This is a genomic window from Nostoc sp. NZL (assembly GCF_015714705.1).
GTDB classification, from domain to species: domain Bacteria; phylum Cyanobacteriota; class Cyanobacteriia; order Cyanobacteriales; family Nostocaceae; genus Nostoc; species Nostoc foliaceum_A.
Genome location: NZ_WBKL01000148.1, coordinates 57,672 through 101,131, shown reverse-complemented (window position 1 = coordinate 101,131; position 43,460 = coordinate 57,672). Strand labels below are relative to the sequence as shown.

Genomic DNA, 43,460 nt, shown 5'->3' with positions numbered 1-43,460 from the left:
ATATTAAAATAATTAGAACATTAAATAATTACAAATAAACTTAACTATTAAATTTACAAATTTACATAAATTTTTAGTCTATATTCTGATTAATTTTGCATCATCAATTTTCAATAAAAAGCTATCACGGCGAAATTTCTTTAATGCATATCACCGCGAGTTTATGAGATTATACCCAAAGGCTAGGCAGGATAACTAGAGTATTTAAACTCTATAAAACTCCACCTTAAATAAAACTTGAGAATCAGCTATCCAGAAATGTGAACAACCAATTCTCTTAAATGACTGCGCTGGCGGTGTTCCCAAATATAAATTCCCTGCCAAGTTCCCAGTACCAGATGACCACGATTAATGGGAATATGTTCAGAAGTTTGGGTGAGTGCAGTACGAATGTGTGCTGGCATATCATCGGGGCCTTCTGCATCATGGATGTATTTTCCCGATTCTGGGACGAGTTTTGCCATAAAGTTAGCTAAATCCACAAGTACATCGGGATCGGCATTTTCTTGGATGACTAAACTGGCTGAAGTGTGGCGTAAAAATAAAGTACAAAGACCAGTTTCAACTCCTGATTCTGCAACTGTAGCTTCAATTTTCGCAGTGATATTGTAAAAAGATTTACCAGTGGTGGAAATTTTTAGTAACTTTTGGTAGTGAGTCATCTGTAAATTTGATTGATTATTGACTAATAACCGTTAATTTTTTAGTTTGGATGATTTTCCCACCATATCACTAAAGTTTATAGCTGTTATCGTTTGTATGCAATACGCGCTTAAAGGGCACAGATGTGCGCCCCTACTGTATTTTACATAATTGAAAACGGCTATAATCTCCTTATAGGAAAGCTAGCAGTTTATTCGATCTTGTAAATTCAGTAAAGTTTAATTACTGTGAAAATAGTTGATAATAGAATGAGCGATCGCTTCATTACCATCCTTAGTAATTGGTTCAGATTGCTTTGGCGATTGAGGTAACTCACGTAGAAAATCCCAAGTCCCTTGAAAAAACTCAGATGGGGTGATGATTTGATGCTGGTTATAATTTGTTATGCCTTCTATTAGAAATGTTGCTTCAGCAAAGTCCTCACGTAGCATGGTAACAATGGGTACTCCTAATAGTGTGGCTTCAGCAAAAGTACTGTAACCAGGTTTAGAAACAACTCGCCCAGAAATAGGCATAAAATCTACAGGGCGGTATTTGCGGTCATTAATTTTCACTAAATTAGGTAAATTAGGGGCAGATTGATCTAAGACGATAAATTGCCAATCTGGAAACCGCCGCAGGTTATCATAGGGAATTTGCTGTAAACCCAAGCCGCCAAAGGTCAACAAAATAGTTTTTTCCACTGGTGCAGTTATTCCCCAAAGAGAACGTAAATCATCAGCAGGATAACGGGGGGAACCGCCTGTTAAGCCAACATCTGTGATATTGTGAAAAGCCTGCATCGGTTCGTGGAAGGGAAGACGAAATAAGCGATCGCACTTTGAATACCAATCACTAATCCAATCTGCAACTGCGGTAAATTCACCTCCCCAATCTCGGTAGATAAAGTCCCAGCCAAAGTTACTCATCATCCAGCAGGGAATATTTGCACCTTTGGCAAACCCAGGAGCAAGGAAGGGAATATCTGCCAAAATCAGATTAACGCGATTTTGGCGGATAAAATTTACTTCTGAAGCAATGAGCGAATTTTGTTGTTTCTTAATATCTAGCAACTTTTCTAAAGTCGCTACTTTATCCATTGTCAAACTATCGGTTTGCACTACACCCAAATCAAATGCACGGGGACGATAGATAAAATCGCCTTCTATGTAGCACTCTAGCAACCAGCGCGGGGCTGTAGTCACCATAATTAGCAGAACTTCTGGACATAATTTTTGAATTGTCGCAGCTACAGAAGCCATGCGGGTAGTATGTCCAAAGCCGTGGTTAGTGATGGCTAAGTATAAGATTGGGCGTTCCATTTTAACCAAGATTACTTGTACGAAGAAGTCCAAACTATTTTAGATGTGTCTTTAGGCTCGATAACAGGTTGGAAACAAGCCTATGAACAGAATGGAGTTGATGGACTACGGTTAAACCACAAAGAAAAGAAAAGCTACTTGAGTAGCGAACAACGAGAAGAAGTATTGAGATGGTTGCAAACCAAGGACTGTTGGGAGCTTGGAGAACTAGAGTATAAGTTAGCTTTTGAATACGACGTGGTTTATGAGTCAAAACAAAGTTACTATGACTTGTTCGATGCAGCTGACATCAGTTGGAAGAAAACAACAAAGCTAAATCCGAAAGCCGATGCAGACGCTGTTGCAGAAAAAAAGAGATTCAGTGATTGTTGGCAAACCACCGCTACGAAATCGAAACAGGAAAGCTAAATCTTGTATTGGAGAGCGATTACGCCCGCTAATGGCATCGCAAAAGTTTTCGGTCTACTGAATTTCATCTAACTTCCCTTGCGCTTCCACTCTCCCTGCTTTCATCACAATAATCTGATCGGCGCGGCGCAAGACTGAAGGCCGATGAGAAACCACAAGACAGGTCGGTGTCCAATTATTTTGCTCTGGTTCTGTGCTGTTAAAGAATATTTGCGACCATAAAGCCAATTCTGTCTCTACATCCAAAGCGCTAGAAAGGTCATCAAACACCAACAATTCCGGTTGACGCACAAACATCCGTGCGGCTGCTACACGCTGTATTTGTCCACCAGAAAGCCGCACACCTTTAGAACCAACTAAAGTTTCTAGACTTTCATTCATAGTTGCTAAATCTTGCTCAAACACAGCCATGTTTAAAGCTGTAGCGATATCTTCATCATCTTTAGACAAGCCCAACAAAATATTTTCTCGCAGGGTGTAGCTAAACAATTGAGGAATTTGGGGAGTATAAGCACTGCGAGGTGGAACAAAGAAACTGGCGGGGTCTTCAATAAGATGCCCATTCCAGTAAATACATCCACTTTGCATAGGTAATAATCCTAACAATAGCCGCAGCAATGTAGTTTTGCCAGAACCAATCTGACCAGTAATCACAGTCAAACTACCACGCTGCATCTCAAAGCTAATATCTGTAATTCCTTGGTTAGTACCAGGATAAATATAAGTTAAATTAGATACTTTTAATGATTGCAGGCGGTAAGCGCTAGCCATGCCCTCAAGCTTATCGCTTTGCTCGCCGTAGGCATCGCTTTTATTCGTCAACGGTTGTTCTACTGAGGGCAAGAGTTTTTTGCGACCATTCAGGTCATTAAGATAAAGTTGATTAGGAGCTACCAAAGTATCTACTGATACATCAGACAGTAAACTAGCCATACGTTCAAAAGAAACTTCTGTGTGCTTATACAAAGCCATAAAGCCGCCGAGAAAATTAAAAAAGCTAGTTACAAACGAAAGATTATACACAAACAAAGCAAAGTCACCCACTGTCAACTTACCAACACCACTCTGCATTAATTGGGAAGCCAACAGCAGAATTATCCCTGTCCCCAGACTCACCATATTTTGAAATAGAGAATTCAGAATAGCATTGAATAGGCTATCCTTAATCATCGTATGGCGGCGTTTATCATTGAGGGTGCGAAAGTAATCCAGCACATTTTCTTCTGCTCCAGCTACTTTAATCGCTTGTACTGAGCCAAATATTTCGCCTAAAATTCCTGTCACCTTTTCGGTTGCTTCGCGGCTGGCTGTTCTATACTGTTTAATACGAGTTTCTGCTCGTTGAACAATCACTACCATCCCCACCACTGGCAGAAACACAAACAATGTCATTTGGACATTGATACTTAATAAAATTACTAAAGAAATAACAGAAAATATACCTTGTCCTAAAAGTTCTGATATCAATGCCACATTTTCTTCTACTTGTTCAGCATCATCACGGAAGTAGCTAATTATTTCACCCTGAGATACAGTTTTTTCAGCCTCTTTACTAACAACCATTGGCCGTGCTGTAGGATTTTTAAAAAGGCGATCTAACAAATTATGTCGCAGTAATGACCGCATAATGAAACGGTGCTGAGTTTTGGTAACACGCCCCGCAAATATCAGCGCGATGTGTCCCGAATTCAGAGCTAGTAATAATGCAATTAAAGTCAAAGGTGATAATCCGAATTGCGCCTTGTTAGTCAAGCTGTTGAAGAATTCCCGGATAATTAATCCAGGTAGGGCAGGCAACCCCATAATTAAAATCCAGAAGCAGGAGTCAATTGTGTATAATTTTGGTTTGTACCAAATCAGTTGCCATAATAATTCCCAACCTCTGAGCTTTTTTATTGACACCATGATATTTTATAATTCGTAATTCGTAATTTACAAAGAGAAGAGTATTAGTTTAATAAATCGGTCAAACCAGTTTGTAATAATTTTGTGAAATGTGAGTGAGGATTTTTAATTAATTTTTCTCGTTGGCCATATTCAATAACTTGACCCTGTTCTAAAATTAAAATTTGATTTGTTCTTTCTACAGTCGCTAAACGATGAGCAATAATAATCCCTGTACGCCCAGCTAATAACTTGTCTACAGCCTTTTCAATCAGTTTTTCTGTCATGGGATCGAGGCGAGAAGAGGCTTCGTCTAGAATTACTAAACCAGGGTCTTTGAGAAATACTCTCGTAAATGCGAGTAACTGGGCCTGTCCCGCAGATAAGCCGCTACTATCTGGCCCCAAATTTGTTTCTAAGCCTTTGGGTAATGAGTGCAGCCATTCTGACAATCCCAAGATTTCTAAGATTTCATATATGCGTTCATCACTGATATTCTGGTTAAAAAAGGTGAGATTATTACGGACTGTAGTTTGAAACAATTGGACATCTTGAGTGACTAATCCCACTTTTTGAGGTAAATCTGTTAAAGGAGTTTGGTTAATGGGCACTCCTCCCAAGCGAATTGAGCCTGATTGAGGATCATATAACCTAAGTAATAACCGCGCCAGGGAAGACTTACCGCTACCTGTACGTCCTAGTAAACCCAGTAAATGACCAGCAGGTAGATTAAAAGATATATCTTGCAGAACCAAATCCCCAGTCTCTAATTCTCGATCATTGTAGCCAAATGAGACGTTCTCAAAAGTTACGGAAAGTGCGCCTTGAGGAAGTTGCTGTTCGCCTTCTCTAGTGAGTTTAGATTTAACTTTGAGTAAATCTTGAATGCGATAAATACTGGCTTCTGCTTGTTGGAGGTCTTCAAATTGGTCGCGAATTTGCTCAATCGGTTCACTAAGTAAATTGGTGTAATAGTACAGTAGATATACTGTACCAATGGTAATAATATTTTGACTCCAAAGGTAGGCACCAACGCTTAAGGCGATCGCAGTTCCTAAAGTAAAGATACCGTTAGTTGTACCCCAAAGAATAGTACTAGCAAAACGTGCTTTGTGAAAGATAGGTAACCAGCCTTGCAAAATTTTGTGGAAGCGGTGCATAACATAGCTTTTGGCTCCATTCGCCCGCACATCTTCCATCCCGGCTATTTGTTCACCGACGAAACCAAAAAAATCAGCACTAATTTGGCGATAACTTCTCCAATGGGGAACGGCAATAGAACGTAGACGAATTAAAGTAGATAATGCTGTTAGAGTAAAAAATGCGATCGCTAAACCAGCACGCCAATCTTCGGCAAATAGAACTACAATCACACCCGACATCAACAGCAAATTACCCAAGATGTAAACGGTAAATTTGGAGAAGAATTGCGACAGAGTGTGAACATCACCGTCTACTCTCTCTAGTAATTCACCGGGTGTAGAGAATTTATGAAAGGATAAGTCTAGTTGCAAGCAATGCTCAACTAAGTCAGCACGTAAGGCGTTGGTGGCTCTCCAAGCAACGTTTTCGCCATAATAGGTTGCAGCGATTGTGATCAGTTGAGTAATTAAAGCTACACCAGTAAATAGTAAGGCGGCGAAGAATAAACTCTGTCCAGAACCACCAGCTACGGCTGTATCAATGAAATAACGGAGAATTTGGGGGTTGACTAATTGTAGTCCGATGCTGGCGAGGAGAGCGATCGCAAATTTGGCAACTCTTCCTTTTTGGGGATTGAGATAGTCTACAAGTAAGTTCCAGTATTGCTGTAGTCCAATTTTCATAAAGCTTTAGCTATCAGCAAGCAGTATTTTGGAGACTGGCTTAAGAATAAGGTAAAGGAATTGCGGTAACTGCCATAATGCAATGTATGAGGTGATATGTAATTGTATTGCATAATTTTTAGTAATAATCATTCGGCATTTTCATCAATTAATATAGGAGGAATTTGCACAAAAGTATCAGGTTGCAACAGTTCCCGGATTTTTTCATAAGGAATCCCTCCTTTGCTATTACTGATGTACAGTTCCATAAGTTCCAGTAATGCTGGAGCACTTTCATCAGGTCGAAGATCAACGATGAGATAGGTAGGTTTTTTCGGGCTAGAAATAGCCGCAACACAGCCATGATCACAAGCCCACATACATCCTACAGGCTTAATATCCAGTTGTGATGATGGACATTTTTCCCTAGATAAAGTGTTGAGTTGCGCTAATAAACGTATACCATCTTTATGTTGATTGTCTAATGGTTCCTCATCAGACATATGGCAAGATTTACAAACGAATAGAGTGTGTTTAGGCATAACTATTACTGTTACTCTGCTAAATATTTAAACAGATCATCAAGAATTAGATTGGCAGCGATGTAGCTACCACCATGCCAATAATCATCACCTACCTCATAAACTTTGCCCGACTTAACTGCATTCAGTTTTCGCCACAAGGGATGATTAGTAATGTGTTGATAGTTATTTGCTTGTGCGTGCTGTTGCAGAAAGATCACATCCCCGTCTGCATAGTTAATGCTCTCAAGCGAGATATCCATCCCCTTTTTTTGAGCAGGAGGACGAGGTAAGCCCAAATCCTGAATTACTCTACTACATAGATGTTGCCCTTCCCCTCGAAGGCGGATTCTATCTGGGTAAATCCTCACCAGGGAAACCTCTGTTGTGTAAAGGCGATCGCCTAATGCCTGTCTTAACTTTGTTACCCTTTGCTGATAATTATTTATGACAATATCGGCCTCAGATGATTTACCCAATGCTTCAGCGAACGATTGAAAGCATTCCTGCCAACGATAAACGCCGTCATACCATCGGTAGCCAACTGTCGGTGCAATTTGGGACAGTTGATTGTATAAGGTTTCTTGGGCTGCGGCATGGGAGGCAAAAAGAATCATGTCTGGCTTAAGCATCAGAATCTTTTCCAAGTTGGGTTGGTCAGCATCACCAATGCTTCCCACTCCTTGAGTTTTTTTCTGTAAATAAGGGGGAAAATTTCCCAACCAAGCAGCAGCACCTACGGGTTTAAATCCCAAAACAAGGGCGATTTCTAAGCTGAGATTGTCTAGTACTACTATCCGTTGTGGGTTAATAGGAACGCAGGTTTCACCCATGAGGTGCTTGACTATTCTGCACTCCGGAGGTTGTAAATTACGAGATTTAGTCAAATTTTGAGATAAATTGCCAGCGTCAACAGAAAATAGAGCGATCGCCAGAAACGTCAACCCAAATAATAACCCTATCACACGACGAATTTTATACATTGAGAAAAGTTGATTTGGTTCAACTTGAAGTATGAGACAATCTAAAACTCCACTGCCAATGTCCCGATAACTGTTAACGGCGCACCTACTTCAATGGAGTTACCAACGTTAGCACCAGATTCAAAATAGGTCACATCAAACAGGTTCTTGATATTAATGCCAGTTCGCCAGTTATTGCGTCGATAATAAATTGCCGCATCCGTGCGGATATAACTCGGAATAAAATAAGGGTCACTCGTATCATCTCCAAACTTTTGATCAACATAAAAGATCCCAAATCCAAAACCAAGTCCTTCTAAAGAACCTTGTTGAAACTCATAGTTAGTCCAAAGACTAGCTGCGTTTCTAGGAACATTGGCAAGACGAGTCCCTGACGCAATATTTTGATCTTCCGTAATAATTGCATCTGTGTAACCATAGGAAGCAATAATTTTCCAGCCTGGAAGAATTTCGCCTGTAATATCTAACTCAATCCCTCGACTTCTAGCTTCACCAATGGCAACAGAAAAGTCTTCATTATCAGGATCAGTCGTAGGAATGTTAGTCTTGGTGATTTGGTAAGCAGCAAGAGTGGCTGCAAGTCTACCGTCAAATAACTCACCTTTGATCCCAACTTCATATTGTGTGGCGCGGCTTGGTTCCAACGGTGAACCATCGGCCGTTATGTCAAAGTAGTTGGGGTTAAATGATTGGGTGAAGTTAGCATAAAGGGAAATTGGCTCAATTGGTTGATAAACAATACCAACACGAGGACTAAACGCTTGCTGACTCTGCTCTGCTAAAAATTCACTAACAGGGTCATCATAGCGAAAGTCTACACTATCGAAACGGCCTCCAATTAAAATTTTCAGATTATCCGTAAATGCAATTTGGTCTTGTAAGAAAATACCAAGTCGGTCTGTGCGGATTGTATAATCTTGGGCTAAATTCAGTTCTAAACGATTGGGGCGAGTAATATCTGGATAAACTGGATTGAAAATATTGATTGATGGGATAAATCCGTTTTCACTTCTACGGACATTACCATCAGATGTATTTCTGGTTAAATCAACCCCAAATACGAGAGTATGCTTGACTGAGCCTGTTGTAAATTTGCCGACAACATCTGTTTGTAGTCCATAGCTTTCTTCATAAGTTTCTCGAGAGAAGAAATAACGGCCCGAAAGCTCACCTGTCTCATCATCTAAGCTTCTAGCTTCAGCTCGATAGTCTAGGTAATCTGTTTTTGAATAACGAAAGGCATTGCGAATAGTCCAATCATCATTAAATTGGTGTGATAGTCGATAGCCAGTAGAAAGATTTTCTTGGCGGAGGAAATCTTTGGGGGTACTTAAGACTAAGCGATCGCGGGGAATATCCGCTACACCGCCATTAACCTCTATTAGTCCCCGATCAAAAGGACGCTCGTCGTTGAGATAGTCTAAATCTAATGTTACCTCAGTGCGATCGCCAAGCTTGAAATCCACTACAGGTGCAATAAAGAATCGACTGATATCAGTATCAAAATTTCCCCTCCACCTTCTTCCAGTTTCATAAACTGTATTTAGTCTATAAAGTGCAGTTTTATCTGTATTTAGTGGACCTGAAACATCAAGAGTTGGACGAACGAATCCATCACTGCCTATAGATAATTCAGCTCCATAATAAGGCTCCGCTAAAGGTCTTTTTGTCACCAAATTAACTATACCGCCTGGTTCTAGACTACCAAACAGAATTGAAGCTGGGCCTTTGAGAATTTCAATTCGCTCAAGATTGGCAGTTTCTATTAAACCTTGCTGGTTAAATACTCTAAAACCATCTTGAAATATCTGACTGTCTGACAAACCTGAAACCGAAAAGCCTCGCAGGCTAAATTGTTCTCTAGTATCACCAAAACCACCTTCTTCGGAGTAACCACTAATGTTACGCAAAGCTTCGGGGAGTCGTAGCACCTGCTGATCTTTTAAGACCTGTTGAGGAATTACCTGAATTGATGCAGGAGTGTCTCGAATGGGAGTATCGGTTCTTGTAGCACTTGAAGCATTTGGTACTTTATATCCATCTTGTTCACCTGTCACTACCAGTTCTATCGGTTCTTCTGTCTCGGCTGCTGCTTCACTCGGTTCGGTTTGGGTTTCTGGCTGTGGTGTTGGTTGTACTTCTGGAGTCTGAGAAGTCTGTGGTGTTTGCTGTGGAACCTCTGGAGTCTGGGGAGTTTGGGCTGAAGATGCAACCGATGTCAGACCAAAAATTAGACCCTCATCACTATCAAATAGCTCTACTACTGGTACACCCGCTTCACCGATTACTGTCACCCTGATACTGTTGGCATCAATGTTCGTTACTGTGACTTCAGTGATCCCTGCAACGGGGTTTTCTTGCCGGAACGTATTGCCTCCTGATGGTAAGCGCAGTTGCGATGAAGGAATGTCAGCAATATATGTATTGCCTTGCTCCTTTTGTGTTACTTGCAACTGTTCTCCTCTCGGAGTCTCTAGAATAATTTCCAGTTTGTTGTCGATGGGATTAATCTTAACTCCCGTAACTTCCACAACATTTTGAGAACCTGCTTCACCTGGCGTTGGCGATTGCACTAACTTATCGGCACTGATGAGTGGAGGTTTGATCTCACTCAATTGTGGAATCTCTGTGTTTAGTTTAACTAACTGTACTGGAGTGGAAGAACTCGTACCCGCACCAGTTGATCTGCTGTGGCGCTGCACTTGTTGAGTTGGTATCTCCTCGCTATTAGCTGGAGTTGTTGCTAATACGACAACTGAGCTTGTAAGTAACAGGCTTTGCAGTAATTGCTCTAATTTCATTTTTTGTCTCACACCCAATAGCAAACGTCATGTTGTTTGCAACAACACTGTCATCTCTTGCAATAAATTTGCATATTTTTTTAACTAATAGTCATTAGCTAAATGCAAATATTTCCTAATCAAAATCAACTTTATTAAAAATACTTATCATAAATACCTGGCTTTGGGCAAGTATCCCAAAAATCTCTGTTCCCCTAATCATTGATCATGATGAGCCATGAATGTGCATTTTTTAGCGGAAGATCAAATCCCAGCAAGGGTTCTAGATTATTTAGTAGCCATATGAGAAGGTAGTTGTTGTTATACACAGATGATGAATTAATCATAAAAAAACTTGTCATCTATCTAAAGATATAAAAATTTAATTAAAAAGTAAACTAATTAGATTTTTGGTGTAATGATAAATACTATTTATTATTTTGGGATTGTAAATTCGGCTAAATTGCATTAAGGTGAGATAGTTAATTGAAAATAACTTGCAATAAACTACATTGAAATTTGCAGGAAAGCCTAGCGATTTATCCGCATTTACGACAACGGCAATCTGGCAACTGAGTGCGGTCTAACAGAATTCCGCCTTGCGCTATTAGGCGCCATCAAAAATTTTTAGTGTGCTTCAGGGTTTTAAAAGTATAATGGCTCGACCTTTTAATGAATTATGCGTAGGAGAGGTTTCCCTTAGCTGTTCTACGATTGTTGATCTACTACGTTACAGAGCAATACACCAGCCAGACATAGTTGCTTTCACATTCCTCCAAGATGGAGAAACGCTAGAAAGAACACTGACTTATCAAGATTTAGATAGGTGTTCTCGCGCGATCGCAGCACAACTACAAGCACTAGGATTAAGTGGAGAACGTGCTTTACTGCTGTATCCACCAGGATTAGATTATCTGGTCGCTTTTTTTGGTTGTTTGTATGCCGGCGTAGTAGCTATACCGGCTTACCCACCGCGCAATCAGCGCAAAGCACCGAGAATAGAAGCGATTGTGGCTGATGCACAAGCGAAAACTGCTCTAACTACAACAGTTCTGCTCCCCACAATCCAATCCCTACTTGCAGATAAGACCAACTGCGGAAATCTTCAGTGGCTAACAACAGATAACTTAACGCCAGGTATAGAAAATTCTTGGCAAGAACCTTTAATCAATATTAATACTTTAGCTTTTCTACAATATACATCGGGTTCTACTGGCACACCTAAAGGCGTAATGCTTGGTCATGGCAACTTGCTACACAATGCTGCCACGACTTACCAAATCATGGAACATTCTCCCACCAGCAAATTTGTTTCGTGGCTACCCACGTACCACGATATGGGACTCATTGGTGGGATATTGCAACCTTTATATGGTGGATTTCCTTGCATCTTAATGCCCCCAACATCTTTTTTACAACGTCCTTATCGCTGGTTGCAGGCTATTTCTAGATACAAAGGCACCACAAGTGGCGGGCCTAATTTTGCCTATGAACTGTGTATTCAAAAGATTACCCCAGAACAACGCTCATCTCTTGATCTGAGCAGTTGGAGTGTAGCTTTTAACGGTGCGGAACCTATTCGACAAGATACTCTAGAACGGTTTGCAGAAACTTTTGCTGAGTGTGGCTTTCGTAAGGAAGCTTTTTACCCCTGTTACGGCATGGCAGAGACAACCCTGATGGTTTCCGGCAGTATTAAAACAGTTTTACCTCGTGTTAAACCTGTTGAAAAATCTGCCTTATCCAAAAATCAGGTAATCGAAGCTATTGCAGAGACTGAAGATAGCCAAAGCTTTGTTAGTTGTGGTCAAAGCATTCCGCAACAGCAAATTATCATTGCTCATCCAGAGACTTTGACTCGTTGCCAAGCAGATGAAGTCGGGGAAATTTGGGTATCAGGGCCAAGTATTGGTCAAGGTTATTGGAATCGTCCAGAGGAAACAGAGCAAACCTTCCACGCCTATTTAAAAGATACGCAAGAGGGGCCATTTCTACGTACTGGCGACTTAGGCTTTTTGGACAATGGAGAACTCTTTGTTACAGGTAGAGCCAAAGATTTAATTATTATTCGCGGTCGAAATATTTACCCACAGGATATAGAACTAACTACAGAATGCAGTCATTCATCGTTACGTTCTGGTAGTAGTGCAGCCTTTTCTGTAGAAGTTGGTGATGAAGAACAGCTCGTTGTAGTTCAGGAGTTGGAGTTTCGCGCCAAACCAAATATTGATGAAGTAACCGCAGCTATTCGTCAGGCGGTGACTGAAGAACATGAAGTCCAAGTCTATGGCGTAGTCCTAATTAAAGGCGGTACAATTCCCAAAACCTCCAGTGGTAAGATTCAGCGCCGTGCTACGAAAGCAGATTTTCTGGCAGGTAAGCTGGATGTAATTGGCAGTAGCATTCTCCAAAGTGTCGAGGTTGCAGGAAAAGAAAATCGGTTGCAACGTGCTGAACTCTTGGCACTTTCCCCCCGCGAGTCTCAGCCATTATTAGAGTCGTATCTTATAGAGCAAGTGGCGCGGGTGTTGACAATAGCACCCGATGAAGTCAACCCAACACAGCCGTTAAGCAGTTTGGGATTAGATTCTTTAAGAGTTTTTGAGTTAAAAAACCGAATTGAGGCTGACTTAGAAGTTGAGATATCTGTAGCAGACTTCTTTGAAAACTTGAGTACGCGATCGCTCTCTACAAAAATCTTATCTCACCTGACAACAACTTCCACCTCATCAGTATCGATAACTCAAATACATAGAACTACATCTGCTCATCCTCTATCTTTGGCTCAACAACAACTATGGTTTATTAATCAGTTAGCGCCTAATACTCCTGCATATAACATCCCTGTTGTTATTAGCTTAACGGGACACGTCAATGTTGCAGCACTAACCCAAAGCCTGAACGAAATTATCCGTCGCCACGAAGTATTGCGGACAAACTTTATCTTAGATGAAGGCAAACCAGTTCAGGTCATCAATACAGCAGTAAAGTTAACTTTGCCAGTTGAGGATGTAACCTCACACGACTGGCAACCTATAGCCACAGAATTCGCACAACAGCTGTTCGACTTGTCTTGTCAACTACTCTTGTGTGCTAAACTTCTGCGCTTAGGTTCCCAAGAATATAAACTGCTCCTCAACCTACATCACATTATTGCTGATGGTTGGTCTATGGGAATTCTCATCCGAGAATTGGCAGAATTGTATGAGGCATTTTCTCATGGCAAACCTTCACCACTGCCTGAACTACCCATCCAGTATTTAGATTTTGTATCTTGGCAGCGACAGTGGTTACATGAGCGTATGCAACCCCTACTGACATATTGGCAACAGCAATTAGGTGGTGAACTGCCTATATTGAATTTACCAACAGACCGACCGCGTAGAAGCTTTGCTTCTTGTCGTCAGACATCGCCAATTCAAACCTTCAAAGGCGCTCAAGCTAAATTAATTCTGCCTCAAACCCTGACTACCGCGCTCAAGAAGCTGAGTCATCAAGAAGGCGTAACTTTGTTTATGACCTTGCTGACAGCCTTCAAAATCTTACTTTATCGGTACACAGGCCAAACAGACATCCTCGTGGGTTCGCCAATTGCCAGCCGCAACCGCAGTGAAATTGATTCATTAATGGGATTATTTATCAATGTTTTGGTACTGCGTACCGACCTTTCTGGCGAACCCAGTTATAGAGAATTATTAACACGGGTTAAGTCAACAGCCTTAGCTGGCTATGTTCACCAAGACATGCCATTCGAGAAGTTAGTCGAGGCACTACAACCGACACGAGACCTGAGTTACAACCCACTATTTCAGGTAATGTTCGTCCTCCAGAATATGCCTCTACCGACCCCAAAATTATCAGATATATCCATAACCACTGAAGAGGGTTATAGTGGGACGGCAAAGTTTGATTTGACTTTGTTTATCGAAGATAGAGAGCAAGGATTGCTGACAACCCTAGAGTACAACACTGATCTGTTTAACGCAGATACTATGACTCGGATGCTGGGGCATTTTCAAACTTTGTTGGAAGGTATAACTGCCAATCTCGACTCTTGTATTGTAGAGATGCCTTTGTTAACGGCAACTGAAAAACAGCAGTTAATAGTTGATTGGAATAATACCCAGATAAACTATCCACTTGACCTCTGTATTCATCAGCTATTTGAGCAGCAGGTAGAACAAACACCAGATGCTATAGCAGTAGTCTTTGAAAACCAAGAAATAACCTACCGCGAGTTAAACAATCGAGCAAATCAGTTAGCGCATTATTTGCAAAAGCTAGGTGTCAAACCAGAGGTAATTGTTGGTATCTGCATGGAACGCTCACTAGAAATGGCGATCGGACTACTAGCCATTTTGAAAGCCGGAGGTGCATACCTACCACTAGATCCTAGCTATCCTAAAGAACGTTTAGCTTTAATGTTGACAGATGCACAAGTACCAGTGCTACTAGTGCAACAACATCTAACTCAAGAATTGCCGCCAAACCAAGCCCAAGTTGTTTGTTTAGATGCCAATACTCAGACACTCATTAATCAGCAAACTCAAGAAAACCCAGTCAGTAAAGTTAATTCAGAAAACCTAGCTTACGTAATTTATACCTCCGGTTCTACAGGAAAGCCCAAGGGAGTGATGAACACTCACCTTGGTTTATGCAACCGCTTGCTTTGGATGCAAGATGCTTACCCGTTAACAGCAACCGACAGAGTTCTACAAAAAACACCATTTAGCTTTGATGTTTCTGTTTGGGAATTTTTCTGGCCCTTGTTTACAGGTGCGCGGTTAGTTGTTGCTAAACCAAGAGGACATCAAGATACTGCTTATCTTGTAGAATTGATTGCCCAGCAGCAAATCACCACACTCCACTTTGTCCCCTCAATGCTGCAAATCTTCTTAGAAGAACCATCTTTGAATAGATGTAACAACATAATCAAGCGGGTGATTTGTAGTGGTGAAGCGCTTCCTTTTGAGCTTCAGCAATTATTCTTTGCTCGTCTGGATGCAGAACTGCACAATCTTTACGGGCCAACTGAAGCTAGTATTGATGTAACTTTCTGGGCTTGTCAACTGCATAGCAATGAGAGAATTGTTCCTATCGGTCGTCCTATTGCCAATACACAAATATATATACTAGATAGATATCTACAACCTGTTCCTGTTGGTGTTCCGGGCGAATTACACATTGGAGGTGTAGGATTAGCGCGAGGCTATTTGCATCAACCAGAGTTAACAAACGAAAAGTTTATTTCCAGTTCCTTAGAACTAGGAAAACGCCTATATAAAACAGGAGATTTAGCACGCTATCGCCGCGATGGAAATATCGAATATTTGGGGAGAATTGACCACCAAGTTAAAATTCGTGGTTTCCGCATTGAACTGGGAGAAATTGAAGCGGTATTGTCCCAACATCCCCAAGTACGAGAGACGATGGTTTTAGTTAGGGAAGACATCCCAAATGAACGCCGCTTAGTCGCTTATGTAATTCCCCATAAAAACATTGAAATTTCTATCAATGAATTACGGGATTTTCTTAAGGATAAGTTACCTGAATATATGGTGCCTTCTGCCTATATACTATTAAATGAATTCCCACTTACACCTAATGGAAAAGTAGACCGTCGTGCCTTACCTGTTCCAGAGGAACTGCGACCACAATTAGCTACTACTTATCACGCTCCTCAATCTCATGTAGAAAAAACTATTGCCCAAGTTTGGCAAGAAGTATTACACTTAGAGAAAGTCGGTGTAAATGATAATTTCTTTGACCTTGGTGGACATTCATTACTGATAATTCAGGTGAATAATAAACTACGGAATATTTTCAAGCGGGAATTATCAGTTGTTGAGTTGTTTCAAAACCCAACTATTAACTCTTTGGCGGAGTATTTAAATCAAAATCTAGAAGTTCAGGATAATTTTGATCAAATACGCGATCGCGTGCAAAAACAAAGAGCATTGTTGACGAAGCAGACGAGAAGAAAAATTCAGTAGAAGAAGAATTTAGCCGTTGAAAATATATGATAAAAACTGAGCTATCTGGTAATACTATTGCCAAAATAATTCAAAATGAAAATCATCAAAGTATTTTGCAACTTCCAGTTCAAAATACTTTAGAAACATTTCGGTCGTTTGGTATTTTGCTCTTTCGAGGGTTTAATATCAACCATACACAGATGAAAGACTTTGCCGAAAAGTTCAGTTCTAGATTTGTTCTGGACAAAGATAGACCTATCATTGATTCAAGTAATAAATTTGTGACGTTAGTAGACCCAGGAATGCACTATGTAAGTCCTCATTGTGAAAATGCTAATTCTCCTTTTCGTCCTGATTTAGTATGGTTTTGTTGTGCTGTGCCTGCATCCCAAGGAGGTGAAACTTTATTTTGGGATGGTGTTCAAGTATGGCAGAATCTAAGTGAAGAATTAAGACAATTATTTATTTCTCGTAAAATTAGATTTTTGCAAAAATTTCCGGTTACTGACTGGAAGCGTTTTCTCGGAACGGGTGCAACCATAGCTGATGTCAAGAGAACTTTGAATAATATTGAAGGTTTAAATTATCAAATCAATTCTGACCAATCTGTTTCTATTGAATATTGTTGCTCGGCTGTGGTAAAAACAAAATATGGTAATCAGAATGCATTTGCTAATAGCCTAATTGCCGAGTATAAAAATCCTAGAGGAGCAGTAACTTTTGAAGACGGTTCACCGATTCCTCTGATAGCTATTAACCAAGTTAACGAAGTCATGAACAGGTTGACTGGGATAATACCGTGGCAAGTCGGTGATTTAGTGATGATTGATAATTCAAGATTTTTACACGGACGTAGGTCTTTTGCTGATACCAATAGACGAATTTTTTCTTTACTAAGTTATCTGAAATAAACAATGTGAATCTTCAAAGTGACGCAGTAGAAATTAGTATAATTTCGCTAAGGTTAAATAACCCTAAAAAGAAGAAAAATGGGTAGTTCAGAAGTATACGAATCAATAGAGAGAATAGCCATTATTGGTATGGCAGGTCGTTTTCCAGGAGCCAATAATATTGATGAATATTGGCAAAAGTTACAAGATGGCATAGAGTCAATTTCCAATTTTACAGATGAAGATTTATTAGCAGCGGGTATAGAACCAGCTTGGCTGAACGATCGCAATTATATTAAAGCGGGTGGTGTATTAGAAGATATTGATTTATTTGATGCTTCTTTCTTTGATATGAACCCGAAAGAAGCAGAAGTCACAGACCCACAACACCGTCTTTTTCTGGAATCTGCTTGGAAAGCTTTAGAAAGTGCTGGCTATGACTCTACTAAGTGTGAAAGTCGCATTGGAGTTTACGCAGGTGCTAGCCTAAATAACTATTTATCTTTTAATTTAAATAATGACCAAGTAGGGTCAGCAAAATCTTATCAAAAACTAATTGGGAATGATAAAGATTTTCTGACGACCCGTGTTTCATATAAATTAAATCTCACAGGCCCAAGCATTACAATTCAAACTGCTTGTTCTACCTCATTAGTCGCAATCACTCTTGCTTGCCAAAGTTTACTAAATTATCAATGTGATATGGCTGTAGCAGGAGGAGTTTCGATTCGAGTACCACAAAAAACAGGCTACTTGTACGAAGAAGGGGGAACATTATCTTCTGATGGGCATTGCCGCGCCTTTGATGCTAAAGCCCAAGGAATAACTATTGGTAATGGTGTGGGAGTTGTAATCCTCAAGCGACTCTCTGAAGCGATCGCTGATGGTGATTGCATTCATGCTGTGATTAAAGGTGCAGCTATCAACAACGACGGTTCTGGAAAAGTGGGTTATACAGCCCCTAGCGTTGATGGTCAAGCCGAGGCGATCGCAGAAGCGATTATGTTCGCCGATACTGAGCCAGAGACAATTAGCTATATCGAAGCCCACGGTACTGGTACAGCTTTGGGCGATCCCATTGAAGTTGCGGCATTAACCAAAGTTTTTCGCGCCAGTACCGAGAAAACTAATTTCTGCGCCATTGGTTCAGTCAAAACAAATATCGGTCATCTAGATGCAGCTGCTGGGGTGGCTGGGCTAATCAAAACTGTTCTTGCCCTCAAACACAAACAGATCCCACCCAGCTTAAATTTTGAGCAACCCAATCCCCAAATTGATTTCGCCAACAGTCCTTTTTATGTCAATACAAAACTGACAGAATGGCAGGCGGGATTCACTCCTCGTCGCGCTGGTGTAAGTTCTTTAGGTATGGGCGGCACTAATGCCCATGTAATTCTAGAAGAAGCACCAGCATTACCAACCTCTAGCCCTTCTCGTCCGTGGCAGTTATTGGTACTCTCTGCGAAAACTGAGTCTGCATTAGAAACTGCCACCCAAAATCTAGGAGAATATCTTACACAACATCCTGAGTTAAACCTAGCGGATGTCGCTTATACCCTGCATTTGGGGCGTAGAGAGTTTAATCATCGTCGCGTATTGGTGTGTCAAGATATCCAGGATGCAGTCAACGCCTTGCAGCAGCAAGACTCACAAAGAATTCTTACTTCCTTTGAGGAAAACAGCAATCGCCCCATCGCCTTCATGTTTCCTGGACAAGGTGCCCAATATGTAGATATGGGTCAAGAACTTTACCAGACTGAGGCAGTATTTCGTGAGCAGGTAGATCGCTGCTGTCTCTTGCTCATTCCCCATTTGGGGTTAGATTTACGTTCAGTAATTTATCCCAACGACTCCCAAACAGCCGCAGCCGAAAAGCTCAAACAAACTCGCCTCGCTCAACCTGCGCTGTTTGTGATTGAGTATGCTTTAGCCCAGGTGTGGATAACATGGGGCATTTCTCCAGAGTCCATGATCGGTCATAGCATTGGGGAATACGTGGCTGCTTGCCTAGCTGGCGTTATGTCTCTTGAAGATGCTTTAGCTTTAGTTGCTATACGTGGGCAATTAATGCAGCAATTACCTTCAGGAACAATGCTTGCAGTTCCTTTACCGGAAGCAGAAATTAAGCCTCTACTGAACGAAAACTTATCTCTGGCTGCCATCAACGCACCAAATTCATGCGTAGTTTCGGGAACCCATGAGGCTGTAGATGCAATTGAGCAACAACTTATTGCTCAAGGTGTAGAATGTCGCCGTCTGCATACTTCTCATGCCTTTCATTCTCAGATGATGGAGTCTATCTTGGAGTCATTCATCCAAGAAGTTAGAAAAGTCAAACTTAATCCGCCCCAGATTCCTTTTATCTCCAACGTCACGAGAACTTGGATTACCGCAGCAGATGCGACAGATCCAAATTATTGGGCAAGGCATTTGCGGCAAACCGTGGACTTTGCAGCAGGTATATCTACATTACGCCAAGAGCTAAATCGCATTCTGCTAGAGGTAGGGCCGGGGCGTACTTTGTGTACCTTAGCCAAACAGCATTCAGCACGGATTACTGAGCAGTTAATACTCTCTTCATTACGACATACTAAGGAAGAACAAACAGATATAGCGTTCTTGCTGAATACATTGGGTCGTCTTTGGCTAGCAGGAGCCTCAATAAACTGGACTAAGTTTTATACTGATGAGTGCCGTCACCGCATACCTTTACCGACATATCCATTTGAACGCCAGCGTTACTGGATTGAACCGCAAAAACAATCTAGCAATTCTGCTTTAGCAAACCACAAAAAGCCAAATGTTGCAGACTGGTTCTATGTCCCAGTTTGGAAACAAGCGATCGCACCGCAAGTTCTTCAATCTAGAGAACAGGTGCTAATCTTTGCGGATACTTGCATCGGCGTAGAAATGGCAAAATGCCTAGAAGATGGTGGTCATAATGTGATCACTGTGGTGCAGGGAGACCAGTTCAGTAAACTGAGCGATCGCAAATACACAATCAATCCCCAGCAGCCTGAAGATTATAATGCCTTAATTGCACAGTTGCAGGCACAGGGTCAAATTCCAGATGCGATCGCCCATTTATGGAGCCTCACAGCAAACGACCAAACACAAACAACAATTGAGTTTTTTGACAATTGTCAAAAACTTGGTTTCTACAGTCTACTGTTTCTGGCACAATCCTTCAGCAAACAAGATATTACTCAGCCTATAGATATTTTAGTTGTCACTAATAATATCTACGATTTGACAGGTTTTGAAAGTTTAAATCCAGAAAAAGCAACTGTCTTAGGAATATGTAAAGTCATTCCTCAACAGTACTCCAATATCACCTGTCGCAGTATTGATGTTGTCATTCCCGCAGCTAAATCACTTCTAGAAAACCAATTAATAGACCAACTTTTAATAGAGTTGAGTGCTAAATCCGCTGACACAGTAGTTGCTTACCGTGGCAATCATCGCTGGTTACAAACATTTGAAGCGATTCATAGTGATCAGACGACGAGTGGATTACGAGAGCAAGGAGTATACCTGATAACTGGTGGATTGGGAGGTATAGGTCTGGAAATAGCCGAATACCTAGCTCAGACAGTCAGAGCCAAACTGATTCTCATAGGGTATTCAGCTTTGCCTGTGCGAGATGAATGGAATGAATGGCTGAAAACTCATGATGAACAAGATAAATTCAGCCGCAAGATACTAAAAGTACAGGAACTAGAACAACTGGGTGCAGAGGTTCTGATTCAAACTGCTGATATTGCTAATGAAACACAAATGCAAGCAGTTATGGCTCAGGCTGCTCAGAATTTTGGTCAGATTCATGGTGTCATTCATGCTGCTGGCATCAAGTTATTTAAAACTATTCCAGAAATCACTAGAAACGAATGTGAACAGCAATTGAGAGCCAATGGATATGGACTGTTTGTATTAGAAAAAGTTTTGCAAGGGATAGAACTTGATTTTTGTGTATTGATATCCTCCTTATCATCTGTATTAGGTGCATTAGGCATGGCAGCTTATCCAGCGGCGCACCTCTTTACTGATGCTTTTATTTGTAAGCACAACCAAACAAGTTGTACACCGTGGATCGCTGTGAACTGGGACAACTGGTTAACCAGCCAATTAGCTGCTGAATTAGCCACAAAACCAGAAATTTCTACGGAATTATTCATGAATAATCAAGAAGGAGTAGAAGTATTTGAACGCGTTTTATCCCTCAAAAAGATCAATCAAATAGTTATTTCTACAACTGATCTTGAAACTAGAATCAAAAAGTGGATTAAGTCTAGAGAACCTGGAAATCAAGTAAATTTATTATCATTCCATTCCAGACCCAACTTAATCAACACCTATGTTACTCCTAGAAATGAAGTTGAACAAATCATTGCTAACATCTGGCAAGAAGTTTTAGGAATTGAACAGGTAGGTATTGACGATAACTTTTTAGAGTTAGGTGGTGATTCTCTCCTCAGCATTCAAATTACTGCTAGAGCCAACAAAGCAGGCCTGCGGATTACTAATCAGCATCTATTTGAATACCCAACGATCGCACAGTTAGCTGAAATCGCCAACAGAACTCAGACTGTCTGTAGCGAACAGGGATTAGTGCAAGGAGAACTTCCTTTGACACCTATTCAGCACTGGTTTTTTGAACAGAATTTACTTGACCCGCATCACTGGAACCAGACAGTTTTACTGGAGGTACAACAAACTCTCGACCCAATACTTTTAGAGCAGGTAGTTCAAAAGTTGCTTGAACACCACGATGCGTTACGTTTGCGTTTTGTACCCGAAGAATCTATGTGGAAACAGATCAATTTCGGTCTTGACACAGTTGTGCCATTCTCACACGTAGATTTATCGGCGCTGTCACCGCATTTGCAAGAGCAGGCTTTTGAGGAGGCTGCAATAGAATTGCAAGCATCGCTGAATTTAGCATCAAAACCGCTTTTACAAGTTGCCCTCTTTAACATGGGTACACACCAACCAAGCCGTCTGTTGATTGTTGCCCATCATTTAGCTGTAGATATTGGTTCTTGGCGGATTTTACTTGAGGATTTAGAAACAACATACCAACAACTCAGTCAAGAGAAAGTGGTTAAACTACCACCAAAGACAACCTCATTCAAACAGTGGTCTTTAAGGCTAATTGAATATGCACAATCAATAGAGTTGGAACGAGAGCAGGTGTATTGGCTGGCAGCTGAGCGCGACTGGGTATCACCACTGCCGGTAGATTATCCAGATGGCGCTAACATCGTGGCATCGGCTCGGACTGTATCGGTAAAACTAAGTGTCGAACAAACCCAGGCACTGCGAGAAGAAATAACAGCAGCTTATCGAGTACAAATGGATGATGTGCTGCTGACTGCCTTAGTACAAGCAATGACCAAGTGGACTGGAACATCCTCACTGCTGGTTGACTTAGAAGGTAATGGCAGAGAAGTAATTTTTGATGATGTCGATTTATCAAGGACGGTGGGATGGTTTACTAACATTGCCCCTGTGCTGTTGGAAATTGGAGAAATTTCGCCAGTAGGGGAAGCATTGAAAGTGATTAAAGAGCAACTGCGGAGTTTTCCGAATCAAGGCCTGGGTTATGGCGTACTGCGCCACTTGAGTACAGATACATTAATTACAGAAAAATTGCGATCGCTACAGCCAGCAGAAGTAATTTTCCTCTACCTTGGTAATCTTGAGCAGACTTTACCTCAATCTTCTTTGTTTAAGCTATCCCAAAATTCTAGCGGCTCACCCCGTAGCCCGCGTGGACAAAGGAGCCATCTGCTAGAAATTAATGCTTTGATTGTTCATGACCAACTCGTTATCGATTTAATCTATAGCGAAAATATTCATCGACGAGAAACAATCGAGAAATTAGCTGATGAGTTGGTCACAACCCTAAAAGCACTTATTACTAACCGCCAGTCTGACTCAGTAGAAAACTTAACACCTTCTGATTTTGCAGAGTTTAAATCTAGTCAGTGGAGTCAAGCCGACCTCGACAATATTTTGGCTGCCCTCAATGAATCTGAAGGTTTGACAGCGTATTCAGAACCAAAGTAGTAACTCCTGGCATAGATAGTATTGGCAGATTATGAAATTTTTACAAGAGTGATATGACTTTACAATTACCTATTTCTTTCTATCAGACAGTTTGGTTTAGTTTTGCCATTATTACGTTGATTATTGGTACACGCTTACTCATATTTATGCTGATGAGGATGTGGCGTAAGCAAAAATATAAGTTGGTATGGACGCCAATTTCTTCTATAGAACGTCGTAGTAACTTATCGTATGATGAGTTTTTTCGGGAGTATTCGTCTGTTGGCAAGCCTGTGATCATCACTGACGCGATGAAAGATTGGCCTGCCTCAACGAAGTGGACTTTGGATTTCTTCAAGTCAGAGTGTGGCTCGCTCAAAGCTAGTGTTAGAGAAGACGGTGATTATAAAAATCAACTACAGATGACTGTTACAGATTACATTGATTATTTAACTGCTGGCGAGCGTAACAAAACACTCTATCTGTTTGACTTTCATCCTTATCATTATCCTCAGCTTTACAACGACTACAGAGTTCCAGTTTACTTCCCTAATTGGTGTGACAGACTGCCCAAAAAGTTTCAAGAAAAATATGATTATCCATTAGATTATATCCTGATAGGTGGTAGAGGTTGTTCAATAGGTCTTCACGTTGATGGTGGATACACTTATGCATGGCTAGCATTAATTTCTGGTAAGAAAAGATGTGCCTTATTTACACCCGATCAAACAGAGGTGTTGTACAATGGCAAAGTTGATGTCTTCAACCCAGATTTAGAAAAGTTTCCGCTCTATGCTAAAGCTAAGTCTGTGGAAACTATATTAGAGCCAGGAGAAATACTTTACATTCCAACTCGTTGGTGGCATCAAGTAGAGAATCTTGAAGATAGCATCGCTTTAAGCCACAACATAATAAATGAATTGAACGCAGAATTGTGTTTCCAAGATATTTATAAACACAGTCCAATAAATAGTTATATTTTACCATTGGCTTTGGAATTTCCGTTGGTTACAAAGTCTTTATTTGCTCTTAATTTTTTTCAAAAGCGTACTTGACAACTTTCCAAGTATTTATTTCCAAATTTTACATTTAAACAAAAATTATCTTTTCTAAAACTAAATAATTAGCCATCATGAACTGGACACACTAAAAGCTCAAGTTTGACAGTGCATTAAAAACTATTTCTCAAGGATTTTTACCAATGAAAATAAAAAGTGATCGCCAAATATTTTTTAAGAATCTACCTCATCAATTAAAGTCATTTATCTACCGTAAGGATTTAACCAAGTTGCTACCTCTTTATAACAGCAAATGGAATCCTCACATATATGGTCAACATTACCAACATCACTTTGCCCCTTTGAGAACCAAAAAATTGAAGATTTTGGAAATTGGTGTAGGTGGCTATGATGATCCTCTATCTGGAGGAGATTCTTTAAGAATGTGGAAGACTTATTTTCCTAACAGTATGATTTACGGTCTAGATATCGTAGATAAAAGCTCTTTAGAAGAAGAGCGGATTAAAATATTTCAGGGTAGCCAAGTTGATGAAGTCCTTTTAAAAAAACTCGTCTCTGAAACTGGTAAACTAGACATTATTATTGATGATGGTAGTCATCGTAATGACCATGTAATTCAAACTTTTAAAATTCTGTTCCCACAATTAAATGATGGTGGCATTTACGTAGTAGAGGATACACATACTTCTTATATACCCAGTTACGAAAATTGGTCAAAATTTTGTAACGATCCTTCTCCTCCTCATTGGGCAGAATATGGAGGCAGCCTGGATTTATATGATTCTAAAACAATGATCAATTTTTTTAAAAGACTGGTTGATTGCCTCAGTCATCAGGAGTTTATACATCCAGGTTATACACCTAATTATTTTGACCAGCATATTGTGGCAATACACTTTTACCGTAATCAAGTCTTTATCCATAAAGGAGATAATACAGCACCAGGTAACGCAGTAAAAGATAACGTACTTAGACCAGAATTTTTACAAGAAATTGGCATAAAATCAATGGAGGAATTAGGGTTAGATTTCTCCCAGATTGACGATCCAACAAAGTACTTAAATAAACGTTAGATTACTGCTAAAATTTTCTGCATTTGGCGCAGTTCATAACCTACCTAAAATTTATTTTTAAGTCCAGTTAATAGAGCCAATACTCACCCTGAAAGTTCTACAGCGCCATGAAAAATATTGAAGACTTTTATCCGCTTTCACCTATGCAACAGGGCATACTCTTCCATGCCCTTTATACTCCAAAGTCTGGGGTTTATTGCGAACAATTTAGCTGTAATATCCACGGACATTTAAATATTTCACTATTTAAGCAAGCTTGGCAGCAAGTCGTAGAGCGTCACCAAATTTTACGTACTTCCTTTATTTGGGAAGGACTTAAAGAACCTGCGCAAGTGGTGCATAAGCAAGTTGGGCTGCCTTGGGAGCAACAGGATTGGCAGGGTTTGACAAGCGTCGCCCAGCAAGAACGCATGGAGGATTTTCTCAAAGTAGAACGAGAGCGAGGCTTTGAACTTTCTCAACCACCGCTAATGCGCTTGAGTGTGATTCAGTTAGGCGAAAATGACTACCGTTTTATCTGGAGCCATCATCACTTACTGCTGGATGGATGGTCTTCTTCCCTACTCCTCAATGAAGTCTTTGCCCTTTACAAAGGATTCACTCAAGGTGAAAACTTATCTCTAGAGCGCCCTCGTCCTTTCCGTGATTACATAGCTTGGTTGCAACAGCAAGACCTAGCAGATGCCGAGATATTTTGGCGGCAAAGGCTTAAAGGTTTTTCCACATTAAATTCTTTTAGGGTAGACCGGAAAACTGATAACTTGGTTAGTCAAAGCAATAACTATGACACACAACACGTCCGGTTATCAGAGAAAGAAACTTCTGCATTGCAACAGTTTGCTCGACAGCAACAGTTCACACTCAACACCTTATTACAGGGCGCATGGGCTATCCTCCTGAGTCGTTATAGTGGTGAACACGATGTCAACTTTGGAGCCATTGTTTCTGGTCGTCCGCCAACTTTAGCTGGAACTGAGTCGATGGTGGGGTTGTTTATCAATACTCTGCCAATGCGAGTGTGCATTCATCCAGAAGAGTCTCTCTTACCTTGGCTAAAGAGGCTGCAAACAGAGCAGATTGAAGCACGTCAGTATGAGTACAGCCCACTAGTAAAGGTGCTTGGCTGGAGTGATATGCCTAATGGGTTGCCCTTGTTTGAGAGCATTTTCAACTTTCAGGACTACTCAACAGATTTTTTTGCACAACAGCAGTTTGACAACCTGCAAATTTCCAATTTTTGCAATTTTGCTCATACCCATTATCCGCTCACTGTATCAGTGGAGGTGGATTCAGAATTATTACTAGAAATTGAATACGATCGCCAGCGCTTCGACTCAGCTACAATAACTCGAATGCTGGAGCATCTCCAGACTTTACTTGCGGGTATGGTCGCAAATCCGAAGCAGCGACTTGCTGACTTACCGTTACTGACTGCACAAGAGCGTCATCAACTACTGGTAGAGTGGAATAACACTCAAGCTGATTACTCTCAAATCTGCATTCATCAGCTATTTGAGGCGCAGGTAGAACGTACACCTGACGCTGTGGCAGTGGTTTTTGAGCAAGTACAACTGACCTACAGAGAACTAAATCAACGTGCGAATCAGCTAGCAAATTACCTGCAAAAGCAAGGAGTTGGGCCAGAAGTGCTTGTGGGGATTTGCGTAGAGCGATCGCTGGATATGATAATTGGTCTATTAGGAATCCTCAAAGCTGGTGGAGCTTACGTTCCTCTCGATCCAACTTATCCTCAAGAACGCTTGGCCTTGATGTTGAAGGATACACAAGTGTCAGTTATCTTAACCCAGGAGCGACTGCTGTCTGTACTCCCCGAACATCAGCAACAAGTAGTGTTATTAGATACAGACTGGTCAGTTATTGCTCAAGAAAGTTGGGAAAACTTAGTAACTCAGACTCAACTTGATAATCTCGCTTACATTATCTATACATCCGGCTCTACTGGTACACCTAAGGGTGTGATGATTGAACATCGCTCCTTAGTCAACTATATTGAAACTGCTTGTTTAGAGTATGAGATCAAACCGAGCGATCGCATTTTGCAATTTGCCTCAATCAGCTTTGATGCCGCAGCCGAAGAAATTTTTCCCTGTTTAATACAAGGCGCAACTTTAGTTCTGCGTACTGATGAGATGTTGAGTTCCATACCAACGTTTGTGCAACAATCTCGGCATTTGGGATTAACAGTACTTGACCTACCCACCGCTTTCTGGCATCAACTGACAGCCGAAATATCTGCTGCAAATTTGCCATTACCCGAAACACTACGACTAGTAATTATTGGTGGCGAACGCGCTGAATATTCTTATCTAGAAATTTGGCAGCAACATGTCAGTCAACAAGTGCGCCTCGTTAATAGTTATGGTCCCACAGAATCAACGATTGTCGCAACGCATTGCGATTTATCTGGGCTAAGAGCTGTTAAATCATTTGGGCGAGAATTGCCCATCGGCAAGGTAATTCAGAACGCTCAAACTTATGTGCTTAACTCCAATTTACAACTTACTCCGGTAGGCGTTCCGGGCGAACTTTACATCGGCGGGGTGGGTGTGGCACGAGGCTACCTCAACCAACCAGAACGCACAGCTTTAGCATTCATATCTAATCCTTTTGACAAGGCAGGAGGAAGTCGTCTTTATAAAACGGGTGACTTAGTTCGTTACCTCCCAGATGGAAAGCTGGAATTTCTAGGGCGTATCGACCACCAAGTAAAAATTCGTGGTTTCCGCATCGAACTTGGAGAAATTGAAGCGGCATTAACACAATATTCAGCAGTGCAACAGGCTGTAGTGATAGCACAAGCAGATGAACGGGGTCACAACTATTTAGTGGCTTATGTTCTTCCTAACCAAGAACAAACACCTACAATTACTGAACTGCGGCATTTCTTGGAAGATAAATTACCGAATTACATGATGCCTTCAGTCTTCATTTTCTTGGAGGAAATACCACTCTTACCTAATGGCAAACTGAACCGTCATGCACTACCGACACCAGATAATTTACGCCCACAATTGGCAGTTGATTATGTAATGCCAAAAACAGAGCGTGAACGAGCCATTGCTAATATTTGGCAGCAGGTATTGAATGTAGAAAAAATCGGTATCCACGATAATTTTTTTGAATTAGGTGGTAATTCATTGCTAATGCTTCAGATTCATAGCCAATTGCGTAAGGTATTGTCGTTAGAATTATCATTGCCAGAAATGTTTCAATATCCCACCATCAATTCATTAATAGATTATTTTAGTCAAGCCAATAATAAAGTTTCTTATTCTGAACGAACTGAAAAGCTAACAGAAGGTAAGCAAAGACTCGAACAACGTCTTAAACAAAGACAAAAATCTTAAACTATTAAAGAGTTATAGAAGAATGAATACTTCTGCTGAAGCATACAGCGTAACAACTGGTTTAGAGATAGCAATTATTGGCATGGCGGGGCAATTCCCCGGAGCTAAAAATATTGATGACTTTTGGAAAAATTTACAAAATGGTGTAGAATCAATTTCATTTTTTACGGATGAAGAAGTAAAAGATTCAGGAACAAATCATAATTTGCTACAGGCTACAAATTATGTAAAAGCTGGAGCAATATTAGAAAATGTAGAAACATTTGATGCTTCATTCTTTAGCTTTAATCCTAGAGAAGCAGCAATTACTGATCCACAGCAACGGGTATTTTTGGAGTGTGCTTGGTCAGCCGTTGAAGCAGCTGGCTACAATGCAGAAACATACGAAGGATTGATTGGAGTTTTCGCTGGTACAGGTCTGAACAGCTATTTATTCAACCTTGCTTCTCAGCGGGAGAATTTAACAGACTTCAGTGATTTTCAAATAGCTATTGCTAATGATAAAGATTTTCTAACTACACGCGTATCTTATAAATTAAATTTGAAAGGGCCGAGTTATACAGTTCAAACTGCCTGTTCTACTTCCTTAGTTGCTGTCCACTTGGCTTGTCAAAGCTTACTAAGTGGAGAATGTGATATTGCTTTGGCGGGTGGCGTAGCGATCGCACTGCCTCAAAAAGGTGGATATTTGTATCAACAAGGAGGAATTTTGTCTCCTGACGGGCATTGTCGAGCTTTTGATGCTCAAGCGCAGGGAACTGTCAGCGGTAATGGTGTAGGTATTGTAGTTTTAAAACGGCTAGCAGAGGCGATCGCTGATGGTGATTCTATCTCTGCTGTGATCAAAGGTTCAGCTATCAACAATGATGGCTCATTCAAAGTTAGTTATACAGCACCCAGTATAGATTCTCAAGCAAAAGTGATTAGGGCGGCTCAAATAATGGCAGAGATTGAGCCAGATACTATTAGTTATATAGAAACCCACGGCACTGGCACAACTTTGGGCGATCCGATTGAAATCACAGCCCTGACACAAGCTTTTCGTGACAAAACGCAGCAAAAAGACTTTTGTGCTATTGGTTCGGTAAAAACAAATATTGGACATCTTGATACCGCAGCTGGGATCGCAAGTCTGATTAAAACTGTATTGGCAGTTAAAAATAAACAAATACCTGCCAGCTTGCACTTTGAGCAGCCTAATCCTCAGATAGATTTCGCCAATAGTCCTTTTTACGTCAATAGTTCCTTGGCAGAGTGGAAAACCAACGGCACTCCTCGCCGTGCGGGAGTAAGTTCTTTTGGTATTGGTGGCACTAATGCCCATGTAATTCTCGAAGAAGCCCCAATTGCTGAATCTTCCAGTGCTTCTCGCCCCTGGCAATTGTTACTACTCTCGGCAAAGACTAATACAGCTCTGGAAACTGCTACAGCAAATTTAGTTGCTCACCTCCGACAACATCCTGATTTGAACTTGGCTGATGTCGCTTACACCTTAGATGTGGGTCGTCAGGCTTTTGACCATCGCCGCATGGTAGTATGCCAAAACCTTGATGATGCAGTAGAAGTGCTGGAAATTACAGATTCTCCAAGAGTTTTTACCAGCTACCAGACACCCAGCAATCGCCCTGTTGTGTTTATGTTTTCTGGACAGGGAACGCAGTACGTAAATATGGCGCTGGAACTCTACCAGAGTGAACCTATCTTCAGCGAGCAAGTTGATTACTGCTGCCAAGTGCTAAAACCGCATCTTGGGTTGGATTTGCGTAGTGTACTTTATCCCCACGAGCAAGACACTACCCAGGAACTAATGCAGACTTCTCTGGCTCAACCTGCACTATTTGTAATTGAGTATGCCTTAGCTAAGTTGTGGATGGCATGGGGAGTACATCCGCAAGCGATGATTGGTCATAGCATTGGGGAATATGTAGCTGCAACTCTAGCCGGAGTTTTTTCTCTAGAAGATGCTTTAGAACTAGTAGCTACGCGAGGAAGACTGATGCAGCAACTTCCTGCGGGGGAAATGGTGGCTGTACCTCTATCAGAGTCGGAGATTAAACCCATACTTGGTGAGAAACTTTCTTTAGCAGCCATCAATGGGCCTGCCATGTGTGTGGTTTCAGGTGGTAGCGAGGCGATCGCTTTACTACAAAATCAACTCACTGAAAAAGGTGTGGAATATCGCCCCTTGCATACATCTCATGCCTTTCATTCCCAAATGATGGAGCCTATCCTGACTCCATTCATGCAGCATGTTGCAAAACTCAATCTGAATCCCCCAGAAATTCCTTTTGTATCCAACGTAACTGGTACTTGGATTACCGCAACAGATGCGACAGATCCGAGTTATTGGGTGAAGCATTTACGCCAAACAGTTCGTTTTGCCACGGGTATGGCTGAGTTACTCCAAGAACCAGAACACATTTTCTTAGAAGTTGGCCCTGGAAAAACTTTGAGTACTTTAGCTAAACAGCAGCTTATTGGATATACTCAACAGGTTGTGGTTTCTTCAATCCGCCACCCCCGCGAACAAGAGTCAGATATAGCGTTTTTGCTCACTACTCTCGGCAGACTTTGGCTGGCTGGTGTGCAGGTGAATTGGTCAAAATTTTACTCACAAGAACGCCGTCACCGCATCCCCTTGCCAACTTATCCATTTGAGCGTCAGCGTTATTGGATTGATGCCCAGAAACAGCCAGACCTTCCCAAGACTGATTTACCAGTATTACTTGCAACCTCCAAAAAGCCAGACGTTGCAGACTGGTTTTATATCCCATCTTGGAAACGCTCTATAGCTTTGACCTTCAAACCAGGGGAAATGCAGATTCGCTCCACTTGGCTTGTTTTTATCGATGAGTGCGGGTTAGGTTCTCAACTGGTAAAAAGACTGGAACAAGAAAGTCAGAACGTGATTATTGTCAAGGTCGGGTTAGAGTTTAGTGAGGTGAGTGAATCTCTTACAGATAAATATTTTCAACGTATATTTACTATTAATCCTCATAATCATCAGGATTATAATGCCTTAATGGAAAAACTTTATGCAACAGACAATATTCCTACAAATATTATTCATTTATGGAATGTAACACCAGATATTTATCAAACATTAAGCCTTAATCAAGCTCAAGATTTAGGTTTTTATAGTCTGTTGTTTTTAACCCAAGCGCTGGAAAAACACAATTTTAATAATAAAGTGGAAATTGTCGTTATATCCAACAACATTCAAGCAGTAACTGGAGAAGAATTACTATGTCCTCAAAAGGCAACTGTGCTTGGTTGTATAAACGTCATTCCCCAGGAATACCGAAATATCCGTTGTCGTAGTATTGATATTGTTATTCCCAAATCTCTTCAAGAGAATAAACAGAAACTTACAGACTATTTATTATTAGAAATTGCCAAGAAAACTTCTGAATTAGTGATAGCTTATCGTGGCGATCATCGCTGGGTGCAAACTTTTGAACCACTTCGATTGGATAACTTTAATAGAACAACCACTAAATTCAGAGAAGGAGGAGTTTATTTAATTACAGGAGGACTCGGAGACATTGGACTTGTGCTGGCTGAACATTTTGCTAAGACTGTTCGAGCCAAATTAATACTAATAGGGCGTTCAGCACTGCCCGCACCAGATGAATGGGAAAAATGGTTAGTTACTCATGATGAAAACGACGGCACAAGCCGCAAGATCCAAAAATTGCAGGAATTAGAAAAACTAGGAGCTGAGGTGATAGCGATCGCTGCTGATGTCGCCAATGAACAACAAATGCAGGCAGCGATCGCGCAAGGTGAGAAGCGGTTTGGTCAACTCAATGGTGTGATTCATGCTGCTGGGATCGTCGCAGGAGATTCATTTAAATCCATTGCACAGATTGGTAAAACGGAGTGTGAGCTGCAATTTCAACCAAAAGTATACGGAACCTTGGTTTTGGAAAAGATTTTGCAGAACAGAAAGCTTGACTTTTGCGTATTAATGTCTTCCATATCCACAATTTTAGGAGGACTAGAATTTATTGCTTATTCGGCAGCTAATGTTTTCATGGATGCTTTTGTTCATCAGCATAACCAGAAAAATTCGTTCCCTTGGTTCAGCATAAATTGGGATGGTTGGCAATTAGAAGAAGAACATCAACCAAATATATCCTTTGGTGGAAATTTGACTAAATTGGCAATGACACCAACAGAGGGTGTGGAAGCATTTGAAAAGCTTTTATCTTGGGGTGAAGTCAACCAGCTAATTGTCTCAACTGGAAATCTACAAGCCAGGATTGACCAATGGATTAAGTTGGAACCTTTACCACAAAAAGCTGCTTCTCAAATAGATAATTCATTTTCACTTCATGCCAGACCAAATTTGCCCAATACTTATGTTGCTCCGAGAAATGAGACTGAGCAAGCACTCGTTAACATTTGGGAAGAACTATTGGGGATTGAGCAAGTAGGGATTTACGACAATTTCCTAGAATTAGGAGGACATTCTCTGCTAGGAACTCAAGTTATCTCACGAGTGCGCGAAGCATTTCAGGTCAATCTGCCGCTGCATGAGCTGTTTAAAGAGCCTACCGTAGCCGGACTAGTTGAGCAAATTGAGAGAATCCGTTCGATAGTCCAACAGATAGGCGATCGCCCTGCTGCAATAATGAACAACCGAGAGGAGATAGAGTTATGAAAACTATCGAGGAGTTTTTGTCTTACCTTGGCAGCTTGGACATTAAGCTTTGGGCTGATGGCGATCGCCTGCGCTGTAACGCACCCGAAGGAACCTTGACATTAACTTTGCGTACTCAAATACAAGAGCGTAAAGCAGAAATACTCCCGTTTCTTCAAAAAGCTCATCTTGCTTCTAGTTCTACTTTTGAGGCGATACAGTCAGTACCACGAGAAGGAAAGCTACCTCTATCCTTTGCTCAACAACGGTTGTGGTTCCTAGACCAGTTAGAGCCAAACAGTGCCTTGTACAACATTCCGGTTGCTGTCCGCCTGCAAGGTCAACTAAACATACTAGCCTTAGAACAAAGTCTTAAAGAAGTTATTCGCCGCCACGAAATTTTACGCACCAACTTCATCAAAGTTGATGGGCAACCAGTTGCAATCATTCAGCCAGAAAGTGCTTGGCAATTGTCAGTTTTTGACTGCGAAGATCTGCCAACAACTGAGCAACATCAGCATTGGCAAGAATTAGCAACACAACAAGCCCAGCAACCCTTTGACCTAGCGACTGAACCGTTAGTACGGGCGACTTTACTAGTGCTGAGTGAGACAGAACACATCTTGCTACTCATCATGCACCACATTATTTCTGATGGGTGGTCAATGGGTGTAGTTATGAGTGAGTTAGCCACACTCTATGAAGCCTTTTGTATTGGACAACTCTCACCTCTAGCCGAACTACCAATACAGTACGTAGACTTCGCAGCTTGGCAACGGCAGTGGTTGCAAGGTGATGTACTAGAAGCCCAACTCACTTACTGGCAGCAACAACTCGCAAATGCGCCAGCTTTATTATCACTGCCTACTGATCGACCCAGACCAGCAGTACAAACTTTCCAGGGGGCATCTCAATCCTTCGTACTCTCTGTAGAGCTAATTGCAGCACTCAACTTACTGAGTCAGGAAGAAGGAGTTACCTTGTTCATGACCTTGTTGGCAGCCTTTGACACATTACTTTACCGCTACACAGATACAGAAGACATCTTGGTTGGTTCACCCATCGCTAACCGCAATCGCAGTGAACTTGAAGGATTAATTGGCTTCTTTGTTAACACTTTAGTTTTCCGCGCTGATATGTCAGGCAATCCCAGTTTTCGAGAATTACTGGGTCGAGTCCAGAAAACAGCAATGGATGCCTATTCTCATCAAGACTTACCGTTTGAGATGCTGGTAGAGGCATTACACCCGGAACGAAACTTAAGCCATACACCTGTGTTTCAGGTAATGTTTGTACTCCAGAATGCTCCCATGCCCAAGATGGAGCTTCCCGGCTTAACTCTGAGTCCATTGGCAGTAGAAAGCTTGACAGCAAAGTTTGATCTTACCTTGACAATGGAGAACACCCCTAATGGATTTGTGGGGTCGTGGGAATACAACACTGACGTATTTGATGCTAGCACCATCGAGCGAATGACAGGGCATTTCCAGACCTTACTCGCAGGGATTGTTGCAAATCCTAAAGTGCCAGTTTCCCAATTGCCGCTACTTACAGAAATTGAACGTTACCAATTATTGTATAAATGGAACGACACTCAAAGAGACTATCCCCAGGATAAGTGTATCCATCAGTTGTTTGAGGAGCAGGTAGAGCGATCGCCAGATGCCATTGCTGTAGTATTTGAAGACCAACAGTTGACCTACCAAGAACTGAATCAGCGAGCCAATCAGCTAGCACACCACTTGCAAAAGCTAGGAGTGGGGCCAGAGGTACTTGTGGGGATTTGTGTCGAACGCTCCTTAGAAATGGTTGTGGGACTACTTGGAATTCTCAAGGCGGGTGGGGCTTATCTACCCTTAGACCCAGATTATCCCCAACAACGACTGAGTTTCATGTTGTCAGATGCAAAGGCGAAAGTGTTGTTGACGCAACAGCGGCTAGTTGAGAGGCTAACTGAGCATGAGGCGGCTGTGGTGTGTTGGGATAGTGACTGGCAGACATTTGCTCAAGAGGATGCAGAGAATTTTGCCCGCGGGGTGAAGTCAACAAACCTAGCCTACGTACTTTATACCTCCGGTTCTACAGGTAGACCCAAGGCAGTAGCTATCGAACATCGCAGTCCAGTCGCTTTAGTAAGTTGGGCATCAGAAGTATTTAGCTCACAGCAGCTTGCTGGTGTATTAGCTTCCACCTCTATCTGTTTTGACCTCTCAGTTTTTGAGTTGTTTGTGCCACTGTGCTGGGGTGGGAAAGTTATTCTTGCCGTAAATGCGTTACATTTACCCACCTTACCTACTGCTAACCAAGTCACTCTAATTAATACAGTACCGTCGGCGATCGCTGAGTTAATTCGAGTTATTAGTTTACCTGATGGGGTATGTACAGTCAACCTAGCTGGTGAACCTTTACAAAATCAACTTGTACAGCAGATTTATCAGCAAAAGACAATCCAGCATGTCTTCAATCTTTATGGCCCCTCAGAAGACACCACTTACTCTACATTTGCTTTGATAGAAAAAGGTATAAGCCAGTTACCTACAATTGGTCGCCCGATTGCTAATACACAAGCCTACATTCTAGACCGCTATCTCCAACCCGTGCCTATTGGTGTACCAGGCGAATTGTACATTAGTGGTTCTGGTCTAGCACGAGGCTACCTCAACGCAAGAGAGTTGACACAAGAGAAATTCATTTCCCATCCCTTCAGCAATGACCCCCATTCCCGTCTCTACAAAACTGGTGATTTAGTTCGCTACTTAAGTGATGGCAATATAGAATACTTGGGACGCATCGATTACCAAGTCAAAATTCGCGGCTTTCGTATTGAGTTAGGTGAGATTGAGTCCGTGCTAGCCCAACACCCGGATGTGGAAACATCTGTAGTGATAGCTAGACAAGACACTCCCAATACTCAAAGCTTGGTTGCCTACTTTGTCCCCAGCCACAAACAGACACTGACAATCAGTGAGTTGCGGCAATTCCTCAAAAGAAAGCTGCCTGAGTACATGGTTCCTTCAGCTTTCGTGATGCTAGAAACCTTACCTCTAACTCCCAACGGCAAGCTAGACCGCAAAGCACTACCAGCACCCGACACAGCCAGACCCGAATTAGACAAAGTGTTTGTAGCTCCTCGCACTCCCATTGAGGAGGTAATAGCAGGAATCTGGACTCAGGTACTTGGTTTAGAGAAAGTTGGCAGCAATGACAATTTCTTCGAGTTGGGAGGACACTCCCTATTGGCAACGCAAGTTATTTCACGTCTCCGGGATGCTTTTCAGGTAGAGCTACCGCTACGCTATTTGTTTGAGTCACCAACAATAGCAGAACTTGCCCAAAGCATTGAAGAACTGATGAAAGCTGGGCAGGGACTCAAGGAACTACCTATTCAGCCTTGCTCACGCCAGACAAATTTACCTCTGTCGTTCGCTCAACAACGTCTGTGGTTTATCGACCAGCTAGAGCCTGGTAGCTCGTTATACAATGACACTATCGCTGTACGCCTTACAGGTAGGCTCAATATTGCCGCTTTAGCGCAGAGCCTCAATGAAATTGTGCAGCGTCATGAAGCTTTACGTACCGCTTTTACCACGGTAGATGGACAACCAGTCCAAGTAATTACGCCTGTCTTAAGATTAAGCTTACCGATAGTAGACTTGCGTTCACGAAGTGTTTCTTTCAGAGAATCGCTCCCTTCAAATACGCAGCAGATAGAGATAGAACATTTTGCCACAGAAGAGTTACAGCGACCCTTCAATTTGGCAGAGGGACCACTACTGCGAGTCATGCTACTGGAATTGGATAAAGATGAGCATGTACTTTTATTTACAATCCACCATATAGTTTCTGACGCTTGGTCGTTGGGGTTACTCGTCCAAGAAGCGGCGACACTTTACGAAGCCTTCAACCGTGGTCAATCGTCACCACTACCGGAACTCCCCATCCAATATGCAGACTTTGCTTATTGGCAGCAGCAATGGCTGGTGGGAGAAGTTTTAGAAAAGCAACTTTCATACTGGCAACGGCATTTAAGTGGCGCTCCCAACATGCTAAAGTTACCGATGGCTCGACCACGACCGACAGTCCAGACTTTCGGCGTAGGAAGTACTAACTTTGTCATCCCCAAAGCGTTAACTGAGGAAATCAAAACGCTCTCGCGCCAGGAGGGAGTCACTCTTTTCATGATCCTGCTGGCAACCTTGCAAACGCTTTTATCACGTTACACCCATCAAGAAGACATCGTTGTTGGTACAGATGTTGCTAACCGTAACCGTAGCAATACCGAACAACTAATCGGGTTCTTTGTCAACCTACTAGTCTTGCGGACTGATCTCTCTGGCAACCCTAGTTTTCGGGAGTTACTGGGGCGGGTGCGAGAAGTGGCATTAGGAGCCTATGCTCACCAAGATTTACCTTTCGCCAAATTGGTAGATGCTTTACAACCAGAACGCAAGTTAGGTCATACACCACTATTTCAAATATTGTTCGTCCTTCAAAATACCCCAAACCCAACCGTAGAGCTTTCAGAACTTACCTTGACGCCGATGGAAATTAACACTGGTATGGCAAGGTTTGACTTGGCTTTATTTGTTACAGAAACCGAACAAGGACTTATTGGCACTTGGAAATATAGCACCGACCTTTTTGATGCTGATTCCATCACCCGCATGTCAGGCCACTTTGAAACACTGCTCAAGAACATTGTGGCGCAGCCCGATACTAGAATTAATAGTTTAGAAATGCTGACTGAACCTGAAAAGAAACATCAAAGCTTAGAACAAAAACAACGCCAAGCGGCTAAGTTAAGCAAATTCAAAACGGTTAAACCTAAAGCTGTAAGTTTGCCATCAGGAGAATTAATTAAAACAGATTTTCTCCAGCCGGAAAACACCTTACCTTTGGTAATACAACCTGATGCAGCAGATATTGAACTTGCAGACTGGGCAAAAAGTCACCGCGACTTCATCGAAACTCAGCTATTAAAGCATGGTGCAATTCTCTTCCGCAACTTCAATATCAATTCAGTTTCTGAGTTTGAAAATGTTGCTGGTGCTATTTGCCCAAATTTATTTGGTGAGTATGGCGATTTACCACGTGAAGGAGTAGGCGGTAAAGTTTATGGTTCTACCCCTTATCCCAACGACAAAGCAATCCTGTTTCATAATGAAAGTTCGCACTTACAGCAATGGCCAATGAAAATTTGGTTTTTCTGTGTGCAACCAGCCCAGCTTGGTGGAGAAACACCGATTGTCGATTGTCGGAAGATTTATCAACTCCTCAACCCCAAACTGAGAGAGCGATTTGCTGATAAAAAACTGATGTATGTCCGCAACTTCACAGAAGGTTTAGATGTGAGTTGGCAAGAGTTTTTTAGAACTACAGAAAAAGCAGTAGTTGAAGATTATTGTCGCCAAGCAGGAATGGATTTTGAATGGTCAGATAATAGTTTAAGAACTCGCTCTTATCGACAAGCGATCGCTAAACATCCACGCACTGATGAATTAGTATTTTTCAATCAATTGCAGTTGCACCATATATCATATCTAGACTCTGAAATTCAAAATTCCCTATTGTCATTATTTGGAGAGCAAAGGCTACCACGTCATGTCTATTATGGCGATGGTTCTCCTATTGAAGAATCAGTAATTCAAGAAATTAGCGAGATTTATCAACAGTCACAAGTTAGTTTTGCTTGGCAAAAAGGGGACATAATAATGTTGGATAATATGTTGGCTGCCCACGGACGAAATCCCTTTGTTGGTTCACGAAAAATTGTAGTCGCAATGGGAGAAATGATAATTTGTGAAAAAGTAGCAAAACTTTAATCACTAGAAGATAAATTCATAGTACAATCTTTCTATAACGAACCTAAGTTTATAAATTCTCTCTCCTTTCTTCGCGTCCTTTGCGGTTCGTTAAAAAAAGCATTTTTCACAACTCAACTAGCACTCCCACGTCATATTTATATTCCTTTGCTGTCTTGGCTGATATAAGAAATAAGACACAAAAGCTCGAAAAATCAATGCAAAAACAACTAATCGAAGGATTTCAACTTTCTCCTCAACAAAAGCATCTTTGGTCATTGCAACAAGATAGCCTTGCTTATCAGAGTCAAGCTGCTATCCTCATTGAGGGGAATCTCAAAACAGAATTTCTTGAGTTAGGCTTAAAAAATGTTATCACCCAACATGAGATTCTACGGACGATTTTTCCTCGTAAACCAGGAATAAAAACTCCTCTTCAAGTTATATCAGAGAGTAGTGAAATATCTTGGCACAATATCGATTTGAGTAATTTTGACTTTCAAGAACAGGAAGCACAAACAGAAAAGATTATTCAGAAAGAAAGACACCAAAGTATCGACTTTGATAAAAGTCCTCTGTTGCGTCTATGTTTATTGAAACTGTCAGCCCAAAAGCATATTTTACTGATTAAACTACCAGCAATTTGTGCCGATGGCAAATCACTTCAAATTCTGATTGAGGAAATTTGCCAGTTTTATGCTACTTGTCTTCAAGGAAAAGAATTATTCTCTGTCGAAGAAGGCATACAATATATTCAATTTTCGGAATGGCAGAATCAATTACTTAATGATGAAGATGGTGCAATTGGTAAAGAATACTGGAGTAAGCAAGATTTGTCTGCTCTAACTACCCTAAAATTGCCTTTTGAGAACCAACGAAGTAATGATTCTGCTAAATTTGAATTTGACTTCTTTGAATCGAAGATAGAGCCTAAAATAGTTGCTGAAATTGAAGCGATTGCACGAAAATATGAAACTTCAATTTCTATAGTTTTGCTAACTTGCTGGCATATTCTGTTGTCGCGTATCACTGGGCAACAAGATATTATAATTGGTACTGCCTTTGATGGCCGTCAATATGAAGAGTTAGAGCGCTCGCTAGGATTATTTACTAAATACTTACCATTAAATTGTCAATTTGACACTGATTATAAATTTTCGGAAATACTTCAGCAAATTAATCAAACTGTCAATGATGCCTATGAATGGCAGGAGTATTTTACGGTAGAAGAAATAGTCAAGCATCCAGAGACATTTTATTTTCCTATAGAATTTGAATATCAACAGTGGACAGGAAAGATTTTAGCTGGTGATGTCTGCTTTTCACTGATTCAGCAATACATTTGTCTAGATAAATTTAAATTGAAACTTTCCTGTAATCATTACCAGGATGCACTAATAACAAAATTCGACTACGATGGAAATTACTTTAACGAAGATAATATTAAACTTCTGGCAGAACAATTCCAGACATTATTAGTAAGCATTATTAATAATCCCGATTCGGCTGTACTCACATTAAATATTCTCAGTGAAAGGCAACGACAATATCTACTAATCGAATGTAACAAAACAACTACAGATTATCCCCAAGATAAGTGCATTCACCAACTATTTGAAGAACAAGTTACCAAGACACCAGATAAAATTGCTGTTGTATTTGAGGAGGAACAATTAACCTACAGCGAACTGAATAGTCGTGCGAACAAAATAGCTCATTATCTCCAACAGTTGGGAGTCGGGCCAGATGTATTAGTAGGTATTTGTGTAGAACGTTCGCTCGAAATGATTATTGCACTGCTTGGTATTCTCAAAGCAGGCGGAGCGTATTTACCAATAGACCCTACCTTACCAACTTCTGGCATCGCTTTGCGTTTGCAGGATGCTCAAGTACCAATCCTCTTAACGCAGCAGCATTTGGTAAATCGTGTTTTTGCACAGACAACACGGGTAGTCTGCTTAGATACTGACTGGGAAGCCATCGATCAAGAAGCTAGCAATAATCCAACTAGTAAACTTAAACCTGAGAATTTAATTTATGTAATTTACACCTCTGGTTCTACAGGTATACCCAAAGGCGTATTAGTTGAGCATCAGCAACTGCTCAACTACCTGTATAGCATCCAAGAAAAATTGAATTTTCCCGTCGGTGCGAGTTTTGCGACTGTTTCCACCTTTGCCGCCGACTTGAGCAACACCGTTATCTTTCCTTCCCTGTGTAGTGGTGGATGTCTGCATATTGTATCAAGCGATCGCGCCGCCGATCCTGAAGCCTTAGCAGATTACTTTTTCCGCCATCCTATAGACTGCCTCAAAATTGTGCCATCTCACCTAAAAGCATTGCTGAGTGCCAAGAACAGCAAACAAGTTCTCCCCCGTCAGCGACTCGTGCTAGGAGGTGAGGCCACAAGTTGGAATTTGATTGAGCAGATTCAGCAATCAGCACCAGATTGTCAAATTTTTAACCACTACGGCCCAACTGAAGCCACAGTAGGCGTGCTAACTTATCGTGTCGAGAGCATACCCACTAATCAGGAATCTCAAACTGTTCCTATTGGTCGTCCTCTAGCGAACACCCAAATCTATTTACTTGACTCACTAGGACAACCAGTCCCTATTGGTGTAACAGGCGAACTGCATATCGGTGGTGCTGGTTTAGCACGGGGTTATCTCAATCAGCCAGAACAAACAGCTCAGAAGTTTACTGACAATGCTTTTATTCCTGGAAAACGCCTTTACAAAACTGGGGATTTAGCTCGCTATCGCAGTGACGGCAATATTGAATTCGTTGGACGCATTGACGACCAAGTTAAGCTGCACGGCTTCCGCATCGAACTGGGAGAAATTGAAGCCTCATTGTTGAAACACCATGCTGTCAGTGAAACTGTAGTGATTTTACGGGAGGATCAACCAGGCAACAAGCGCTTAGTAGCTTATGTCGTGCCTAAAGCTAAATTGTCTCCTACAACTAGTGAACTGCGGCAATTCTTGCTGGAGTTGCTACCCGAATATATGCTACCTGCTGTCTTTGTCCAGCTAAAGGCTCTGCCTTTGACAGCCAACGGTAAAGTGAATCGCCAGCTTCTACCCGCACCTGATACATCCAGACCGGAGTTGAAAGCAGCCTATGTAGCACCACGCACACCTAACGAGAAAATATTGGCTGAAATTTGGGCACAAGTTCTCAGGGTTGAGCAGGTTGGCATTTATGACAACTTCTTCGAGTTAGGCGGTGACTCGATTATCAGTATTCAAATTGTCGCCAGAGCTAATCAAGCAGGTCTCAAGCTGACACCTAAGCAACTATTTGAACACCAAACAATTGTTGACTTAGCAGCAGCAGCTGGCACTAGTTTGGTGATGGTGGCTGAACAAGATACAGTAACTGGTTCCCTGCCTCTGACATCAATTCAGCAATGGTTTTTTGAACAAAATCAGCCTGAACCACACCACTGGAACCAAGCAGTTTTACTGCAAATCAGGCGATCGCTTGATCCTGTGTTGTTACAAAAGACAGTCCAGCAACTATTGATATATCACGACGCACTGCGCCTGCGTTTTGTACAAACAGAATCTAGTTGGCAACAAATCAACGCTGATTTTGAGAATGTGGTGCCATTTACACAAATAGATTTGTCAGCACTCCCAGAAACTGAACAACAAAAAGCTTTAGAAACAGCCGCAGCAGAGTTACAAACTAGTCTTGACTTGTCCTCTGGCCCAGTGGTGCGGGTAGCTTTATTTAATTTGGGTGCATCTAAACCCAGTCGCTTATTAATTCTCATCCACCACTTAGCTGTTGATGGTGTATCTTGGCGGATTTTGCTGGAAGATTTCCAAACAGTTTATGAACAACTTGAGAGGGGAGAGGCGATGCAATTGCCACCCAAAACGACCTCGTTTAAACGTTGGGCAGAGTTACTAACAGAGTACGCGCATTCAACAGCAGTGCAGCAAGAGTGGGATTATTGGTGTACTCAAACTCAGAAATCATCTTCCTCTTTGCCAGTGGACTATTTAGAAGGTGATAATACAGCTGCTTCCGAAAAAATAGTCTCAGTATCCTTGAGTAAAAAAGAAACTCAAGCGCTACTTCAGGAAGTTCCAGCTGCCTATCGTACACAAATCAACGAAGTTTTGCTAACAGCACTAGTGCAAGCTTTTGCCGAGTTCACAGGAGAGAATTCGCTGTTAGTGGAGATGGAAGGTCACGGACGCGAGGAAATTTTCGATAATGTTAACCTCTCACGTACAGTTGGCTGGTTTACAACTCACTTCCCAGTACTCTTGGATTTAG

16 protein-coding genes and 1 pseudogene (1 of these 17 only partly in view) are annotated in these 43,460 nt (G+C 41.5%); 10 read left to right on the top strand and 7 right to left on the bottom strand.

Translation table 11 applies throughout. The features are described from left to right. Positions 1-248: 248 nt before the first annotated feature. Positions 249-662, bottom strand: coding sequence for a secondary thiamine-phosphate synthase enzyme YjbQ (locus F8R90_RS20930; protein WP_196512283.1), 414 nt, complete (start codon positions 660-662; stop codon positions 249-251). Between the two features lie 219 nt (positions 663-881). Beyond that, positions 882-1,964 (bottom strand): glycosyl transferase, encoded by a 1,083-nt coding sequence (locus F8R90_RS20925; protein WP_196512282.1) that lies wholly within the window; start codon positions 1,962-1,964, stop codon positions 882-884. Between the two features lie 6 nt (positions 1,965-1,970). Here F8R90_RS20925 and F8R90_RS20920 point away from each other — a divergent pair. Then, a pseudogene (locus F8R90_RS20920) lies at positions 1,971-2,326 on the top strand (winged helix-turn-helix domain-containing protein); the annotation flags it as partial. A 100-nt stretch (positions 2,327-2,426) separates the two neighbouring features. On the opposite strand, the gene F8R90_RS20915 reads toward F8R90_RS20920, so the two are convergent. The 5 genes from F8R90_RS20915 to F8R90_RS20895 all read right to left on the bottom strand — a co-directional run bounded on the left by F8R90_RS20915 (position 2,427) and on the right by F8R90_RS20895 (position 10,366). Further along, positions 2,427-4,277, bottom strand: a complete 1,851-nt coding sequence (locus tag F8R90_RS20915) for an ATP-binding cassette domain-containing protein (protein ID WP_196512281.1) — start codon at positions 4,275-4,277, stop codon at positions 2,427-2,429. 44 nt (positions 4,278-4,321) lie between these two features. After that, complete coding sequence (locus tag F8R90_RS20910; RefSeq protein WP_196512280.1) at positions 4,322-6,082, bottom strand: ABC transporter ATP-binding protein; 1,761 nt, start codon at positions 6,080-6,082, stop codon at positions 4,322-4,324. 128 nt (positions 6,083-6,210) lie between these two features. After that, positions 6,211-6,603, bottom strand: a complete 393-nt coding sequence (locus tag F8R90_RS20905) for a DUF1636 domain-containing protein (protein WP_196512279.1) — start codon at positions 6,601-6,603, stop codon at positions 6,211-6,213. An 11-nt stretch (positions 6,604-6,614) separates the two neighbouring features. Next, positions 6,615-7,565, bottom strand: coding sequence for an iron-siderophore ABC transporter substrate-binding protein (locus tag F8R90_RS20900; RefSeq protein WP_196512278.1), 951 nt, complete (start codon positions 7,563-7,565; stop codon positions 6,615-6,617). A gap of 41 nt (positions 7,566-7,606) precedes the next feature. Further along, positions 7,607-10,366, bottom strand: a complete 2,760-nt coding sequence (locus F8R90_RS20895) for a TonB-dependent siderophore receptor (RefSeq protein ID WP_196512277.1) — start codon at positions 10,364-10,366, stop codon at positions 7,607-7,609. A gap of 635 nt (positions 10,367-11,001) precedes the next feature. On the opposite strand from F8R90_RS20895, the gene F8R90_RS20890 reads away from it, so the two are divergent. The 9 genes from F8R90_RS20890 to F8R90_RS20850 form a co-directional block, all read left to right on the top strand. Then, positions 11,002-16,338, top strand: a complete 5,337-nt coding sequence (locus F8R90_RS20890; protein ID WP_196512276.1) for a non-ribosomal peptide synthetase — start codon at positions 11,002-11,004, stop codon at positions 16,336-16,338. Positions 16,339-16,364: 26 nt separating this feature from the next. Beyond that, the gene (locus F8R90_RS20885; protein WP_196512275.1) at positions 16,365-17,231 is read left to right on the top strand and encodes a TauD/TfdA family dioxygenase; all 867 of its coding nucleotides are present in this window, start codon (positions 16,365-16,367) and stop codon (positions 17,229-17,231) included. Between the two features lie 78 nt (positions 17,232-17,309). Further along, complete coding sequence (locus F8R90_RS20880; protein WP_196512274.1) at positions 17,310-23,279, top strand: type I polyketide synthase; 5,970 nt, start codon at positions 17,310-17,312, stop codon at positions 23,277-23,279. 53 nt (positions 23,280-23,332) lie between these two features. Beyond that, positions 23,333-24,313: a cupin-like domain-containing protein gene (locus F8R90_RS20875; RefSeq protein ID WP_196512273.1), complete on the top strand. Its 981-nt coding sequence runs from the start codon at positions 23,333-23,335 to the stop codon at positions 24,311-24,313. A 146-nt stretch (positions 24,314-24,459) separates the two neighbouring features. After that, entirely contained in the window at positions 24,460-25,350 is an 891-nt protein-coding gene (locus tag F8R90_RS20870; RefSeq protein ID WP_196512272.1) for a hypothetical protein, read from the top strand. A gap of 107 nt (positions 25,351-25,457) precedes the next feature. Further along, the gene (locus F8R90_RS20865; protein WP_196512271.1) at positions 25,458-28,718 is read left to right on the top strand and encodes a non-ribosomal peptide synthetase; all 3,261 of its coding nucleotides are present in this window, start codon (positions 25,458-25,460) and stop codon (positions 28,716-28,718) included. Between the two features lie 22 nt (positions 28,719-28,740). Then, complete coding sequence (locus F8R90_RS20860) at positions 28,741-33,384, top strand: type I polyketide synthase (RefSeq protein WP_196512270.1); 4,644 nt, start codon at positions 28,741-28,743, stop codon at positions 33,382-33,384. Continuing rightward, positions 33,381-39,185, top strand: coding sequence for a non-ribosomal peptide synthetase (locus F8R90_RS20855; RefSeq protein ID WP_196512269.1), 5,805 nt, complete (start codon positions 33,381-33,383; stop codon positions 39,183-39,185). The genes F8R90_RS20860 and F8R90_RS20855 overlap by 4 nt, the downstream gene beginning before the upstream one ends. Positions 39,186-39,382: 197 nt before the next feature. Next, positions 39,383-43,460: the 5' portion of a non-ribosomal peptide synthetase gene (locus tag F8R90_RS20850; protein ID WP_196512268.1), read on the top strand. It continues 497 nt past the right edge of the window; only the first 4,078 of its 4,575 coding nucleotides appear in the window; the start codon lies at positions 39,383-39,385; its stop codon lies off the right edge, out of view.

Excerpts from the sequence above, each read along its gene's own strand:
- F8R90_RS20925 (WP_196512282.1), bottom strand. The coding sequence starts at position 1,964 with ATGGAACGCCCAATCTTATACTTAGCCATCACTAACCACGGCTTTGGA.
- F8R90_RS20915 (WP_196512281.1), bottom strand. The coding sequence starts at position 4,277 with ATGGTGTCAATAAAAAAGCTCAGAGGTTGGGAATTATTATGGCAACTG.
- F8R90_RS20895 (WP_196512277.1), bottom strand. The coding sequence starts at position 10,366 with ATGAAATTAGAGCAATTACTGCAAAGCCTGTTACTTACAAGCTCAGTT.
- F8R90_RS20875 (WP_196512273.1), top strand. The coding sequence starts at position 23,333 with ATGACTTTACAATTACCTATTTCTTTCTATCAGACAGTTTGGTTTAGT.
- F8R90_RS20930 (WP_196512283.1), bottom strand. The coding sequence starts at position 662 with ATGACTCACTACCAAAAGTTACTAAAAATTTCCACCACTGGTAAATCT.
- F8R90_RS20880 (WP_196512274.1), top strand. The coding sequence starts at position 17,310 with ATGGGTAGTTCAGAAGTATACGAATCAATAGAGAGAATAGCCATTATT.
- F8R90_RS20860 (WP_196512270.1), top strand. The coding sequence starts at position 28,741 with ATGAATACTTCTGCTGAAGCATACAGCGTAACAACTGGTTTAGAGATA.
- F8R90_RS20890 (WP_196512276.1), top strand. The coding sequence starts at position 11,002 with ATGGCTCGACCTTTTAATGAATTATGCGTAGGAGAGGTTTCCCTTAGC.
- F8R90_RS20865 (WP_196512271.1), top strand. The coding sequence starts at position 25,458 with ATGAAAAATATTGAAGACTTTTATCCGCTTTCACCTATGCAACAGGGC.
- F8R90_RS20870 (WP_196512272.1), top strand. The coding sequence starts at position 24,460 with ATGAAAATAAAAAGTGATCGCCAAATATTTTTTAAGAATCTACCTCAT.
- F8R90_RS20910 (WP_196512280.1), bottom strand. The coding sequence starts at position 6,082 with ATGAAAATTGGACTACAGCAATACTGGAACTTACTTGTAGACTATCTC.
- F8R90_RS20855 (WP_196512269.1), top strand. The coding sequence starts at position 33,381 with ATGAAAACTATCGAGGAGTTTTTGTCTTACCTTGGCAGCTTGGACATT.
- F8R90_RS20900 (WP_196512278.1), bottom strand. The coding sequence starts at position 7,565 with ATGTATAAAATTCGTCGTGTGATAGGGTTATTATTTGGGTTGACGTTT.
- F8R90_RS20885 (WP_196512275.1), top strand. The coding sequence starts at position 16,365 with ATGATAAAAACTGAGCTATCTGGTAATACTATTGCCAAAATAATTCAA.
- F8R90_RS20905 (WP_196512279.1), bottom strand. The coding sequence starts at position 6,603 with ATGCCTAAACACACTCTATTCGTTTGTAAATCTTGCCATATGTCTGAT.